Annotated in this window: 43 protein-coding genes (1 of these 43 running past the window's edge); 13 read left to right on the top strand and 30 right to left on the bottom strand. The window is 51.1% G+C overall.

Annotation, left to right across the window (positions count from 1 at the left end; all coding sequences use genetic code 11):
- Positions 1-325 precede the first annotated feature (325 nt).
- The 4 genes from mukB to cmoM are packed head-to-tail and all read right to left on the bottom strand — an operon-like array spanning position 326 to position 7,656.
- The gene (gene mukB, locus BZJ21_RS09240) at positions 326-4,777 is read right to left on the bottom strand and encodes a chromosome partition protein MukB (protein ID WP_077669633.1); all 4,452 of its coding nucleotides are present in this window, start codon (positions 4,775-4,777) and stop codon (positions 326-328) included.
- A complete protein-coding gene (gene mukE / locus BZJ21_RS09245; RefSeq protein ID WP_021022806.1) occupies positions 4,774-5,505 on the bottom strand; it encodes a chromosome partition protein MukE in 732 nt (243 codons plus the stop codon). Before mukE ends, mukB begins: the two co-directional genes overlap by 4 nt.
- Positions 5,486-6,850, bottom strand: a complete 1,365-nt coding sequence (gene mukF / locus BZJ21_RS09250; RefSeq protein WP_077669634.1) for a chromosome partition protein MukF — start codon at positions 6,848-6,850, stop codon at positions 5,486-5,488. The genes mukE and mukF overlap by 20 nt, the downstream gene beginning before the upstream one ends.
- Positions 6,847-7,656 (bottom strand): tRNA uridine 5-oxyacetic acid(34) methyltransferase CmoM, encoded by an 810-nt coding sequence (gene cmoM / locus BZJ21_RS09255; RefSeq protein ID WP_077669653.1) that lies wholly within the window; start codon positions 7,654-7,656, stop codon positions 6,847-6,849. Before cmoM ends, mukF begins: the two co-directional genes overlap by 4 nt.
- 115 nt (positions 7,657-7,771) lie before the next feature.
- Here cmoM and elyC point away from each other — a divergent pair, with 115 nt between their 5' ends.
- A complete protein-coding gene (gene elyC, locus BZJ21_RS09260) occupies positions 7,772-8,548 on the top strand; it encodes an envelope biogenesis factor ElyC (RefSeq protein WP_077669635.1) in 777 nt (258 codons plus the stop codon).
- 129 nt (positions 8,549-8,677) lie between these two features.
- Here the strand turns inward: elyC and kdsB are convergent, their stop codons facing one another.
- Genes kdsB through BZJ21_RS09285 form a run of 5 tightly spaced genes read right to left on the bottom strand, consistent with a single transcriptional unit; the run spans position 8,678 to position 14,730 of the window.
- Positions 8,678-9,448 carry a 3-deoxy-manno-octulosonate cytidylyltransferase gene (kdsB, locus tag BZJ21_RS09265; protein WP_077669636.1) on the bottom strand — a complete coding sequence of 257 codons (771 nt, stop codon included), beginning with the start codon at positions 9,446-9,448 and terminating at the stop codon, positions 8,678-8,680.
- Complete coding sequence (locus BZJ21_RS09270) at positions 9,445-9,627, bottom strand: Trm112 family protein (protein ID WP_077460625.1); 183 nt, start codon at positions 9,625-9,627, stop codon at positions 9,445-9,447. The genes kdsB and BZJ21_RS09270 overlap by 4 nt, the downstream gene beginning before the upstream one ends.
- Before the next feature lie 12 nt (positions 9,628-9,639).
- The gene (gene lpxK / locus BZJ21_RS09275) at positions 9,640-10,632 is read right to left on the bottom strand and encodes a tetraacyldisaccharide 4'-kinase (protein WP_077669637.1); all 993 of its coding nucleotides are present in this window, start codon (positions 10,630-10,632) and stop codon (positions 9,640-9,642) included.
- Positions 10,633-10,634: 2 nt separating this feature from the next.
- Positions 10,635-12,389: a lipid A ABC transporter ATP-binding protein/permease MsbA gene (gene msbA / locus BZJ21_RS09280; RefSeq protein WP_077669638.1), complete on the bottom strand. Its 1,755-nt coding sequence runs from the start codon at positions 12,387-12,389 to the stop codon at positions 10,635-10,637.
- A 43-nt stretch (positions 12,390-12,432) separates the two neighbouring features.
- The gene (locus tag BZJ21_RS09285; protein WP_077669639.1) at positions 12,433-14,730 is read right to left on the bottom strand and encodes a DNA internalization-related competence protein ComEC/Rec2; all 2,298 of its coding nucleotides are present in this window, start codon (positions 14,728-14,730) and stop codon (positions 12,433-12,435) included.
- Positions 14,731-14,759: 29 nt separating this feature from the next.
- Here BZJ21_RS09285 and BZJ21_RS09290 point away from each other — a divergent pair, with 29 nt between their 5' ends.
- The gene (locus BZJ21_RS09290) at positions 14,760-15,320 is read left to right on the top strand and encodes a DUF2062 domain-containing protein (RefSeq protein ID WP_021022813.1); all 561 of its coding nucleotides are present in this window, start codon (positions 14,760-14,762) and stop codon (positions 15,318-15,320) included.
- 249 nt (positions 15,321-15,569) lie between these two features.
- Here the strand turns inward: BZJ21_RS09290 and lolE are convergent, their stop codons facing one another.
- Genes lolE through BZJ21_RS09305 form a run of 3 tightly spaced genes read right to left on the bottom strand, consistent with a single transcriptional unit; the run spans position 15,570 to position 18,674 of the window.
- Complete coding sequence (lolE, locus tag BZJ21_RS09295; RefSeq protein ID WP_077669640.1) at positions 15,570-16,811, bottom strand: lipoprotein-releasing ABC transporter permease subunit LolE; 1,242 nt, start codon at positions 16,809-16,811, stop codon at positions 15,570-15,572.
- A complete protein-coding gene (gene lolD / locus BZJ21_RS09300) occupies positions 16,805-17,494 on the bottom strand; it encodes a lipoprotein-releasing ABC transporter ATP-binding protein LolD (RefSeq protein ID WP_021022815.1) in 690 nt (229 codons plus the stop codon). Before lolD ends, lolE begins: the two co-directional genes overlap by 7 nt.
- On the bottom strand, positions 17,487-18,674 hold the full coding sequence (locus BZJ21_RS09305) for a lipoprotein-releasing ABC transporter permease subunit (protein ID WP_021022816.1): 1,188 nt from the start codon (positions 18,672-18,674) through the stop codon (positions 17,487-17,489). Before BZJ21_RS09305 ends, lolD begins: the two co-directional genes overlap by 8 nt.
- Positions 18,675-18,869: 195 nt before the next feature.
- Here BZJ21_RS09305 and BZJ21_RS09310 point away from each other — a divergent pair, with 195 nt between their 5' ends.
- The 3 genes from BZJ21_RS09310 (at position 18,870) to BZJ21_RS09320 (ending at position 23,869) form a co-directional block, all read left to right on the top strand.
- A complete protein-coding gene (locus BZJ21_RS09310) occupies positions 18,870-19,463 on the top strand; it encodes a hypothetical protein (RefSeq protein ID WP_021022817.1) in 594 nt (197 codons plus the stop codon).
- 4 nt (positions 19,464-19,467) lie between these two features.
- Positions 19,468-22,932: a transcription-repair coupling factor gene (gene mfd / locus BZJ21_RS09315; protein WP_077669641.1), complete on the top strand. Its 3,465-nt coding sequence runs from the start codon at positions 19,468-19,470 to the stop codon at positions 22,930-22,932.
- 64 nt (positions 22,933-22,996) lie between these two features.
- Entirely contained in the window at positions 22,997-23,869 is an 873-nt protein-coding gene (locus tag BZJ21_RS09320) for a peptidoglycan binding protein CsiV (protein ID WP_077669642.1), read from the top strand.
- 115 nt (positions 23,870-23,984) lie between these two features.
- On the opposite strand, the gene BZJ21_RS09325 is transcribed toward BZJ21_RS09320, so the two are convergent.
- From BZJ21_RS09325 to hinT, 7 genes are all read right to left on the bottom strand, one after another.
- Positions 23,985-25,289: a DEAD/DEAH box helicase gene (locus BZJ21_RS09325; protein WP_021022820.1), complete on the bottom strand. Its 1,305-nt coding sequence runs from the start codon at positions 25,287-25,289 to the stop codon at positions 23,985-23,987.
- Between the two features lie 257 nt (positions 25,290-25,546).
- Positions 25,547-26,836: an NAD(P)/FAD-dependent oxidoreductase gene (locus BZJ21_RS09330; protein ID WP_077460634.1), complete on the bottom strand. Its 1,290-nt coding sequence runs from the start codon at positions 26,834-26,836 to the stop codon at positions 25,547-25,549.
- Positions 26,837-27,125: 289 nt separating this feature from the next.
- Positions 27,126-27,668 (bottom strand): alpha/beta hydrolase YcfP, encoded by a 543-nt coding sequence (gene ycfP, locus BZJ21_RS09335; protein WP_077577006.1) that lies wholly within the window; start codon positions 27,666-27,668, stop codon positions 27,126-27,128.
- A 106-nt stretch (positions 27,669-27,774) separates the two neighbouring features.
- Positions 27,775-28,629, bottom strand: a complete 855-nt coding sequence (locus BZJ21_RS09340) for a DUF6279 family lipoprotein (protein WP_077460636.1) — start codon at positions 28,627-28,629, stop codon at positions 27,775-27,777.
- Between the two features lie 67 nt (positions 28,630-28,696).
- Positions 28,697-29,554, bottom strand: a complete 858-nt coding sequence (locus tag BZJ21_RS09345; RefSeq protein ID WP_077669643.1) for a phosphotransferase — start codon at positions 29,552-29,554, stop codon at positions 28,697-28,699.
- On the bottom strand, positions 29,541-30,131 hold the full coding sequence (locus BZJ21_RS09350) for a hypothetical protein (RefSeq protein ID WP_158011539.1): 591 nt from the start codon (positions 30,129-30,131) through the stop codon (positions 29,541-29,543). The genes BZJ21_RS09345 and BZJ21_RS09350 overlap by 14 nt, the downstream gene beginning before the upstream one ends.
- A 22-nt stretch (positions 30,132-30,153) precedes the next feature.
- A complete protein-coding gene (gene hinT / locus BZJ21_RS09355; RefSeq protein ID WP_077460639.1) occupies positions 30,154-30,504 on the bottom strand; it encodes a purine nucleoside phosphoramidase in 351 nt (116 codons plus the stop codon).
- 201 nt (positions 30,505-30,705) lie between these two features.
- Here hinT and BZJ21_RS09360 point away from each other — a divergent pair, with 201 nt between their 5' ends.
- Together BZJ21_RS09360 and BZJ21_RS09365 are read left to right on the top strand one after the other, a co-directional pair.
- Entirely contained in the window at positions 30,706-32,061 is a 1,356-nt protein-coding gene (locus BZJ21_RS09360; protein WP_077646992.1) for a dihydroorotase, read from the top strand.
- Positions 32,062-32,563: 502 nt separating this feature from the next.
- The gene (locus tag BZJ21_RS09365; protein ID WP_021022828.1) at positions 32,564-34,195 is read left to right on the top strand and encodes an ABC transporter ATP-binding protein; all 1,632 of its coding nucleotides are present in this window, start codon (positions 32,564-32,566) and stop codon (positions 34,193-34,195) included.
- Positions 34,196-35,018: 823 nt separating this feature from the next.
- Here the strand turns inward: BZJ21_RS09365 and BZJ21_RS09380 are convergent.
- From BZJ21_RS09380 to BZJ21_RS09395, 4 genes are all read right to left on the bottom strand, one after another.
- A complete protein-coding gene (locus tag BZJ21_RS09380) occupies positions 35,019-37,235 on the bottom strand; it encodes a TonB-dependent receptor (RefSeq protein ID WP_077669644.1) in 2,217 nt (738 codons plus the stop codon).
- 166 nt (positions 37,236-37,401) lie between these two features.
- Positions 37,402-39,375 (bottom strand): Fe(3+)-hydroxamate ABC transporter permease FhuB, encoded by a 1,974-nt coding sequence (gene fhuB / locus BZJ21_RS09385; protein ID WP_077669645.1) that lies wholly within the window; start codon positions 39,373-39,375, stop codon positions 37,402-37,404.
- Positions 39,372-40,301 (bottom strand): iron-siderophore ABC transporter substrate-binding protein, encoded by a 930-nt coding sequence (locus BZJ21_RS09390; protein ID WP_077669646.1) that lies wholly within the window; start codon positions 40,299-40,301, stop codon positions 39,372-39,374. Before BZJ21_RS09390 ends, fhuB begins: the two co-directional genes overlap by 4 nt.
- The gene (locus tag BZJ21_RS09395; protein WP_077669654.1) at positions 40,292-41,077 is read right to left on the bottom strand and encodes an ABC transporter ATP-binding protein; all 786 of its coding nucleotides are present in this window, start codon (positions 41,075-41,077) and stop codon (positions 40,292-40,294) included. The genes BZJ21_RS09390 and BZJ21_RS09395 overlap by 10 nt, the downstream gene beginning before the upstream one ends.
- Before the next feature lie 159 nt (positions 41,078-41,236).
- On the opposite strand from BZJ21_RS09395, the gene BZJ21_RS09400 reads away from it, so the two are divergent.
- Positions 41,237-43,066 carry an ABC transporter ATP-binding protein gene (locus BZJ21_RS09400; protein WP_077669647.1) on the top strand — a complete coding sequence of 610 codons (1,830 nt, stop codon included), beginning with the start codon at positions 41,237-41,239 and terminating at the stop codon, positions 43,064-43,066.
- A gap of 123 nt (positions 43,067-43,189) precedes the next feature.
- Here BZJ21_RS09400 and BZJ21_RS09405 read toward each other — a convergent pair whose 3' ends face one another.
- Positions 43,190-44,707: a fumarate hydratase gene (locus tag BZJ21_RS09405; protein WP_025744813.1), complete on the bottom strand. Its 1,518-nt coding sequence runs from the start codon at positions 44,705-44,707 to the stop codon at positions 43,190-43,192.
- Between the two features lie 307 nt (positions 44,708-45,014).
- Between BZJ21_RS09405 and pabB the strand changes: the two genes are divergently transcribed.
- The 4 genes from pabB (at position 45,015) to BZJ21_RS09425 (ending at position 50,272) form a co-directional block, all read left to right on the top strand.
- On the top strand, positions 45,015-46,400 hold the full coding sequence (gene pabB, locus BZJ21_RS09410) for an aminodeoxychorismate synthase component 1 (protein WP_077669655.1): 1,386 nt from the start codon (positions 45,015-45,017) through the stop codon (positions 46,398-46,400).
- A 9-nt stretch (positions 46,401-46,409) separates the two neighbouring features.
- Positions 46,410-47,213, top strand: coding sequence for an NUDIX hydrolase (locus tag BZJ21_RS09415; protein WP_077669648.1), 804 nt, complete (start codon positions 46,410-46,412; stop codon positions 47,211-47,213).
- A 203-nt stretch (positions 47,214-47,416) separates the two neighbouring features.
- Complete coding sequence (locus tag BZJ21_RS09420) at positions 47,417-48,685, top strand: serine/threonine transporter (RefSeq protein WP_021022832.1); 1,269 nt, start codon at positions 47,417-47,419, stop codon at positions 48,683-48,685.
- A gap of 225 nt (positions 48,686-48,910) precedes the next feature.
- Positions 48,911-50,272 (top strand): L-serine ammonia-lyase, encoded by a 1,362-nt coding sequence (locus BZJ21_RS09425; RefSeq protein WP_021022833.1) that lies wholly within the window; start codon positions 48,911-48,913, stop codon positions 50,270-50,272.
- 164 nt (positions 50,273-50,436) lie between these two features.
- On the opposite strand, the gene BZJ21_RS09430 is transcribed toward BZJ21_RS09425, so the two are convergent.
- Both BZJ21_RS09430 and nfsA read right to left on the bottom strand, forming a co-directional pair.
- Positions 50,437-51,039, bottom strand: coding sequence for an acetate uptake transporter (locus BZJ21_RS09430; protein WP_077460644.1), 603 nt, complete (start codon positions 51,037-51,039; stop codon positions 50,437-50,439).
- Positions 51,040-51,294: 255 nt separating this feature from the next.
- On the bottom strand, positions 51,295-52,017 hold the full coding sequence (gene nfsA / locus BZJ21_RS09435; protein WP_077669649.1) for an oxygen-insensitive NADPH nitroreductase: 723 nt from the start codon (positions 52,015-52,017) through the stop codon (positions 51,295-51,297).
- Between the two features lie 249 nt (positions 52,018-52,266).
- Between nfsA and BZJ21_RS09440 the strand changes: the two genes are divergently transcribed.
- Positions 52,267-52,533: a GrxA family glutaredoxin gene (locus BZJ21_RS09440; protein WP_021022836.1), complete on the top strand. Its 267-nt coding sequence runs from the start codon at positions 52,267-52,269 to the stop codon at positions 52,531-52,533.
- Positions 52,534-52,618: 85 nt separating this feature from the next.
- Here BZJ21_RS09440 and BZJ21_RS09445 read toward each other — a convergent pair whose 3' ends face one another.
- The 4 genes from BZJ21_RS09445 to BZJ21_RS09460 all read right to left on the bottom strand — a co-directional run.
- On the bottom strand, positions 52,619-55,477 hold the full coding sequence (locus tag BZJ21_RS09445) for a PAS domain-containing protein (protein ID WP_077669650.1): 2,859 nt from the start codon (positions 55,475-55,477) through the stop codon (positions 52,619-52,621).
- A 24-nt stretch (positions 55,478-55,501) separates the two neighbouring features.
- A complete protein-coding gene (locus BZJ21_RS09450; RefSeq protein ID WP_077669651.1) occupies positions 55,502-57,151 on the bottom strand; it encodes a diguanylate cyclase in 1,650 nt (549 codons plus the stop codon).
- A complete protein-coding gene (locus BZJ21_RS09455) occupies positions 57,144-57,533 on the bottom strand; it encodes a response regulator (protein WP_077669652.1) in 390 nt (129 codons plus the stop codon). The genes BZJ21_RS09450 and BZJ21_RS09455 overlap by 8 nt, the downstream gene beginning before the upstream one ends.
- A 107-nt stretch (positions 57,534-57,640) precedes the next feature.
- Positions 57,641-57,671: part of a transposase family protein coding region (locus BZJ21_RS09460; protein WP_131826339.1), annotated on the bottom strand (this coding region is incomplete at its 5' end). Its footprint extends 210 nt past the window's final position; the window shows 31 of its 241 annotated nt.

A 57,671-nucleotide genomic window follows, 5' to 3' on the forward strand; every position in this document is an offset into this window, starting at 1 on the left:
TCCACCAATCAAGAACCATGGCGGTGTATTCTACTGAAGAGACCAGATTTTTGGATAGGTTTGTTGTCATCGTTAGGTTAGCACTGGCTAAACTGTGAATTGCGTGCAAGAAATAGTTATCGCTATCCTGAGTATTGAGAAAACGAATCTTAGGGGTTGATCATGTCATTTATCGGTTTAAATCCGATACCACACTGGACTTATATCACCAAAATCAATAGCGCCAATTGAGGCTTCGAACAGACTTCAATATGCTCTATCACTGATAAGGCCAGCGTTTGATGCTGGCCTTCCTTTTCCAGATCAGAGAGACGAGTTCTCGGTGCTACTCAAGAACGAGCTCTTGCGCAAGCGCTTGACGCTTCTCTTCACCAAAACCGCGTAAGCCAACCACATGCACATGCTCACGATCGTTAAAGATCTTGCGCACTAATTTATAGGTGGTGCCTTGCTCTGGGCTGATGTTTTCCGGTGCGGCAATCAACAGCTGCATATCCAAACGATGACACAACTCAAACAAGGTCGAGATCGATTTAGCATCCAAACGCGCGGCTTCATCAAGGAACAGCAAACGACATGGGATCACGTCTTTACCGCGTAACCGCCGTGATTCCTCTTCCCAGCTTTGAATTACCATCAGCAAAATGGCCTGGCCGGTACCAATGGCCTCCCCTGTCGACAACGCACCAGATTCCGCTTTAAGCCAGCCGTCGGTACCACGATTCACCTCAATGCCTAATTCGAGGAAATTGCGATAATCTAACAACTCTTCGCCTAAGGTCTGTGGTGAACGCTGCCCCATGTCGATATGCGGATTCAGGCGTTGGAACAACTTCGCCATCGCTTCTGAGAAGGTCAGGTTTGGATTGCCGAACAAGTCTTGGTGTTGATCGGCATGCTCGGCCAAGCCCATCAGTAGCTGCGCATGGGTGTGACGAATCGAGACATTGAGACGCACGCCTTTCACCTGACCAAACCCGACACTTTGCAACCCTTGGTTGAGCATGCGGATCCGGTTTTGTTCACGCTGAATCGTTTTACGAATAATATTAGCGACCGACTCTGAGCTAATCGCTAACCGCTGCTCACGCTGCGTGAGTTCTTCGGTCAGGCGCGCAAGCTCCACTTCCATCTCTTCAATCGCTTCAACCGGATCGTCGGTGCGAATAATGTCGTGGCGGATCCGCTCGCGCAGATGTTGATAAACCGCAACGTAAAACAACACTTTACGCTCAGGCCGACCGATATCTTCTGACGCGCGTAAAGCATCACGCAAAATTTCATTATCGGCCACGGCAAGGCGCAAGGCACCCAACGACTTATCCGACAGTGAGCGCAATTCCTCGGCAGACATATACGCCATTTCTCGGCGGTTCAGTTGCTTTTCAACGCCGTTATCACGCGCAATCCGTAATACACTGCACCAGCCTGCTTTGGCATTGACCACAAACTGACGCAGTTCTTTATACTGCTTGAGCGATTTACGCAGTTCTTTGGTCAGCGACTTGGTTTCCATCTCTAACGAGGTGATCCCACGTGACAGCTCACTATGTCGCTGTCGTGCTTGGTGCATGTGCTCATACAAGGTATCGCGACGATGCTGCGCGCGCATCAAAGCTTCTTCGTCCGCTTGTACACCTAACTCGGCAAATTCACGTTTAAACTCGTTCAACGTCTCTTGCTTGGATTGATGGGCACTTTTAAGCGACGCGAGCAGCTGCTGATACTGGCTATTTTGCCCCTGCACCTGCTTTAGCGCATCACGCTCACGTTGGCGAACTTGCTCTGCGTCTTTTAGTTTGGCCTTCAGTTGCTCGTTTAACTCACTGCTTTGCATCAGCATCTCTGCCGCATCTTGATAGGCAAAATGAGGACGGCGCTCCGCTAAGTCGGCGACGGCAAATAGCTGTTGCTTAATCGCTTGTAAGGCTTCATCCGCTTCTTGATAGGCTTGCTCCAACTTATCAAACTGCTCAGGATCACTCTCCAATGTGGCCAAGTATCCTTCTAGTGACGCCAACGTCTCTCCATGCTGCTGGATAAACGTTTTGGCCTGTTTCGCTGCGTGCAGGTTGTCATTCGCGGTTTGCAAGCGAACATCAAGTTCGGATTCTGCCAGGGCGTCGGCACAGTAACGCAGCTTATCAAGGCATTGCAGGGCTTGCTGACAACGTGAAACCTCAGCCTCATGCTGCGTCAGCGTCTGTTTACTCTCAGTTATCGCGCGCTGGGTTTGCACGCGTTTTTCACGGCAACGCGCTATCGCTTGCTCGGGATCGGGAGTAAAGGCAACGGTTAGGTGCTCCGCAATAAATTGGCTAAACGCTTGCGATAAACGCTGCCACTTTTGCACATCAAACGAGGCCTTCGCGTAATCTTCTACCAGTGCATCACGTTGTGCTCTGAGCTGCTCAAGCCGATGCTCACGAGCCGCACGGCCAAATAGCGGGGTCTCTGGGAAGCGTGAATAGCGCATTTGCCGATCATTCAGGTGCACACATACCGCACCGCCCAGCTCTTGAGCATCAAACACGCGATCATCAAATGCGTCCGCATCGCCTTCAATGATGTAAAGATCATCTGGGCACGCGTCAAGCGAAGCCAGCTTCTCCTTTACGCCTTTCAGATCCGGCACCACAATCGCATGACGCGCTGGACCATACAGAGCGCTAAAATACGGGGCATCTTCTAAGGTAATATCGTCGTAAATCTCAGAGAGCAGGGTTCCGCCAAGCGTCTCTGCCAGTCCTTGTAATTGCGAATCTTCACTGCCACCAGGTTGCGCCAGCTGTTCAATCGCCTGCTCTATCTCGGCTTTTTGGCGGGCAAGCTCCTCTTGATGATGGGTCTGCTGACGCACTGACTCATGTGTGGCATGCATGGCGTCCATCACCGCTTGGCTATCCGCCAAGGTTTGCTCGGTCTGGGTTTCGAGTTTGGTCAACGCCTCATTGGCGGCAAACCAACGGGGCGCTTTGCCTTCAAGCTCGCGAATGTCCGCATCAATCGCTGCCTCGGTACGTGACAACTCGCGCAGCCGCTCGGCTTGAGCCTCTTTTTCTTGCTGTAAGGTCTCTCGTTTTTCTTGTTGCAAGGCAACAGCTTGCTCCACGGCATCACTATCAGCCAGGCGCTCCCCGGTTAACGCCTGATAGTCTAACACCAGGTGGCTAGCCTTTTGCTGCTGCTCAACACGTTGGGTTAATTCGCGATGTTCATATTGGCGTTGTGAGAGGCTGTCGGCGAGATAGCGACGGGTGCGGCCCTGCTCTACCCAATACTTGGCTTTTTCTCCTGCCTCGGACCGGGCCACTGACGGGTCAATGCGTTGTAATAAGCTTAATCCTTGCGCAAACTGATTGGCCGTTGCCGATGCCAAATCCCGCTTGTGTTTAAGCGACAATACGCGATCCGTTTGCTCTGATTCTTCGGTTTTGAGCCTTTGCAAGCAGGCCCCTGCCTCATCGACGGTTAGGGCGTCATCGTCGGTGAGACGTCTGGCTGTTTCAAGCGCCGTTACAGCTTGCTGATATTGCAAAGATCGCGTTTGCTGAGTATTTAGCGCTTGCTGATAGTCCGCCAGTTGCGTTTTCAGGCTATCGACTTCTTCTTCGCTTTGTGCTGCCCGCAACTCGGCCTCGGTGAGCTGTTCCGTGGCTTCTTCCACCACCATGATTTGCTCTTCCAGTCGCTCAGATAATTCAAGCAAGTCTTCTTCATAACGCTGGATTTTTTCTTGCTGACGCATCGCCGATTGCACCAGTTGTAAGTGGTCCGCCGCGGCTTGATGGTCTTGCTCAAGATGATCTTGTCCGGCTTCCAACTCACTTAATTCGGCACGCATGGCCTCAGCGTGCTGCTGTTTTTGCTGCAAGGTTTGATGCGCGGCGTTTAATTCAGCCCGCAAAGACAAAGCCTGTTCGAGCTTGGTACGACGTTCGTTGGCATGGCGCATGTAATCTGAAGCCACATAATGGGTCGCCTCGGTGATCAGGTGCTTAAACAAATCCCGATCGCGCTGGGTAACTTTAATCGCCTCCAGCGTCATGCGGTTTTCTTTTAGCGCCACTTCCATGTCTTGGAAGGCTTTTTTAACCCCGCCATTTTGTGGCAATAAGTACTCACGAAGTGACTTAGTAATGGCACTGGAAATACCGCCATACAAAGACGCTTCGATCAGGCGGTAGAATTTGCCACGATCTTGTTGCGTACGCAGCTTTTTAGGTAACACTCCAAATTCAAACATTTGCGCATGATAGTCAGTGACCGAACTAAACGCTTTAAAATGCGCGGTTTCATACGCACCGGCCGCGTCTTTCACTTCGTTCAACTGACGCACTCGTGCTTGGCCGTTATTTAAGGTTTCAACCAAGACATCAGTAGGTGAGACGGAGGACGGTAACCCTTGCAAGATAAATGGCTTGATATCGACTTTCTTATCTCGACCGGCGACTTGCTGTAGGCGTACGCCAAATAACACGCGCTGTTGACGCGAGTTCACCACATCTAATGCCGCATAACAGGCGCCTGGTTGCAATTTACCGTGCAAACCTTTGTCCCGAGATGCACTCGAGCTGCCTGCTTCCGTGGTATTGCGAAAGTGCAGTAAGGTTTGATCGGGGATCAATGAAGTAATAAAAGCCGCCATAGTGGTGGATTTACCGGCGCCATTGCCACCTGATAACGTGGTGACCAGTGAATCGATATCAAAGGTCCGCGCAAAAAAGCCGTTCCAGTTCACCATGGTGAGTGATTGATACTTACCGCGCTGGCTCATGCTGTCGGCTCCTCCGTGTGTTGTGTTGCGGACGTCTCAGCTTCCTGATCAAACGCATCATCAAGCAAGCTAGATTGAATATGTTCTTGGCTATGGACCACAGCTTCGCCATCTCGGATTAAGCGTAACTGCGCTTCTTGCGGATCATCGCCCGTGCGCACATCGGCGCCAAAGCGGAAGGTGGCTTCACTAACGCGAAACTTATTGCCCTCACCAATCGGCAAGATCATTCCCAAACGACGCAGGCGACGCAGCGAGGTTTTCACCTTATCAAACAGCTTCTCGCGGTCGAGATCTGAGCCTGTGGCACGGTGGGTGACCAGCTTCATCAGTTTTTTCTCGTCGGCCAATGCCATCAGCTCGTCGAACAATTCTTGCGTGGTGAAGATCCCTTCTTGGGCTAAACGCTCTGGGCTCAAATACAAAAAGCACAGTACTTTGCCGACCAGCATATCAAGCTCCGACAAGACACTGCGGCGGATAAGGCTGGTGGAACGCGGACGCAGATAGAAAAAGCCTTCTGGCGCACGCACTAACTCAGCGTTATAGCGCTGATAAAAAATATTTAACGCTTGCTCAAATTCAATCAGCAAGGCGTGGTTATCTAAATCGTCACTGGCAACATGGCGGCCAGCGCGCAATGCACTATCCAACGCCGGAAATAAAGGGTTAGCAATGGCTTTGGCCAGCTCCTCTGGCATTGGCTGTTCAGTATTTATCGATGACATTCGCTTGTACCTTCGCTCCGAAATCGTTAATCGCCTGCCAATCAGGCTGGATCGCGCTGAGATCAGATTGGGAATAACCCATCCGAACCGCTTGATTAATCACTAAGCGCGCGAGATCAAAATGGCGAGCTTGGGGGTGCTCGGCTAAGTAGTCTTTGAGAACACGACCGAGATCGATCGCTTGTCCGGTTTCTCGGTGACGGTTGAGCATCTGTGAAACTTTCTGTGACAAGGTGTCATCAACCACAGCCAACTGCTCAAACGTCACTTCTTCTGGCATATCGCCGGTGACTTCATCATCACGTAACACCAAGGCTTCATCACGGGTGTCGCGTAAACGCTCGGCATCCGCATAGGTCAAAAACCACGGCGCATCCAAATAGTCCGAGACCGATTGGCGCAGACGCTGACTAAACGCGCGGTTTTTATCCATATCAATCGCGGTTCGAATAAATTTATGCACATGGCGATCGTAACCTATCCATAAATCAATCGCTTGCTGACCCCAGTTCACGATCCGATCCAGTTTCATCTGCAGTCGATAAACCATGGCATCGACAAACTCGAGCTCGTCGCGTTGCCGCACCACTTCCTGGATCTCTAACAGTTGGCTTTGTAACTCATCTCCCGCCGCTTGCAATGTTTCTTGCAGCTCTTGCAACGTATTGGATGTTTCATTTAACAAGTGCTCACAGTTAGCGATAGCGGCTTGCCAGTCTTGGGTAAGCAAGGCGGCAATATCGTCTTTAACTTGCTGTTGCTGCTCATCCATCACCCGCTGGTTAAGATCGATACGGTCAAAGATATCGGCCACCGAGTATTTTAATACCCCATACACATTGTGACGCCAAAAGGCGGCATCGCCATCTTCCTCTGCCGCACCGCGTGCCTTAGCGATTTCATCCGCGACCATTGAAAGCTGTACAGACAACTTTAACGTCGAGTATTCACGGTGGCGCGCATAATAATCCGCAATGCCCAGGGCGAGCGGCGTCAGACGATAAATGCTATCGCCCTCGGTCATTTCACTGGTAAAACGGCTTAATAAGCGCGCTTGCACCATTTCATTGATAGCATTGTTGGCACGAAAAGCGATGTTGCCGACGCTGCCACCTTCGTCATTCATAAACTGTTCACTCACTAGCCGAAAAACATCGACTAATTCATGTTCGCTCAGTTCATCGTCTAAGCGCTCTTGGCTCATCACCGCCATTGCCAGCAAAAATGCCAAGCGCTCGGGCGGCAGCTGAAGTGCAAAGTTATTATGTTTAACCCAACTGACCAATTCCGGTACGGTCTGAGCGTCGCCTTCCCTATGCTGAGAAGACTGAGCCTGATCACTCATCGGTTGTCCTTGTTTTCATCTTGATGGCTGGAGGCATTATGTTGTCCCCATACATGAATATATCGCCCTAGAGACACAAACGGCTCTTGGCGGCAAAGTTGCTGCTCCAACGCCAGCACCTGCTCAAAGGTAAAATCACCAATATTGGTATCGCGCATGTAGTCATGAAACGTGCGCACCCCGGTTTTACCTTTGAGGCTAATGCCACTGTCTTGCATCCATTGATAGACACTGTCTGGCTGCAACCCTTTGGGCGGCTGCAGTTTAAACCGTTTACGGTGCGGCATTCCCTGTTCAACATGGGTCAAGTTGCCACAGACGAGGTTTTTAAACAGCAATCCGGTTTGGTTATAAAACATCACGGATGCAACGCCACCCGGCCGTAAATGGCTGAGCAAATCTTTTAGCACTTGCTCAGGAGCGGCGACCCACTCCAATACCGCGTGAAATAAAATCACATCCGGGGGTGACGCCAAATGCTCACCAATGGACTGCACCGAGGAGTGGACCAGCTGATACTGCGCAAGTAAGTCCTGTTGTTCAATCTCCTGACGCGCCAACTCGAGCATTTGTGAAGAAAGATCACACAAAGTGACCCTGTGACCTCGAGCGGCCAGCGGTTGTGAAATCGGTGCAACGCCGCCACCCGCATCCAAAATATGGAGTGGTTGATCCGGCGGAAAGCACTGCAACATCTGCTCGATGTCGTGCCAAATTACCGCTTGACGGATTTCGCCTTTGCCCGATCCATAAATGTTTTTAACAAATTTGTGGGCGATGTCGTCGAAATTTTTATCCTCAGTCACAATGGCATTCGTTATCATTGAGTGGTATGAAGGCTTATTCTGTCACAAGCCTTACGTTAATAAAGGTTTATGGCATTATTTGTGCCTCGTTTGACTATATTTCGGGCGACATTGCATGTTTGAATTAAAAAAACTTATCTCAACCTTGATAATGCCCTTGCCCGCGCTGTTGCTCTTGGGTCTTTTCGGGCTATGCCTGCTTTGGTTCTCTCAGCGTAAAAGGCTGGCATCTTTTGTTATTTTCATCGCGTTTGCTGGGATTTTTCTCACTGCGTTTCAACCGGTCGCCTCTGGGTTACTTCGCCCTCTTGAGCGTCAATACACCGCTTTTCTCCCGACAGAGAAACCGGTGGACTTTGTAATGGTACTTGGAAACAGTCATGTGGTAGATGACGCATTACCACCAACGTCTGAACTCTCGCGTGCAGCGCTCATGCGTCTGACCGAGGGGATCCGAATTCACCGGATGTATCCGACATCCAAACTAATATTATCGGGCTATGACCACGGCTATGAGGTGAGCCACGCCCGCATGTTGGCACGTGTCGCGATGGCGCTGGGGGTCAACAAAAACAGTATCTTGTTACTGGAAACAGCAAAAGATACCTGGGAGGAGGCGTATCAAGCAGCGTCTGTGGTGGGGAGCCGTAATCTGGTGTTAGTCACATCAGCCGCACATATGAAGCGTGCGGTGTATGAGTTTCAAAGCGCAGGCCTTAATCCCATCCCTGCACCGACCAACTTCATGGCGCAAAAAGAGATCAAACAGCCATGGATTAAATACAGCCCTCGCGCCCAATACTTGGAACAGTTTGAGCGCTATTGGCACGAGCGGCTCGGTCAAGCCTGGCAACGCCTTCGTGATTTGATCGCACAGCCGGCATCCAAGTAACAGCGAAGAGACAACGGATAACAAGAAAAGGTAACGGGTAAAAAGAAAAAAGCCGCGATAACATTCGCGGCTTTTTTATCGTTTATTGCCATGACAAGCGAGGAGATTACGACCTGATGGCTGTTAACGTCACTCGCTTGCACCATTGGCGGCGATATGCGCACGTACCGCCTCGAGATCGGCTTGGGTATCGACCCCATGCGGTGGCGTTTCGGCGGCAACCGCAACATGAATTTTTTCACCATGCCAAAGCACTCTGAGCTGCTCGAGCGACTCAATCTTTTCCAACGGACTTGGCGTCCAATGAATGTAGCGACTAATAAACCCCGCACGGTAGCCATAAATGCCAACATGACGGAGTAAAGCGTCTGGAATATCGGGAGATTCAGTCTCGAAATGAGTGCGATCCCAGGGAATCGTGGCGCGACTGAAATACAACGCAAACCCTTGCTGATCGGTGACGACTTTGACCACGTTGGGGTTGAATACTTGCTCACTGTCATCAATCGCAACGGCTAAGGTCGCCATCGGGGCTTGCGGGTACTGATTCAAATTCGCCGCCACTTGCCCAATCACTGCAGACGGAATTAAAGGCTCATCGCCTTGCACGTTGACAATGATGTCACCATCAGCAAAACCGTATTGTGCCACCACTTCCGCCAAGCGTTCAGTCCCTGACTCATGGTCAGCACGTGTTAGGCATACGTCGCCGCCAAAGTCACGTACCGCAGTCTCAATGCGTTTGTCGTCTGTTGCAACAATGACCTTACTGGCCCCTGCGGCTTGCGCGCGCTCATACACATGTTGGATCATCGGTTTGCCCGCGATCTCAGCCAATGGCTTTCCTGGCAGACGGCTTGAACCAAACCGTGCTGGGATCACCACATAAAACGGACTCATCCTTGCACCTCTTCCAAGGATAAATCGCGCGCTTCCGACGCGAGCAGTACCGGAATTCCATCGACAATAGGATAAGCAACCCGATCGAATTTACAAATCAGCTCGTTATTATCTCGGTTATAAAACAATTTGCCCTGGCATGATGGGCAGGCCACGATTTCAAGCAGGCGGTGATCCATAGCGTTCCTTTTTTATTTGTTCGCGTTTTTGGTCAAACGTTCGATCTTGGCGAGTAAAGCCTGGGCCGCAGCCTCCGGCAAACTCGCTTCTACCGGCAAATACCACCAGTTATCTTGTGCGATGCCTTGGTATTTTACCGCGTCTTTTTCGGTCATGAGTAAATGTTGCCCCTTCTTTGCCAACCTGTCCAGTTCCTCGGCGCTGAGGGTTTGGTGATCATTGATCCCTTGGCTGTACAGAGGCGTCACGCCCATTTGTTGCAACGTGGCAAAAAAGCGCGGCGGATGACCAATCCCTGCCACGGCAACCACATCCGGTAACATAGATGCAGGGCAAGCCTGACCGGTTCGAAGGTTCGTGGCTTGCCCGGCCACCAAATGCATAGGCCACTCTTGCCCTTGGGTGGTGCCGCCGTTATTAATCAGCATGTCGACACTGTCGAGGCGATCGACCGATTCACGTAAGGGTCCAAGGGGTAAGTAATGACCATTACCAAAGCGGCGCTGACCATCAATGATCACGATTTCAAGATCACGGTCTAAACGGTAATGCTGCATGCCATCGTCCGTCACCACGATATCGACGCCCTCTTGCAATAAGCGCTTCACTGCTTCACTGCGGTCAGGGTCAACGCACACTGGCACTTGGGTGCGGCGAGCGATTAACACCGGCTCATCACCGGCGGCTCTCGGCGATGTCGTTTGCGTCAACAGTAACGGGTATTGGTCTGATTTACCGCCATATCCACGGGAGACCACGCCTGGACGATAGCCTTGCGCTTTCAGTTGCTCCACTAGCCAGATCACGAAGGGAGTTTTACCGTTTCCCCCCACCATGATATTACCGACAACCACCACAGGAACGGGCGCACGATAACAAGGCGATCTTCCGCGCAAATATTGGCGGCGCCGATGACGAGCAATCAAACCAAATAAAGCACTAAACGGCCGTAATAGCGCCGTCCAAAGGGATCCTTGATGGCCAAACCAAAGTTGATCCAGCATACTTAGTCACCAAACTGAATACGATGGAGTTGAGCGTAGGCACCGTTGTGCGCGAGCAATGCTTGATGGCTACCTCGCTCAACAATCTCACCTTCATCTACCACCAAAATTTGATCGGCATCTTCAATGGTAGATAGACGGTGAGCAATCACCAGTACAGTGCGATCTTTTTGCAGCTCATCCAAGGCGGCTTGAATCGCGCGCTCTGACTCTGTATCCAGGGCCGAGGTTGCTTCATCCAGGATTAAAACAGGCGCATTACGTAACAGCGCGCGGGCAATGGCGATACGCTGACGCTGTCCACCCGACAAACTCACGCCATTTTCACCAATCATGGTGTCGTAGCCCTCATCCATAGCGCGAATAAAGTCGTCTGCGTAGGCCAACTTAGCGGCATGCTTAATTTGCTCAAGGCTATATTGATCGGCCGCGGCGTAGGCTATATTGTTAGCCACCGTATCGTTGAACAGGTGGACATTTTGCGACACCACCGCAACCTGTTGGCGCAAATTACTCAACGTATATTGCTCAATCGGCATCCCATCTAAGGTAATTGAACCGCTGTCTATCTCGTAAAAACGGGTTAAAAGGTTGGCAATGGTACTTTTTCCTGAACCTGACCGCCCCACCAGTGCTAGCGTTTTCCCTGCGGGCACCTCAAAACTCACATGATTCAGTGCCGGCGCTTCTCGTGATGGATAGGTAAAGACCACGTCTTCAACTTTAATGTCGCCGTTAATCTGCTCGGCCTCATGGGTGCCGGTATCTTTCTCGGTCTCAAGTTCCATTAAGTTAAACAAGCTATGACACGCTGCCATCCCGCGCTGAAATTGCGACGTCACGTTGGTTAACGATTTCAGTGGCCGCATCAAACCAAACATGGCACCGAATACCACCGCAAAGGTCCCTGCCGTTAGCTCTGACCGAATGGCTTCGGTGTTGGCGAGAATCAGCACCACCACCAGCGCCATTGACGCGATAAGCTGAATCACAGGGTTGGCAATCGCCTGGGCTGAAACCAGCTTCATGGTTTGCTGACGCATACGGTTACTGACTTTTTCAAACCGTTTTTTCTCGACGTCTTGGCCACCATAGCTTAAGACCACTTTATGGCCTTTGAGCATTTGCTCCGCGGAGCTGGTGACCGAGCCCATTGCATCTTGCATATTCGACGAAATACGGCGGAAACGTTTAGAGACCACTTGAATGGAAATCGCGACAACCGGCGCAATAACCAAAAGAATGGCGGATAACTGCCAACTTGACCAAAACATTAAGATCATCAAGCCAAGAATCGATGCGCCCTCTCTCACCAAGCTCACTAATGCGCCACTGGTTGCAGACGCCACTTGTTCGGAGTCATAGGTAATACGCGACAACAGCGCCCCTGACGACTCTTGGTCGAAAAAGCTCACGGGCATTTTCATAAAGTGATTAAACATGCGACGACGCATGGTCATTACCACATTACCCGACACCCAAGATAAGCAATAAGCAGAGACAAAGCTTGATAAGCCACGCACCAACATTAATATCACGAGGTAAAGTGGCATCCATTTAAGGAAATCGCCCTCAACGTCATCGTAAGAAAAGCCTTGATCAAGCAGTGGGCCGAGCATGGAAAGCATCAGGGTGTCACTGGCGGCGTTCATTACCAAGGCGACAATGGCAACGATTAACCCTAGTTTGTAATTAGCAATATAGGGCCAGAGTTGCTTAAACGTCTGCCAGGTCGTTTTATCTTGATATTCGCTCATTAAAATCGTTTTGATGGGTAAAACAGACCGGCATTCTACTCTTTTACCGGTCTGCGTCCAAATTTACTGGCCGACGTTTAAACATCTTACGATACCAAGCCGCACGACGATCTTGGCGCCAACGCGTTAACTGCCAACCCGTGTCGACACGCTGCCAACGAACTTGACCATTGGCTGCGGTATCTAACCACGTCACATCGGCGTGCTCATAGGCGGCCCGTACCTGTTGCGCGGGCAACCGCCAAGGATTGAGTAACCCCGTGGATGCCACCGCCCAAGAAGGATTCACCGCACCAATAAAAGAAGGCGAAGAAGAAGAACGACTGCCATGGTGCGGCACCAGCATAATATCGCTGTCTAGCTGCGTTTGATCGCCCAAGGATGCAAGCAAATTTGCTTCTCCCTTTCTCTCAATGTCTCCGGTCAGTAACACGCTGTATTCCCCGTCAGAGATGCGTATGACGCAAGAGTCATTATTGTCTGCAGGTGCCGTTGCTTCTGGCGGCCATAAGGCGGCGAAGTCTAATCCTTGCCACTGCCAGCGCTGCCCTGCCACACACGTTTGATAGCCAGAGCGTACCTCACTGGCACGGCGCCAACGCGGTGAATATTGAGCGACGATAAAATCGGCACCGCCATCGTGATCACTGTCGCCATGGCTGAGAATAAGACCGTCCAGGCGCTCAATGTGTCGACTTTCTAAAATAGGCGCGATGACCGCCTGTGCAATGCCGCCCACTTGCCAACGATTGCCAGTATCATAAAGGATGGCCTTTCCATTTTTACTCACCAACACCGCAAGACCATGGCCAACATCCAACACATCCACTTGCCAGTTCACCGCTTTCGGCGCGCGCCAGGTGATTAACGCGACGATAAACACAATGACCAAGCCGCTGCATCGATGGCACCGCCAACCATACAATCCTATCGCTAACGCTATCACAGTAAACGCCCATCCGATTGATGCCACCGGTACAGTCAACCAACTCGCTGAGGCATTTTCAGCCAGTGCCATCACCGGGATCAGACTGATATTGGCCCACTGCCAACATAACACGCCCCCTAATCCAGTCGTTGACAAAAAAAGGGCCATAAAAACTAACGGTACCGTTATCATTCCCACCCACGGGACCGCAACCAGATTAATAGGCGTTGCCGCCGCACTCACTCCAGAAAAAAAACTGAGTTGCAGCGGTAACATACCAATCAGCAGTACAAGTTGGACGACCAACAGCTGCTTCAACGGCCGCAGCCAGTGCCAGCGCCGGGGCGCTTGTCCCCAACCGGATGAGCGCGAAAAGCCATAATGCGCAAGACATAAGGCACCGACCGCCGAAAATGATAACCAAAAGCTGACCGAGAAGCCGGCTAACGGATCACGCGCAAGTACCAATAACACGGTGAGTTGCAAAAGATTAAGCGGTGAGACGCTGGCACCAAGACGCTTTGCCACCGACACCAATAACAGCGCAATCAATGCCCGTTGGGTTGGCAGTGCAAATCCCGCTAGTGCGGCATAGACTATCGCGACACCGAGTGCCACATAGAGCGGCAACCATGTAAATAAACGCTGCTCTGGCAGCCAAACACGCGCCCAACGGCCAAGTTGCCACCCCATGCCATAAGCCAAGCCAATGTGTAACCCTGAAATCGCCATCAAGTGGGCCAAACCACTTTGTGTCAATGTGTCCCAATGGGCGGCAGTCAGCCACGAACGCTCGCCCAAACTCAATGCTAAAAGGTGAGGGCCAAACCGAAGTGGTGATAAAGTCGGTGTTAAGGTATCAAGCAGCTGCTGACGCCAAGTAATGGTATCGGTTAATTGTGTAGCCTGTTTTAAACTGGCTTTGGCGTGTATTCGCCGAGCCACATAATATTTTTCCGCATCAAAGCCGGTTTCATTGAGTCGGCCATACGGTGGTTTAAGCCGTACAGTCAGCTGCCAACGCTCGCCCTGCTTAGGAAAAGGTGCCGATTGCCAGTACACACGTACACGCGCTGAACGAAAAGGCGCCAATCTCGATTGATTAATTTTATCGACATCAAAAATAATCGCTTGCGCGCCGGCTTTATCGCTAAAAAGGGTGCCCACAGTGCCCGTGATTGTAGTATCCTTTTGGTTTGAAATGATGTGGATCACGTTGGCTTGATACAGGTTTGCGGATAATACAGCCCAAGTGAGCCCCAGCGCGCTCCCTGCAAGCCACCACCAACGTGTTTTCACCCCGAAAAAAAAGACAATACAGGTAATGGAGCAGACCCAAAACGGCGGTAATACAGGCCACCATGGTAGTGATAGCAAAGTCAGTGCCGCGGTTATCGTAAAGGTTAGCTTCATCGCGTAATTTCCAGGTAATGTAAACAGGTATGCCCAAGAAGTTTTTTCAACGCTATATGCCAAAGCGGGAGGCGTTGCGCGACAATAAGGCGCTACGCGTATTTGGTAGCCTGTTGCAGGATCCCAATCTGTGGTGCCTTAACCGGCGCTCGGCATCAGGGGCCTTTGCGGTGGGGCTGTTTATGGCATTTGTCCCACTTCCTAGCCAAATGATCATGGCCGCAGGCCTGGCCATTATGTTCGGCGTGAATCTGCCACTGGCCGTGGCTTTGGTGTGGGTAAGCAATCCAATCACCATGCCGGTGATGTTTTATCTCGCTTACAAACTCGGGACCTGGATGCTGAATACGGCACCTATCCCCTTTCACTTTGAGCTTTCATGGCATTACCTTGCCGAGCAAATGAGCCATATTGGCCCACCTTTTTTATTAGGGTGTATCACTAGCGGGCTCGTCTTCGCGGTGATTGGTTATTTCAGTGTGCGCGGTATTTGGCGCTACTCGGTGGTGAGAAGCTGGCAAAAGCGCAAACTTCGCTTGCCTAAGAAAATCAAACAAGTACTCCCAAAGCCGACCAAACCGTCATCTTAGTGAGCACGTAGCGTAGCGCTCGGTGCATCTTGCGCAAGAGTGAGTCCGATAAGGTGCGAGTGAGATGGAATAGCTGTTGGTCGTTATACAATCGTTAACACCCTTGAGCGAGACAGATCAAAAAGAGCCCGTCGTAACGGGCTCTTTTTGTCGCTGTCTTTTATGCAGGCTATCTTGTATCAAGGCTATTTTGTATTAAAGCTATCTAGTTTTAGAGCTCTCTGGTATTAAAGCTATCTGGTATTCACGCTATTTGGCACTGAGCACTGCAGCGGGTTGAAGCTGGCAAGCACGACGTGCTGGGTACCAGGCCGCCAGCAAGCTCAGAAGTATCGCCGTGATACTAACAAGTACTACGTCTGTGGCATGTAACTCACTGGGGAGAAAGTTGACAAAATACACATCACCTGACAAAAAACGATGCCCGACCCAAGCCTCAATCTGAGACAAGATCGCGGTGAGATGACTGGCAATCGCCACGCCCAACACACTGCCAATTGCGCTGCCTAACGCCCCAGAGAACAATCCGTACCAGATAAATATGCGTCGAATCAGGCGATCATTCGCGCCCATTGTGCGTAAAATCGCAATGTCCGCAGCTCTATCTTTTACCGACATCATCAAGGTTGACACCACATTAAAACACGCCACGCCAATCACCAGCACCATCACCAAATACATAATGGCTCTGACCAACTGGATATCGCGATATAAATACCCGAAATCGCCCGTCCAATCTTTTAAGTACACATAAGTAGATAAGGTTTGCCCTACTTCTTGTACGATTTTTCGCGCGTCGAGTACCGGCGAAACCTTAAGCGAGACGCCGGTCACCGCCTCATCCATTCCCATCAGAGCTTGGGCATCTTGGAGACGCATTAATGCCAGCGAATGGTCGATTTGTCCGCCTAACTGCAACAGGCCAGCAACCTGCATTCGCACCCGCTTCGGCGCCCGTAGGTTAAGGCTACTGTCTGTCGCCGGCACCATGACCGTGATCCAGTCACCCTTGCTAACACCGAGCTGAGAAGCAATGCCTTGCCCCAAGACAAGACGAGATTGCCCCGCTGGCAAGCTTTCCCATCCACCATCGATATAATCACCAATCCGGCTAACCGTGCGCTCTGAGGTGGGATCCACCGCGCGAATTTGTGCGGGCTGTAAGCGGGTGCCATGTTCCATCAATGCCGTAAGCTCGACATAAGGCGCCGCCGCTTCCACCTGTGGGTGCCGTTCACTTTGCGCTTGCACCTGTTGCCAGTTTTCAATCGGACCATTGACCCCAAACACCTGCCCATGAGGTACCACCGACAGCACGCGTTGATTCAACTCTCGCTCAAACCCGTTCATGGCCGATAAACCCACAATGATCACCATGACGCCCACCGCGATACCCATGACCGAGGAAAGAGAAATAAAGGAGACCAAGCGATTTCGCTGCCGAGCACGACTAAAGCGCCGGCCTATCGCCAAGGATAACGGTTTCATGATGCCTCCTGCACAACCAAGTGACCATCTTGCATCATCACTTGGCGATCCAGTTTTGCTGCCAGCTCACTATCATGAGTGACCACTAAAAACGCCGTGCCATGTTTCGCATTCAGTTGTCGCATCAAATCGTAGATCTCTAACGCCGTGGCGTGATCCAAATTGCCTGTCGGTTCGTCGGCCAATACCAACTTCGGCTCATTGACTAAGGCACGTGCAATCGCCACACGTTGGCGCTCACCCCCCGATAACTCCGAGGGGCGATGCTTGAGTCGATGCCCAACCCCAACCGCATTCAAGATCGCAGTGGCTTGTTTTGCTGCCGCTTTGTGACTAACTTTGTTGATCAGCAAAGGCATCATCACGTTTTCGAGCGCGGTGAAGTCGGCCAACAAATGATGAAACTGATAAACAAATCCTAAGGTTTGATTGCGCAGTGTCGCCTGTTGTGACGCCGACATCGCACTCACCAATGCATCCTCAATCCAAACATCGCCCTCGCTCGGCGCATCAAGCGTACCAAGCGTGTGCAATAGCGTACTTTTCCCCGAGCCGGATGACCCCACAATCGCCACCAGCTCGCCCGGGGCTATTGTCATTGACACCTGGTTTAACACACAGGTTGATTGCCCACCTTCTTGATAGGTTTTACTGACACGGTGGCAGGACAACAAAGATTTACTCATAACGCAGTGCCTCAGCAGGGTGAACAGATGCCGCTTTAAATGCAGGGAATAAGGTTGCCAACACGCTTAGCACAACGGCTAAGCCGAGTATCATGGCAACTTGAAACGGATTAACAACCACAGGCAACGCTAAGCCGTTACCCAATAGACTCACGCCGAATATCGCCATGATTTCGTTGATGTATGATGCAATCAATACACCAAGCACGCCCCCAATGGCAGCACCAACCAGACCACTTAAACTGCCTTGAGCGATAAAGACAGCCACAATGTCTCTATCTTTCATGCCCAGTGTTTTTAAAATCGCGACCTCGGATTGTTTTTCCATCACCACCATGATCAGCGCGGAAATGATGTTAAATGCCGCCACCACAATGATCAGACTCAGCATCAAACTCATCATGTTTTTTTCCATTTTCACCGCTTGAAAGAGCTCACCACGCCAACGTCGCCAATCGGTCCAGGTGGCAGGATCGGCCTTGGGTTTAAGCTGGGTAATCGCAAATGGATCATCTAAAAATAACCGTAAGTCGTTCGCTTGGTTTGGGGAAATACCACTCAGTTTTGCGACATCTTCAATGTTGGCCAGCATCAACTGGTTATCGACATCCGTGCCAGTATGAAAAATCCCACCTACAGTAAATAAACGTTGCGCAGGGATCCGACCGATGGGCGTAAAACGACTAGCACTGGTGACCATGACTCGGACCGAATCTCCGACCCGTAATTGCAACTCAGATGCCATCGCGCGCCCTATCATCACTTGATAGCGTCCCGGACGCAGTGCCGACATCTCACCTTGCAAAAGGTGGGACGCCAGCGGCTCTGTCGCCTTCGGATCAATCCCTTCAAGTAAACCGGCACTGAGGCCATTACGGCTTTGAATCACCGCATCGGTGGTTTTTATCGGCGCGGTATCGACCACATGCGGCCACTGCTCTATGGTCGATGGTGTCGATCCTAACTGGCCATTGGCGATAATCGCATGGGGCAACACCCCTAAAATACGGCCTTTGAGTTGGGCTTCAAATCCATTCATCACCGATGACACCGTAATCAACGCCAATACACCGATCGCGATCCCCGCGGTAGACATCGACGAGACAAAACGCCCAAAGCGGTCGGCTGAACGGCCACGCAAATAGCGCAGGCCAATAAACACCGACAAAGGTTGATACATAGCACACCTAGCTTATTGTTTTGATTCGCTGCAAGCATACCTGTCCAAGTCAGGCTCGCCAAGTTATCCGCCGCATTTAACCCCCTCTGGATGATACAAATCCATGCCTTTAGGGCGAGAAAGTATCGCTAACCTTTACCTCTCAGTAAGGGTGCGTGATAATCATGAATACAACAGCAATGTAAAGGCACAGTGATGAGCCAAGACGAATACTTCTCTGTGCGAGCGGCCATGCGGATAAATGTGGAGCCTCTCGCCGACAATCAACCGCAACCGGACGCGGATGGCTTCATCGCGGAGATCCCCGCGCCATTTCGCTTGGCGAGCCAATGCGGCCAGCTTGATGCTGACGTGGAAAAGGATTTACAGTCGATTGACCCTAATGACGCGTCAGCATTGTTCCGCATTTTGCAGACTCAAAACGAAAAGCTCACACTGATGATGGGCTACATGCTCAGCCATGAAGATCAGCCTTCTCACCGCTTTATCACCCACACCTTTGGGGCGAGTCGTTTTTCGTACCTGAGTCCATCGCCGTTAGCACTTGGGGTACATGCACGCGTCAAGCTGTTCCTTGATCATCCACCCACAGCCATTTATTGCTACGGCGTGGTGACCGATTGCGAGCATCACCAAGAAGACGATGGCAATCAGCCTCACTATTTGATCCAAATCCAATACACACGGTTATTGGAAGAAGACCAAGACACTCTCATTCGTGCCGCGTTATATCATCAGCAAAAACTCTTAAAAAAACGCGCACGCGACCGAAAACAATCAAGCAGTTAAACTCATGACCCAACAACCGCTCTACGCTTTCACTCTGCCCACGGGCCCCGGCGACGTTAAACACCTTGGTAACCTAGCAGGGGCCGCGCTTCCGCTAGCGATTGCAACCTTAACCCAACAGCATGCGGGCCCGGTTTTTCTATTGGTCCCGGATAACCAAACCGCAGTGCGATTACAGCCGGCCATTCGCCAGTTCACCCAAGGTGAGTGCGATCTTTTTCCCGATTGGGAAACGCTGCCGTACGACAGTTTTTCGCCCCACCAAGACATTATCTCGGCACGCCTATCTTGCTTGTATCAACTGCCGCACCAGAAAACGGGAGTATTAATCGCACCGGCCAGTACGGCACTGCAACGCGTCACACCAAGACAGTTTTTGCACCAACATGCGTTGATGGTGAAAAAAGGCGATATTCTTTCGCTTGAAAAGCTGCGTGACCAACTCACCGATGCCGGCTACCGCCATGTTGATCAGGTGATGGAACATGGTGAATTCGCCAGCCGCGGCTCCATTCTTGATTTATTCCCAATGGGCAGTGACGAACCCTATCGCATTGACTTTTTTGATGATGAAGTCGATACCATTCGTCAATTTGATCCGGAAAACCAGCGCTCAACCGGCGAACTGACTCAGATCCAATTACTGCCGGCTCATGAGTTTCCTACCGATGATGCCGCCGTCGAATACTTTCGCGGCCGTTTTCGTGAACACTTTGAAGCGCGCCGAGAGCCTGAGTCGATTTATCAGCAAGTCAGCAAAAAAACCTGGCCAGCGGGGATCGAGTATTGGCTGCCGCTATTTTTCGAGCAAACCGAAACCTTGTTCGATTATTTGCCTGACAACACACTTATCTTATCGGTCGGCGATATCGATGCGGCGATCAGCCACTTTGAAGCAGATGTCGCCAACCGCTATGATCAACGCCGTGTTGATCCGCTGCGTCCACTGCTTCCTCCCGATGCACTATGGCTGAGCAAAGACACCCTGTTTGCGACACTCAAACAGTACCCTAGGCTTAAGCTTGAAAGTGACAGCGTCACAGAAAAAGCCGGACGCGAGAATCTGGACATCTCGCCACTGCCGTCACTGACCGTTAACCACCAAGCGAAAGAGCCGTTGGCCGCATTGCGTCAATTCAGCGAAGCGTATAGCGGTAAGGTGATTTTCTCGGTCGAATCGGAAGGTCGACGCGAAGCATTGTTGGATTTACTTAGCCAAGCGAAAATCCGTCCTATGGTCGCAGATGGCTTATCCGAAGCCCTATCACAATCCGGTCGTTTTGGTTTAATCATCGGTCCGGTAGACCAAGGCTTTATTGATAACCCGCGCCAATTTGCCCTAATCTGCGAAAGTGACATGTTCGGCGAGCGCGCCGTGCAACAACGCCGACGCGAAAAACGCAAACAAACCGTCAGTAATGATGCGGTGATCCGCAGCTTGGCAGAGCTCAAACCGGGACAAGCAGTGGTTCACCTTGAGCACGGTATTGGCCGCTATCAAGGTTTGCAGACCTTAGAGGCCGGCGGCTTAAAAACCGAATACATGACGCTCGAATACCAGCAAGGAGCCAAACTGTATGTGCCTGTCGGCGCATTGCATTTAATTAGCCGTTACTCTGGCGGAGCGGAAGACACCGCACCTATCCATAAATTAGGCGGCGAAGCGTGGGAAAAAGCCCGTCGCCGTGCGGCCGAAAAAGTCCGTGATGTCGCCGCAGAGCTTTTGGATGTTTATGCCAAACGCGAAACCAAGCCAGGCTTTACCTTTACTCACGACAAAGAGGCCTATCAAACATTTCGGGCCACCTTCCCGTTTGAAGAAACCGCAGATCAGTCCCAAGCGATTAATGCGGTGTTATCCGACATGTGCCGCCCGATCGCCATGGATCGCCTGGTCTGCGGCGATGTTGGCTTCGGCAAAACGGAAGTGGCAATGCGGGCGACGTTCCTCGCCGTAAACAACAGTAAGCAAGTTGCTGTATTAGTGCCAACCACCTTGCTCGCGCAACAGCACTTTGAAAACTTCCGCGATCGATTCGCTAACCTGCCAGTGCGGGTTGAAGTGCTCTCACGTTTTAAATCCGCCAAAGAGCAAAAAGCAATCATGGCCGATTGCGAAGCCGGCAAAGTCGACATACTGATCGGCACCCATAAGTTACTGCAATCCGATGTCAAAGTACGGGATTTAGGCTTACTGATTGTCGACGAAGAACACCGCTTTGGGGTACGTCAAAAAGAGAAAATCAAAGCCATGCGTGCCAATGTTGATATTCTCACGCTCACCGCCACACCGATTCCCCGGACACTCAATATGGCCATGAGTGGCATGCGTGATCTGTCGATTATTGCGACCCCGCCCTCACGACGCTTAGCGGTGAAGACTTTTGTCCGCGAGCGCGAAGACAACTTGATCAAAGAATCGCTCTTACGCGAAATCATGCGCGGGGGGCAAGTGTACTTTTTGCACAACGATATCGAGACAATAGAAAAAACCGCGAATGAAATCAGTGACATGATCCCTGAAGCTCGCGTGACCGTGGCGCATGGGCAAATGCGCGAGCGTGAGCTAGAAAAAATCATGAGTGATTTCTATCACCAAAAGTACAATGTATTAGTGTGTACCACCATCATCGAAACCGGCATCGATATTCCCTCAGCCAACACCATTATTATTGATCGCGCCGATCACTTTGGCTTGGCGCAGCTTCATCAGTTGCGTGGCCGGGTTGGACGCTCACACCACCAAGCCTATGCGTATCTGCTCACGCCACATCCAAAACGCATGACCAAAGATGCGGTCAAACGACTCGACGCCATTGCCGCGCTGGAAGATTTGGGGGCCGGTTTTACTCTCGCGACGCAAGATTTGGAAATTCGTGGGGCGGGCGAGTTATTGGGCGATGAGCAGAGCGGCCAAATTCAATCGATTGGCTTTACCCTCTACATGGATATGTTAGAGCAAGCGGTTGAAGCCTTAAAAGAGGGCAAAGAGCCAAGCCTAGATGCACTGCTCAATGAACAGACCGACATTGAATTGCGGCTACCTGCCCTATTACCGGATGACTATATTCCGGACATTAATATGCGCCTATCGATGTATAAACGCATTGCCAGCGCCAAGTCCAACGACGACATGAACGAGCTGCAAGTCGAGCTGATTGACCGCTTTGGATTACTGCCTGATGCGGCGAAGAACCTCCTCCACATTCAGCAACTGAAAATACGTGCCGCGAGCCTAGGCGTGAAGAAGATCGAGGCCAGTGAACGGGGTGGCTTAGTGGAGTTTCATGAAAACGCGCAAATTGATCCCGGATTTTTAGTGGGACTGTTACAATCTCGCCCAGATAAGTTTAAGTTTGACGGGCCAACTAAGATCAAGTTTGTCGAAACGCTCACCGACCGACGCGAGCGGATGAACTTTATTGATGAGCTGTTGACTCAATTTGCGAGCCATCAGTTAGTCGCCTAGTGCGTCAACAAACCCAATGAAAGGCGGCTGACAACGTCGCCTTTCATTACCAATGGAGTAACCAGTGAGAAATCATCAACGTCCCGCGAAAGATTGGCGCTCAGCCGCAGGCCTAAAAGGACTTGTGGTGTTATTACTGTTGTCATTAAGCCAGCCCGTCTGGGCTAAACGGCTTTATGATGTCGAATTAATTGTTTTTAAGCGCAACCAAGATCCTGCAAGCGTAGAAGAAAACTGGCCATCGCAAGACAGCGAGAGCAGTGTGAGCCGCGGCGTGCCAGTCACCAATCAACGCGCGTTACAAGACGCCGGGTTAACGCCATTGTCACCTAACCAATGGCAACTTAACGATGCCTACAACAAATTAAAAAACCATGCAGGCTTTACGCCCATGGTTCATGTGGCATGGCGCCAAGATGACAGTGGTCGAGCGGCACTGCCTTTACTGCGAGTGATGGCAGGAAAAGACTATCGCGCAAGTTTTAATCCCGACGGCACGCCGATCAAAGCAACACCTGAGCCGAAGACCGCTGACGACCCTGCCGATGGCTTAAGCCGCAAAGACTGGGACGAGCAAAGCGTCTCCGAGCCCGCGACACCGCAGGGATTGTATGAACTTGACGGCACACTACGTGTCTATGTTCAGCATTACTTATATGTCGAGGCCGATATGGTGTTACGCGAGCCGACTGAACGTCGCGCTTTAGTTGAAGACATCATTGATATGCCACTGCAACGCGCCGATACTGCCGCGAATCAAAATAACGATGTGCAAGTGGCAGGGCTACAGAAAGTAGAAAAACAATACCATGTTGAACGCTACTTGCAGCCTTATGCATTTACCCACAAACGCCGTATGCGCAGTGGTGAAACACATTATCTCGATAATCCAATGATGGGATTGATTATTCAGGTCCGCAAAGTCAATAACGGTTAATCGACAGTCGCTCATTGAAAGCCGTTTATTGAAAGTCGCTCATCGAAAAAATCGCATTAAAAAGCCGGCACATCAAGCCGGCTTTTTTAGTTTCACGCTCACAGCCCCAGTCAGACTATGAGGATGACGGTTTCGCACCCGGCTTGCCCGTATGGCGACGATTTTTACTCATCGGTTTATGCCCTCGTGCTTTTTCGCCCGAACGTTGGCCATCTTGATACTGCTTTGGCTTCTTCGGTTTTTTCGGCTTCAGTGGTCGCGTATCTAACCGCGACTCTGGCAGCGGATTCGCCACTGGGAAACCCTCAAGGCTAAGGCGCGGTAACACTTGCTTGGTTAGACGCTCAATCGCAAAGAGATCTTTAGCTTCGTCGGCACAGACGAGCGAAATCGCATGACCCACAGCGCCGGCCCGTCCGGTCCGTCCAATACGGTGAACATAATCTTCAGCGACATGGGGCAAATCAAAGTTAACCACTTGTGGTAATTGCGCAATATCGATGCCACGCGCGGCAATATCGGTCGCGACAAGCACACGTACATCACCGGTTTTGAATTGCTCCAGTGCTTTGGTACGTGCGCCTTGGCTTTTATTACCGTGAATCGCGGCAGCACTGACGCCATACTCATCTAAATAACGCGACAGACGATTGGCACCGTGCTTGGTTTTACTAAAGACCAACACTTGTTGCCAGTTGTTATCGGCAATTAACGATAAGAGCATCGGCGCTTTTTGCTTTTTATCAACAGGATAAATGCACTGTTCGACACTGGTCGCCGCTTGGTTAGCAGGGCTGACCGAAATCTCTACCGGATTGTTGACCATGCCTTTGGCAAGTTGACGGATCTCATCCGAGAAGGTAGCTGAGAACAATAGATTCTGACGTTTCGCAGGCAAAGCGGCCAAAATCTTACGGATATCACGAATAAAGCCCATATCCAGCATGCGATCGGCTTCATCCAGCACCAACACTTCAAGTTGCGAAAAGTTGACGGCATTTTGGTTATACAGATCCAATAAACGACCCGGCGTTGCCACGAGGACGTCGGCCCCTTTACGCAATTTCATCATTTGCGGGTTTATCTTCACCCCACCATACACCACCAGCGAGGTCAGCGGCGTGTACTGACTGTATTGTTCAACGTTTTTATGAACTTGTGCGGCGAGTTCACGCGTTGGCGTTAAAATCAAAGTGCGAACGTGATTCGGGCGCGCACGTTTACCGGCTTGCAAACGTTCTAAAATCGGTAACGTAAACCCAGCGGTTTTACCGGTGCCGGTTTGCGCGGCAGCCATCACATCTTGGCCTTCAATTACTGCCGGAATCGCTTTAGCCTGAATCGGTGATGGGATGGTATAGCCTTGCTCTTGCACGGCTTTAAGGAGTGGTGCAGATAGTCCTAAAGAGGAGAAACTCATCAATTGATCTCAATAAATAAAAAAATGTCGCCACGTGTAGACACCCTACCCGTCGCTTAAGGGCATGAATATCAATATCGTTGTATGAGGAAAACTCGGCGTTCAGGAGGGTTGCTCTAGAAGTGATATCAATAATCTTGATTGCGGCGCTATTGTGACGACTTTCGCGCCATTGAGCAACAATTATCGCAAAAGCGCCATCTTCAAAAAGAAAACCGGGGATAGGCCCCGGTTTAGATTAGGCGCGTTATCCCACTTTAGTGCAGCTTCAAGCTTGGACGTAACACACGGTTAATGCGGCCGACTAACATCATCAAGCCGGTTTTTACATAGCCGTGCAACGCAATTTGATGCATGCGATACAAAGAAATATAAACCACACGCGCGATGCGCCCTTCGATCATCATTGAGCCTTTGGTCAGGTTCCCCATTAAGCTGCCAACCGTCGAGAAGCGGCTTAAGGAAACCAGCGAACCATGATCTTTAAACACATAAGGTTTAAGTTCACGCCCGTTCATTTTCGCAACAATATTGCTAAAGCACAGGCTCGCCATTTGATGGGCAGACTGCGCGCGCGGTGGCACTTTACTGCCATCTTCCTGCGTGCACGCCGCACAATCACCAATCACAAAAATATCGTCGTCACGGGTCGTTTGTAAGGTGTTCTTCACCTCAAGCTGATTAATGCGGTTGGTTTCTAAACCCGCAATATCTTTCAAGAAATCAGGCGCTTTAATCCCCGCAGCCCAAACCATAATGTCGGCATGGATACGTTCACCCGATTTGGTTTCTAGGCCATCTTCATCAGCTTTTACCACAAAGGTGTTGGTTTTTACTGTTACGCCGAGTTTTAATAACTCTTGATGCGCGGCACTAGAAATACGTGGCGGTAACGCCGGTAGGATTCGCTCGCCTGCTTCAACCAAGGTCACATTCAACTTAGAGTTCTCGAGGTCACGGAAACCATAGTTGCGCAGCTCTTTAATCGCATTATGCAGCTCAGCCGACAATTCAACGCCTGTCGCCCCCGCACCGACAATGGCAATATCAACACTGCCGTCACCGTGTTTCGCGTGCAGGCGCATAAACTCATTGTTCATTTCTCGGCGGAAACGGTGTGCCTGTTTCGGGTTATCCAGGAAAATACAATTGTCACGCACGCCAGGGGTATTAAAGTCATTAGAGGTCGAGCCAATCGCCATCACTAAGGTGTCATATTCGAGCTCACGCTCGGGCATTAATAGCTCGTTATTCTCGTCATACATGGGCGCGAGGGTGATCACCTTACGTTCGCGATCAATATCCCACAATGTGCCCATTTGGAAATCAAACCCATGATTTTTAGCATGCGCGCGATAGCTTAATGCATCGACGCCTTCATCCATCGATCCCGTGGCCACCTCGTGCAGCAGGGGTTTCCATAAATGACTACTGTTTTTATCGACGAGGGTGATTTCAGCACGGCGTTTGCGGCCTAACGTGCGGCCTAGCTTGGTCGCGAGCTCAAGCCCGCCTGCACCACCGCCGACAACGATAATTTTGGTCACTTCTACATCCTTACCTTAATTAAAAAACACTCGCTAGCCGCACGTATGCCACTAGCTAAAATCGGTCTTAAGTACGCCACTTTCTATTTGTTAGTGACTAACGACATAATCTGTATCAGTGCGTGTGGTTTATTGCTGTGTAGTTGGTCAGCACGCCCATTCATTTTGCCGTAAAATGGCGAACACTTCGACCCTTGTCTGTGCTTTATTTACGGATAAAATGTAGGAAAATAACACCAAGCGCGTATAACAATGGCCTAGCTATACGCTCGATACGGGAAAGTGACCATCAGGTAGACTTTTTAAAGTGCGCAATCGCTTGTAGATGCGTAGAAAGGTTTTTAAATTTATGGGTTTGCGCCTCGTCCCAACGCACAGGATAGAAAGGTGAAAGCAGATGATAGCTACGTTGACTGTCTAGCACGTCGTCTTCACGTGATAGGATAACCAACGCCCGCTGCTGGTTGCGCTGACGAAAATCAGTGACACATTTAGTTGCAATATCTTCGTACTCTTCAGGACGGTCGATTTTGCCCGGCATATTTTCCTGAGGGTGTAAGTTTGGGTTGATCAGAACCTGTTTTATCCCGCACAAAAATCCAATTCGCTCTGACCAATACCCGCCTAGCCCAACACCACATATCAATGGGTTAGGATCCTGGCTGGCTTCGATCTGCGTTTGCACCTGTTTAAGTAAGTGCTGCATATCATGTTTGGGGTGCAAAGTGCTGTAATTAATGGTGCGAACATCGTCGTCAACAAATTGAAGTTGAAGCACTTTTTCGTGGTTGCCTGGACTGGTGGCATCAAAGCCATGCAGATAGATGATCATAAGCGGTCCTTGCTGATTGCGCTAAGAATGTAATGGCCTTTATCAATAGCATAGCTGCTTACACGCAAAAATGAGCAAGATCACCCTAGCGAGGATCAGGGTATTTTTATCCAGCCATGCCTTGCAAACGCGACGCCCATTGCTCAAGTTCTTCTATCAAGTGCGTGCGTTGATCATCATCCAAGCTTTTATCGAACCGGAGTAACCAGTCAAGGCGTCGAGAGCGATAGATCGCCATGTCTGTCTGCGTATCACTACCACCGCGCCAGGCGACGAGGTCATCCACCCATTGACGCAGTTGACTATCCAAGTCATCGCGTTGGCGTGTCTCAATCAGGTTAAATAGCCGCGCTTGCAACTGCTCACGTACCGTGATGAAGGTCGGCATCGCGCGTTGCTGGTAGTCCGCCATCTCAGCGTAGAATGGCGCTTGGCTGTCTGTGGTGTGTCCGACCCAACCCTCAGTGCGCTCCTCAAGCTCTTCTTGTTGCTCGGCTAGCCGTTCTTGCGGTGATTGCTGGTCACGGCGCGCTTGTGCCTCAGCAATTTCGTCTTTTAAAAATTGGGTCAATCGCTCAGCCTGACGATCATCCAGGCTTTGCAATAAACGCGTCGTCGCCGGGATCAGTGCATTGAGTGTGGCTTGTATCCGAGTTTTAAACCCAGCTTGATGATCGCGCAATTGGTCCCATGTTTGCCGTTCCGTACTTTGCGCGGCGATCAAGGTGAGCCGATCCGCTAACCGAGGCAACTCCTCCACGCGATGCCATTGCTGAACTGCATCGAGGTCCGCTTTTACTTGGTGCGATTGGGTGGCGGTTAGGTCGACAATATCGTCCAGGTAATAGTGAATCCAAAACGGCAACGTATTGTACGCAAGCTCCGTGGTACATCCCGCAAGCACCAACAGACAGCCCACAAGCCAGCCTGTTCGACACCGCCGTTTGCAATCCTTGACCATATTGTCTCCTTATCCTTATTCGCCTATGCGTCAGCTACGAGGGATTTATCCGAATGTAGCGGGCGGTCTACTCTGAAAGCTGTTGATACAGCACGTCCGCTGCTTGATTGTACGCAGGTAATCCATACAGATTCGCCCCCACCTCATACCAACATAGTGCTAAATAGTCGGTAAACGGCAACCAAGCGTTGACGCGTGCGAGGATAACATTCACCGATTTTAGTTGCCGCAGAGCACAATAACGCGGCACCACAGTGTGTGGTAACCAGCCATTAGCACGACAAAAGAGCGCGATGTCAAGATAAGGATCACCGGCGCGGGCATACTCCCAATCAAGCACACACGGGTTACCATCTGGCTCGATCACCACATTGTAAGCGCCCAAGTCCATGTGACACACCGCCGATGGCTCATACGTTGGGAGCGGGCTGTGTGCGAGCACCTTATGTTTGAGCCGGTGTAAACGCGCTACCACACCATCAGGCAGTTGCTTTTCATAATGAGCGCATTGTGCCTCGACGGACGCGGTTTCCAGATCCGCCGGCAGCTGGTGAATACGGGATAAAAGTGGAATAAGGATCGATGCCTGATCGGTTTTTAGATTACAAAGCGGTTCACCATCCACCCAAGGCACCAATAATCCTTCGCCGTTGTGGACAATCGGCTGACGCGCCAGCCCATGCTCAGCGGCCAAAGATTGCGCCTGAGCTTCACGCGCACGGTCAATGGCAAAAGCATTCGCCGCTCGACCATGGGGACGCCAAACACTGCGCCCCCCCTGTGAGTCGGTGAGTCGTAAACAGCGATTTGTCAGGCCCGCTGCCAACGGCTCGACACCGGTAACCTCGGTAGGGACACCATAATAGCGCGTCAGTGCGGTAGATAAGGTCTGCGCCAGAGCAGGAGACCATTCAACGGCTGACAAAGCGTTCTACATCCTGCCAAGCGATCACTCCTGACTGTAAGTCCATTAACTGCAAACTTAGCTGATAAGGGGCCTGACCGGTGATTTTACCGCTCAGTTGATACTGCGCACCCAGCATGCGGCCATATTGCATAATGGTCGCGGGATCCACCAGCACCTGATTCGCTGCCAACCCTAACGAGGCGCGGACCGCCTGTACTCTCGCTTCAGGAACAGGCGTTATCCGACCGGATTCGATTAAGCCCGCTTGCAACTGCGTTGAATACCTTGGGGTAGGAAAATAATCGCCACTGCTATTTTGGATCGGTTGGACCAAGGTCACCGGCGATACCTTTAAAGGCTCACTCGCCAATAAGGCTTCCACCGCAGCACGCATGGCGCGATCAATGCCGTTATGCACCTGCGAATCTGATAAACGTGCTGCGCGGTTGGTGTCTGGCGACGGGTTAACCGGCTGGTAGCGAGGCGCACACCCTGCGAGTAACAGCACGAGCGCGCCCACCATTAGTTGAGGCAAGCGCAACTTGCCCCATTTTTTCGTCCATCGGCGTGACCACTCAAGGTTCGCGGTTTTCATGGTTTCATTCATATTTAATGTGTTAACCCACCACCATGGGCCCAAGCGCTCGCCCACCCACTAAATGCATGTGGATATGATAGACCTCTTGGCCACCATGTTGATTACAGTTCATGATCAAACGATAGCCGTTTTCGGCAACCCCTTCGTCCGCTGCAATTTTCTTGGCCACGGTAATCATACGCCCGAGCGCGAGCTCATCATCTGGCTCCACATCATTGGTCGTTGGGATCAATTTGTTGGGTACAATAAGCACATGAACCGGCGCGCGCGGATTAATATCACGGAAGGCAGTAACAAGTTCATCCTGATAGACAACATCCGCGGGGATTTCTTTGCGAATGATTTTGCTGAAAATAGTTTCTTCCGCCATGGTCGATTCCCTTTTATGATTGTGTGTCGGCCAAGTATGCGGCAGCCCCCAATGAAGGGCAATATGCTAACGGTACGAATGTGCAACAATTCGGTCAATGCGCGGTGAAATATCCGTCAATCCCCGGTAAAAACAGGGGCTGAATCAAGTAATCGATTGCGGTACCATAGCACCGATGCATTGACATGTAAGGATCACACCATGACCACCCTGCTTTTCAAAAACGCTTCTGTCGTCAACGAAGGACACGTTGTTGAGACCGATGTACTGATCGAAAATGGCCGCATTAGCCAGATTGCTCGCGACATCAGTGCCCCTGCGGCCGCCGATTGTCGCGTGATTGATGCAACCGGTAAACACCTATTACCTGGAATGATTGATGACCAAGTTCACTTTCGTGAACCTGGCTTCCCGAAAAAAGGCACCATTGCCACTGAATCGAAAGCCGCGGTTGCCGGCGGCATCACCACCTACATGGAAATGCCCAACGTTAACCCGCCGACCACTACGCTAGAGGCACTGGAAGAAAAGTATCAACGCGCATCACAATCCAGTCATGCCAATTACGCCTTTTATCTTGGCGCTACTAACGACAATATCGATGAGATCCGTCGTCTTGATCCCAACGCTGCGTGTGGCGTGAAGGTATTTATGGGCGCGTCAACCGGGAACATGTTGGTCAACGATCCTGAAACACTGAACGCGATTTTTGCCGACTGCCCAACGCTGATCGCAACCCATTGCGAAGACACGCCAATGATCAATGAACTGGAAGGCATATATCGGGAAAAATATGGCGACGACGTCCCCATTGATGCGCACGCCCATATTCGTTCCAAAGAAGCGTGCTTAAAATCGTCGCAACTGGCGGTTAACTTAGCCAAAAAACACGGGACACGCTTGCATGTATTGCATCTGACGACCGAAGACGAGCTGTACCAGTTTGAGCCTGCTAAAACCCTAGAAGCCTTGCAGCAAAAGCAAATCACTGCCGAAGCCTGTGTTCATCACCTGTTTTTTAATCGCGACGACTACGACAGCAAAGGGACACTGATCAAATGTAATCCTGCGATCAAAGAGGCACACCACCAGCAAGCGCTCATTCAAGCGGTGAAAGACGGGGTTATCGATGTAATTGCCACCGATCATGCGCCGCACACCTTTGAAGAGAAGCAAAATACCTACTTTAACGCCCCAGCCGGTCTGCCCTTAGTGCAACATGCCTTGCAAGTGGCGTTAGAATTTTATCATCGCGGGATTTTTGATTTGCCGTTGGTGGTACAAAAAGTGGCTCATGCGCCGGCTGTTCGCTATCAGGTGAAAGAGCGCGGTTTCGTTCGTGAAGGCTACTGGGCCGACTTAGTACTGGTGGATCTGAACCAAACTCAGACAGTCAGCCAAGAAAATCTCTTTTATCAGTGCCAGTGGTCACCGTTTGACGGCCACACCTTTGGGTCAAGCATTGAGATGACTCTCGTTAATGGCGAAGTCGCGTTTGAGCACGGTCAGCACAGTGAGAAGCGCTACTCCACGCGTCTAGCGTTCGACCGCAGCTAAACGACGTAACCCTTAATTGATACGCGCGCGACACCAAAACGAATCCGTCGCGCGCTTTTCTTTTTGCCTGCGCGGTCAAACTCTCACATCACAAACCTTGCTTATAATAACGATTTGCTTTTATATCCGAATCGTTTATTGTGTTGTTGATATATGGATATTCACGCTGCTTGGTTTCAACACCGGATGATGTTGAAAAGCTGTGTTCGCAAGGAGAGGTAACCTTAAGCGTCTTTCGGTTATCGCGACACTCGTATCCTACCTCTTCCACTGGCGTAAGCCGTTCAAAGGCACCAGCTGGCTGATATCCGCATCAGGGCGTACATTGCAAAGCCATCGCAAGCAATGATGACCCCACATGAATGACTCACGTTTGCTCGGTAATCCAGCAGGCGTAACCCAAATCATCGAGCCATCGCCGCAGTCCATATCATGCACGTTATTGTCGTGCAGAAGGCACCGGCAAGCTCGGGACGTCGAATAATCAACCAGTGAGGTGATGATGTCTTCATCTGCTTCTAAGCCACTGCTCAGTGTCAAAAACTTGAGCGTGTCATTTACTACCAACGACGGTATGGTCGATGCTGTTAAAAACGTAAGCTTTGACATCATGCCCGGTGAAACCGTGGCTGTCGTTGGCGAATCAGGATCGGGTAAATCGGTCTCTAGCAGTGCCGTGATGGGCCTGCTGCCCAATAACGCTGTGGTAAAACCTGAATCGCAAGTAAGCTTTAACGATACCAATGTTCTGACCTTGTCGACCAAGCAAATTCAGAAAATGCGCGGTGATCGTGTCGCGATGATTTTCCAAGAGCCAATGACTTCACTGAACCCGTATATGCGCGTTGGCGAGCAGTTAACCGAAGCCATTCAGTGTCACCACCGCACCACGTCAGACAAGGCCAAGCAGCGGATTATCGATCTCCTTAATTTAGTCCACCTTCCTAACCCCACTAGCGCATTGCAAAAATACCCGCATGAGTTTTCAGGCGGCCAATTGCAACGCATCATGATTGCTATGGCCCTAGTGAATGAGCCTGACTTGCTGATCGCCGATGAGCCAACAACGGCCCTGGATGTAACGGTACAAGCCGAAGTATTGAACTTGATTGGCGAACTACAGCAAAAGATGGGCATGGCGATCATGTTTATCTCCCATGACTTGGCCGTGGTGAAACACTTAGCCGACCGCGTTGTGGTGATGTGTAAAGGTGAAGTGGTTGAAACCAACGACACCAAAGCCTTGTTCGATAATCCGCAAGAAGATTACACCAAAATGCTGATTGACGCGGTACCGCGTGGTCGCAAAGCGGCTGTCAACGAGGATTCAGAAAACTTGCTAACCGTGGATAATGTCACCATCAAGTATTTCCTTGGTGCTGACTTCTTTGGCGGCAACAAACGCTATTTTGAAGCGGTTAGCGACATTAGCTTATCGCTACGCCGTGGGGAGACCTTAGGTATCGTGGGCGAGTCTGGATCGGGTAAATCGACCCTGGGCCGCGCAATTATGCGCTTGTTGCCCGTTGCCGAAGGCCGAGTCTGTTTTCGAGGTCACGATATCCACGAAATAAAAAACAGTGAGAATAAAGCGCTATGCCGCGATATGCAGATGGTGTTCCAAGACCCATTTGGCTCACTGTCGCCCCGCATGACGGTCGGTGAAATTGTGGCTGAGGGCTTGCGCACTCACTTTCCAGAGCTCGACAAAAAAGAGCGTCTCGATCGGGTAAAAGATGCCCTTTATGAAGTACGTCTCGATAGTTCCGCGATTAACCGTTATCCGCACGAGTTCTCTGGCGGTCAGCGTCAGCGAATTGCGATTGCACGCGCCTTGATCTTGAATCCTGCGTTTATCTTACTCGACGAACCAACCTCTGCATTGGACCGTTCAGTGCAGTTGACCGTGATTGATTTGTTGAAAGACATTCAACAGCGTCACAATATTGGCTATCTGTTTATCAGCCATGACTTGAGTGTAGTTCGTGCGCTATCAGACCGCGTCATGGTCATGCAAAACGGCAAAGTCATGGAGGCGGGCACACCAGAAGAAATCTTCCATCACCCGCAACACGAATACACGCGTAACCTGATTGCCGCGTCGTTCGATCTGGAAGAAGAGGAAGTGGCTTAGCCCACGCAGTGATGTCCAAACGGGCAACATCGTTAAACATCGAGTAGGGTGAGGCGTTGCTGCCTCCCCGCTCACAGAACCTTATATACGGACACCGTATACGACTCATACACACCTCCATTCAGCATAAATGCTAAACAAACACATACCCTAGTGAGTTATGCGCTGTGTGCGGACCGGCTCGGAATACCTCGATAGACAATCGATTTGGGTACTATCAAAAGAAATAATTTTTCATCAAAGACTTAAAGAGCACTTCCTAATTTCGCAGCACTTATTTGCTTTTGGCTAAACAGTGCTCCATCAGATGCTATGCTGATGGTCACCTCGGCTTTCTCCTCCACACCATTACTAGCTTTCTTAGGCCGAGCTTTCATCACGACTACGGATTTATCTGCCACCTCACATCAACATCCTCCTTGACTTGCCTCTTGGTGCCCGCCTCCAGTATTCCTCTGGATCAGTGCTAGGCTTACCCAGTTACTGCACTGATTCCTTGTCAGAGGCGCCACTCTCAATCACTTGATAGGTCTGACTGAGTACTGGGCTTCGCGTTATTTCGCACACTTACTCAACTATCAAGCCGAAAGGTTCACTTGCGTTGTGTGCCTCTAATTTCCTATCGCTTCCTTCAGACCCGGCCGTTGGCCAGCAACGCCCTTGCGAGTCGGATTATCTTCCCCTCTCAGTCGGGGCGATTCAGGTTTCTTTCAACCTGACGGGTTTGCCAGCTTAGCTGGGCAAACAAAAAAGAACCCCACCTAAAAAGGCGGGGTTCGTCAGCAATCTAACACCAGCCGAAGTTGTTTTTTGTTTTGCTAAATCAGAAATCGTAGCTGGCTGAGAGTACGACCGTACGCGGTGAGCCCTGTACCAGGTAATTGCTGCCCGGGTAACCACCAGCAGATGCCCAATAATTTTTATCGGTAACGTTGTCAACTCGGGCGCGCAGAATCAGCGTATTATCGCCCACTTTCATACCGTAACGGGCTCCCAGATCAAAGCGAGTCCAGGAAGGCAATTCGAGTGAGTTATCCGAGCTGGCGTATTGATAACCGGTATAGACAGTGCGACCTTCCAGGGTCAGACCTTCCACAAATGGAGTCTCCCACTCCAGGTTCAAGTTAGCCTGAACTTTCGGCACACCGATCGCATTCTTGCCTTCTGCATCAGTATTGGAACTTTTCACAATGTCAGCATCAATTAGAGTAACACCACCCAGTACTTTCAAGCGTTCAATCGGTTCACCAAACGCCGACAGTTCGATACCACGATGACGCTGCTCACCGTTGTCGGTATAGTTATTGTTGCTGTCGTACATGTACGTCGGCTTACTGATTTCGAATAGGCTGACCACGGCGCCGTAGCTGCCTGTATCGTACTTGGCACCTACTTCATACTGCTCTGAGCGATTTGGTTTAAGCACATCACCTTTGTTCGCCACTGTAACACCATTATTGGACTCAGGTGCAACTTCACCTGGCAGCAAGGCTTCAGCATAGTTCGCGTACAGAGAGACATCCAGCGTTGGCTGATACACCACACCCAGCGACGGCGTCAGAGTGGTTTTACTGTAGCCGCCAGTTCGATCACCGGTATTATAATCAAAGCTCTTGGTTTCCAATCTTTGCAGACGCGCGCCCAGCATCAGTTTAACCTGGTCATCTAACAGCGACAGCGTATCTGCCAACGCCGCACTGCTGTAAGTCACTCGCTCTGTTTCAGTCGGATCGCTCATATTACCGGCGCTTGATGTGACGGCAGGAATGCTGATCTGCTCGTAGTCGGTCAGAGTTCCAACACTACCTCCGGACCAGTCAGACATCTCGTACGCGTTTTTCGAACGTGACTGATAAAGCGAGCCGGACACAACAACAGTATGTCCAATGCTGCCGGTTGAGAATTCGTGCCTTACCCCGCTGTCTGCTGACATCACGGTATCTTCACGCACGTTATCAAACAGATAAGCGGTCAGATTACCATTACCGTCAGCGGTCGGGTTGGCCAGCAGGTTATGCTCTTTACCGCGGCGCATACCCGCTGCCATCCAGGCAGTCGTCTGAATGCTGAAGTCGTATTCTGCCCGTACCACACCAAACAACTGCTTCTCATCGGTATAGGTCCAGTCCTGAGCATAATTGGTATCACTGCTTGGCAGGGATGGAATTGCGCTACCCGGCGTCACGCTCGGGCGCGGTGAGCCAATATGATGATCCTGATAGCCGACATCCGCCGACATGCGGAAGTTGTCACCCAGGTGATCAAAGCCCAGGCTCAGCACACCAAGCTGGGTATCCTGATCATCGACCGCATCATCGCCGTCACGGGCAACCAGGTTAACACGTAGACCACTTTCTTGGTTATCACCAAAACGGCGACCCAGATCCAGCGCGCCATAGCTCTGGCCATCGGACTGAGTGCCGACCGTGACGCGGGTTAGCGGTTCACTACCAGCACGCTTCGGTATCAGGTTAATAGAGCCGCCAATTGCACTGCCACCCGGCGCCGCACCATTCACAAAAGTGTTGGCACCACGGAACACTTCAACCCGTTCAAGCATTGATGCTGCTACATATTGACGAGGCAGAATGCCGTACAGACCGTTCAGAGTCATGTCGTCGGAATAAACCGGGAAACCGCGAATCATGTAAAGTTCTTGGAAGTTGCCAAAGCCGACCGACTGACGTAACGCCGGGTCATTTTTCAGCACATCACCGACGCTCTTCGCCTGCTGATCGGCGATCAGTTGGGACGTGTAGCTAATGGAGGAAAACGGAGTATCCATGAAATCCTGGTTACCGAGGATACCAAATCGGCCCGAACGAGAAACTTGTCCGCCTTGGTACTCACCACCCAGGTCTACTTGCGAACCGACAATGGTGACCACTTCGTCGGGGTGTATGCCCTCGTAAGAAGTAGCGGTCTGGTTAAGGCGTGTGTCCTCGACGACTGTGTCATCTGCTAGTGCAAAGCTGGCTTGTCCTATGGTTAACGCGACAATCACGCCAAGTCCGACCGGAGACAGACGGAACGACTTCATAAATACCCCTGCTGTAACTTATAAAATAATCAATAACTGGTAACGAATAATATTACGACTGAGAATTATTTGCAACATCAACACGGAAGATAAATGTCGAGAAAATAACAATAAAGTAAGTCACTTACATAATATCCCAATTTAATGCACGGTCATGCATAACGGATTAGCGGCGGAACAGGCGGTTGAACACCAGCAAGACAAGGAAATAGAGTGCACCGAGAATGGCGACCAAAGTACCCGCGGCAATTTGGTTCGGATACAGCACAACCTGACCCAGCCAATCGGACCATAACATAGTGGTACCACCAATAAGGCTGGCGAGAAGCAACTGTGATTTGGCCTGCTGGGCACCCAGCATGCGTGCCAAATGCGGTGCAATCAGACCGACAAATGATACCGGTCCCATGGTGGCGGTCACTACCGCACACAAAATCGCTACCAGCACCAGCAGGCTGAACGAGGTCAGTGAACTGCTCAATCCGCGCGCCTGGGCGAAAGAACGGCTGATGGAGATCAGTGTCAGCGCGCGACTGCTCATCAAACTCAGCCCCATCATAGCCACCACCAGCGCGACCAGTAACAATGCCTGCTCTGCGGTCACCCGGTACGTTGATCCGGCCAGCCACTGCAGAATTTTGTAGCTGTCCTGGTTGCCTTTAGCGAGACAAAACTGCACGAATGCCTGTAGCAGTGCAGTCATAGCAATACCGGTCAGAATCACGCTCGATGGCGCAAACTGTTGCTTGCGCCCGAGCGTAATCAGCACCAGCAACACGGCCAGACTGCCCAGCAACGCGGTGCCCCACTGGGTGGATTGCAGCGACTGTCCCAGAAACAGGCTGGAGAAGACCAACGCAAACGTGGCGCCGGACGACACGCCAAGAATATCCGGGCTGGCGAGCGGGTTGTAAATCAGACGCTGCAGAATGGTACCGGACAGAGCCAGGCCGATTCCGGTAAACAGGGCGGTCAGCAAACGCGGCCAGCGCAGTGCCCACTGGAACTCACTCGGCCAGGCCAAAGCCAGGCCAGCCTGTTGTGATTGATAGCCGATATACAGCGCAACGCCAAGCAATAGTAGCACACCAATTGCAACCGTCAGCGGCACGGAAATACGCGGCCGCGAACCGGGTAAGGCCACAGCCATGCCGTCCTGAGCTTTGAGCTGACGACGGCTGAACCAGATCAGCGCGGGCGCGCCAATCGCCGCCGCGGTCACGCCGCTCGGTACCACCTGGCCAGCCCACACACTGAGCCATTGTGCCAGCACATCGGTCGCTAACAGCAGCAGCGCACCGCACACCAGACTGGCAACCAGTTCAATACGCGGCGTGCGGGCGCCCAAAGTACGAACAATATTGGGGGTCAACAGGCCGATAAAGCCAATCAGGCCGACCACGGTTATCGATGCCGATACCAACCAGATACCGAACACCATCAACAGGAAGAAAGCAGGAATGACCGGCAGACCCCGCGCCTGAGCCCCCTGGTGGCCAAGGCGCAGCAGAGTCAGAATACGCGGTGCAATCAGCAGCAGTATCAGCAGAGGAGTGAGTCGCGGCAGCAGCCATGCAATCTGGTCCCAGCCGTTCTGCGCTAAATCACCGGCGCCCCACATGAACACATTCTGAGCATAATCCTGATGCAGCAGAATGATCGCCGCAGCAATCGCTCCGAGCAGAATATTGATCACCATGCCGGATATCACCATCGGCAGACCGGTCATGTTATCCAGCCCGGCGATCAGCACAATCAGGCCAAACGCCAGCAGCGCGCCACTCATCGCCACCAGTGCACTGTAATCGGCTATCGCCTGCGGCCACCAAATATTGAGCACGATCAGAGCCAGCCATGCACCGGAGGAGGTTCCCATGGTCAGCGGTGAAGTCAGTGAATTCTGGGTCAGTTGCTGCATCAGACTGCCGACCACCCCCAGTACCGCTCCCACCAGCAGTGTGATCACCAGGCGGGGCAACTGAGCATAAGCAAAATTGAAATCATCAAACGACTGCGCCAGTTGCGGGTCGCCAATCAGGCGCCATTGTGTCCCTAAATCCAGAGTCTGATTAAACTGAAGACTGGACAGCGCCGCCAAAACCAGCAGCACGCTCACCGGGGTCAGATGTCTCCAGGTCATGATTTAGGTTCCATCTCCAGCAAGCTAGCAGTGATCGCCTCAGCCGCATACTGCAGCGACATTGCACCACCATAACTCCACACCGAGTCCACCGAGTTCACTCGGTGAGTGCGTACAAACGGCAGCGCTTTCCACAGGACCGATTTTTTTAGTTTTTTCTCTTCATTAAATGGCTCGATATACAACACATACCCCTGATGTATCACCCGCAAGTCGGTAATCGGTTTATGTACTATGCCCCACTGCGCCGCCGGTTCAACCATCGCCTGCTTCATGCCCAATTGGCGCAGCACATAGTCAATCATCGAATCTTCGGTATAGATAAAAGTCGATTTGGTGTCGGCAAAACGCATCACCAGCGTCTGAGGCAGAGAGCCACCAAAGTGCGCTTTGAGCTTAGCGCTCAACTGACTAAAGCGTTGCTGCATCCGGGTCAGCTTTTGTTCCGCCAGCGCCTGCTTGTCAAATAGCTGCGCCAGCTGACGAAATTGCTCAATCGCGACTACGGCCTGATCGTCATCTTTAGTGAAGTTTGTATACAAAAGCACCGGTGCAATCTGCTCCAGACGCGACTTAAGATCACGCTGAGTGGCGCTAATTAAGATGATATCCGGCTTAAGTGCCGCAATCTTCTCCAGGTTCGGCTCACCACGGGTACCGACATTCTGCGCGGTGGCCGGAATTGCCGGCTTGACCACCCAGTCGCGATACGCATCCGCATCGGTAATCGCCACCGGAGTCACGCCGAGCTCCATCACCTGCTCAAGCAGGTTCCAGTCGAGCACAGCCGCTCGTTTCGGCACAGCAGGCAAGGTATGCTGCCCGACTGAATCGGACACCTGAACCTCAGCCCAGGCAGAAGAAAGACAGCTGATCACCAGCCCAAACAGGACAAAAGATGATTTTACGCTTGATATCAGGCACATACAATGGCAACCTTATTAGTAGCCGCCTGCTCGGCAGCGTTCGGGTGATCAATCAGGCGAATCGGTGTTTGGTACAGATCAGATAAACGCTGCTCATCAGCCAGGCTGACTGCCGAGCCGTCAAAGGCGATACGCCCTTGTCTAAGGGCAACAATATGACTGGCATAGCGCAGCGCGAGGTTAAGATCATGTAGAATGACGATGATGCCGCACCCCTGCTGTTGATTCAGTTCCGCCAGCAGGGCCATCAGTTGATACTGATGCTGCACGTCGAGCGCAGAAGTCGGTTCATCAAGGATCAGCACCGGCGACTCCTGAGCCAGCAGCATCGCCACCCATGCACGCTGGCGTTCACCGCCGGACAATTCATCCACATAGCTGTCGGCAAAGGCACTGACGCCGGTTTTTTCCATCGCCGCCGCCATGATATCGCTGTCCTGCTGACGCCAGAACCCCAATGCACCGCGCCATGGAAAGCGTCCCATGCGCACCAGTTCACGCACCGTCAGACCGGCACTGGCCGGCAATTTCTGCGGCAGAAAAGCGACCTTTTTAGCCAGAGCTTTACTGCCCAGCGAAGCCAGAGACACATCATCAAGCTGCACCGTTCCGGTGTCAGGCACCTGCTGTCCGGACAGTAAGCTGACCAGAGTGGATTTACCTGAACCGTTATGACCCAGCACGACAGTCAGCTCATTCGTGGGGATGTCCAGCTGCTCAATCGCAAGAATCGTGCGACCGCCGCGAACCATCTCCACACCAGATAGGGTGAGCATTTGGTTACCTCCCGGCTCTCGCATACACATCAAAGATTATTGAGAACCATTTTAATTATCATTACTATACCACCTCTGCCATTTTACTGATTATTCACTCGATGAAAAGTCAGTAACCCCATTCCTATTGCAACTATTGCGACAAGCAAGGTCATCGTCATGTTTCACTGGTTTGAAAATCTCACCAATGCGTTTCCGGATCACGATCCGCAGAAACCACCTAAAACTCTGTTTGGCTTTTGCCGCTACTACACCCGGGGCTTTGAAAAGCCGTTACTGGTGATGTCACTGCTCAGTGCCTGTGTAGCGATTGCCGAAGTCTCCCTGGTGCGCTATATGGGTGATTTGGTCGACATGCTGAGCAACAGCTCACGCGCCAATTTCTGGGCCGAGAACGGCGATACCCTGCTGTCGATGGCACTGCTGGTCGTTGTCGTCATGCCTATCCTGGCCTTTATCCATTCCAACCTGCTCCATCAGGCTATTCTCGGCAATTACCCGATGTCGATCCGCTGGCTGGTGCACCGCTACCTGCTTAAACAGAGTGTCGGCTTTTTCCAGCGTGACTTTGCCGGCCGGGTGGCGACCAAAGTGATGCAAAGCGCTCAGTCGGTGCGTGAAGTGGTGATGAAGCTGGTCGACTTATCGGTGTATATTTCGGTCTACTTTGTCTCCATGCTGGTGATGATTGCCAGTGCTGATGACGTGTTGGTGCTGCCGATCCTGGCCTGGCTATGCCTGTATGTACTGATTCAGATCGTGTTTATTCCGCGTCTGAAACGCATCTCCACCGAACAGGCCAACGCCCAGTCCTCGATGACCGGCGGCATTGTCGATACCTACACCAACATCACTATGGTCAAGCTGTTCTCTCACTCAGAGCGGGAAACCGAATACGCACAAACCGGGATGAAAGCTTATCTCGCGACCGTATATCAACAGATGCGTACCCTGACCAGCCTGCTGTACAGCGTGGATCTGATTAACTATCTGCTGCTATTTTCGATGGCGGCTCTGGCGATTCATCTGTGGCTGGCCGAAAGCGTCAGCGTCGGTGTGATTGCGATTGGCATCAGCATTGTGCTGCGCTTGCAAGGTATGTCGAAGTGGATCATGTGGGAAATCCGGGGCATGTTTGAAAGCATCGGCATGGTAATCGACAGCATAAACACCATTGCCAACGACATCGAAATAGAGGACAGCCATCAGGCCAAACCACTGGCCGTTTCTCAGGGCGAGATTCGGTTCCGACAGGTCGATTTCCGCTACAACGAGCAGGAAGCGATATTTGAAGCGCTCGAACTGTCCATTAAACCGGGCGAAAAACTCGGGCTCGTCGGGCGCTCCGGTGCGGGAAAATCCACGCTGGTCAACCTGCTGCTGCGTTTTTATGAACTCAATGCAGGCAAGATTGAAATTGACGGTCAGGATATCAGTCAGGTCACTCAGGAGTCACTGCGCCAGCAGATTGGCATGATCACGCAGGATACCTCTCTGTTGCATCGTTCGATTCGGGAAAACATCCTGTACGGCAACCCGCACGCCAGTGAAGAAGCCCTGATGCACGCCAGCCGTCAGGCCGAAGCGCATGACTTTATCGAACTGCTGAAAGATGAAAGCGGCCACAGCGGCTATGACGTGGAAGTCGGCGAGCGCGGTGTGAAACTATCCGGCGGTCAGCGCCAGCGCATCGCGATTGCACGCGTTTTGCTCAAGGACGCTCCAATCCTTATTATGGATGAAGCCACTTCGGCACTCGATTCAGAAGTAGAAGCAGCGATTCAGGATAACCTGAACCAACTGATGGACAACAAGACGGTTATTGCGATTGCACACCGCCTGTCGACCATTGCTGCCATGGATCGCCTAATCGTGATGGATAAAGGCCGGATTATCGAACAGGGCTCACATCAGGAACTGCTGGAGAAGAACGGCGTCTACGCCCAGCTATGGGCGCATCAGACCGGTGGTTTTATCGGCGAAATGTAAGCCCATATCAGCACATTAAAACGCAAAAAGCCTCTATGACTGTGACCCCGTTATACTCTGCCCGACTCAACGCCTTCTTGTTAACGCAAGCAGGCGTTAAGCCGAACAGGTGCAATTGACGGATTAATCATCCATTTCAGCTATCTTCACCTTCCAGGTATCCGGGCCAATCTGGTGCGCGTTTTGCCCTTGCGCATCAACCGCTACGGTCACGGGCATGTCTTCCACTTCAAATTCGTAAATGGCCTCCATACCGAGATCTTCAAACGCGACCACGCGCGCTTTTTTGATCGCTTTTGATACCAAGTACGCGGCACCGCCGACCGCCATGAGGTACACCGCTTTGTGGTTTTTAATCGATTCCACCGCCGCAGGACCGCGCTCAGCCTTACCGATCATGCCGGTGAGTCCGGTTTCTGCCAGCATCATATCGGTAAATTTGTCCATGCGCGTTGAGGTGGTTGGGCCTGCTGGACCGACTACCTCATCCCCCACCGCATCGACAGGGCCAACGTAATAAATAAAGCGGCCGTTAAAGTCGACGCCCTCGGGAAGGCCTTCGCCATTGCGCAGCATTTCTTGTAAGCGTTTATGTGCGGCGTCGCGTCCGGTCAAGATCTTACCTGATAACAACACAGTTTCGCCGGTTTTCCAGCTCTGCACGTCTTCTTTGGTCACGGTATCTAAGTTAACACGGCGGACGTTATCCCCCACTTCCCAGGTGACCTGTGGCCAGTCGTCCAGTTTTGGTGGTGCCAATTCGGCTGGGCCTGAGCCATCAAGCGTAAAGTGAACATGGCGTGTGGCGGCACAGTTCGGGATCAAGCATACCGGCTTAGAAGCGGCATGGGTGGGCGCGGTTTTTACTTTCACATCCACTACCGTGGTCAGGCCGCCCAAGCCTTGGGCACCGATACCCAGCTTGTTCACCCGATCAAAAATATCTAACCGCAGTGCTTCATCCGCATTGCTTGGACCACGGTCGATAAGCGCTTGAATATCAATGTGCTCCATGAGCGATTCTTTGGCCAATACGGCGGCTTTCTCGGCCGTGCCACCAATTCCAATACCTAACATACCCGGTGGGCACCAACCCGCGCCCATGGTCGGCAATGTTTTCTCAACCCACTCAGCCACATCGTCAGATGGATTCAACATCACCATCTTAGTTTTGTTTTCCGAACCACCGCCTTTGGCTGCAATTTGAATGTCCACCGCGTCGCCCGGCACCATATCGATGTGCACCACCGCAGGGCTATTATCGCGGGTGTTTTGGCGTTTACCGGCCGGATCGGCAACCACGGAGGCACGTAGCGGATTGTCAGGGTTAGTGTAGGCACGTCGTACCCCTTCATCGACCATTTCTTGCACCGTCATATCATGACGATCCCACTGCACCGCCATGCCCACTTTGACAAAACAGGTGACAATACCTGTATCTTGGCAAATAGGACGCTTACCTTCCGCCGACATGCGGGAGTTAATCAGAATTTGCGCAATGGCGTCTTTTGCCGCCTGGCTTTGTTCCTTGTTGTACGCTTTTTCAAGGGCTTGTACAAAATCAAGGGGATGGTAGTAAGAGATATATTGCAGGGCATCTGCAACACTTTCGATCACGTCTTGCTGTTTAATTGTGGTCATCATTGCCTCTGGTGTCATTTGCAGGACCCAAAGCGGGTATCCAGTGTGGGGGAGCTCTCCCCTCGTTATTATCGGTTGGCGATCAATTTTCGAATAGCGCTCGATTGCCAGTTGACGCTAGATGTAAATCGCATACAGTCAAGTTGCCTCATCGAATTATAGAAGTTGATAATGGCAACAGCGTTGCTTGGTTATTTTTGTTGGCCCATGCCGGAAAAGGCCTAGCTATGATACGCTTAGCGCTATTCGCGCGCCACACAGCGCTTCAACCGTGATCACAAAAAGAACAATGCAGCGACAAAATGCCATGACACTGACAACGACGCCCATCGATTATACGCCGGATCTTGCGGTGACCCTCTTTGATCGGATTGCCCACCAGCCCTGGGCGATGCTGCTCCACTCGGCCACGCGAACCCACCCAGACAGTCGTTTCGATATCTTGGTCGCCGATCCGGTTGCCACCATTACTGCGCGATATAACCAGGTGACAACCTGTTACGCAGATGGCACAACCACCACCCACACGCAAGACCCTTTTCACTGGGTGGCCGATCTTCAGGCCAAGCTTTTACCCACCGCGGATCCGATAGCGCCTTGGCCATTTATTGGTGGCGCCTTGGGGTACTTTGGCTATGATCTCGGTCGATGGGTGGAAGTGCTACCGGCATTGGCGAAAGACGAGCTCGAGGTGCCGGATATGGCGGTCGGGCTCTATGACTGGGCAGTGGTGATCGATCATCATCAGCGCCAAGCGGTGGTGATTGCACCCAATAGCCAACAACGATGGCAGTGGCTAACCGAGCAACACGCGCCAACCTCGCCGGTACCCTTTTCTCTCACCGGGCCTTGGCAGGCCAACATGACCGCGCAACAATACGGCGAAAAGTTCGACACCGTCCAAGCGTATTTACACGCGGGCGATTGCTATCAAATCAATCTTGCTCAACGCTTTTCCGCACCCTATCAGGGTAACGAGTGGCACGCGTATCGCAAATTGGCCGCGAACAACGGCGCGCCGTTTTCGGGCTTTATTCGCCTGCAAGACAGCGCCCTGTTGTCGGTCTCGCCTGAGCGCTTTTTATCGGTGCACGACAAACAGATAGAAACCAAACCCATTAAAGGCACACGCCCGCGCGATCCCGATCCACAAAAAGACGCACAACGCGCCCAAGCATTGAAGTCGGCTGAAAAAGATCGCGCCGAAAATTTGATGATTGTAGACTTATTACGCAATGATATTGGTCGCATTGCCTCGCCAGGTTCCGTATCTGTGCCTAAACTCTTTGATATAGAAAGTTTTCCTGCTGTCCACCACATGGTCAGTACAGTGACTGGACGCTTACCCGACGACAAGACAGCACTCGATTTGCTGCGCGCCGCGTTTCCTGGCGGGTCAATTACCGGGGCACCAAAGGTGCGGGCAATGGAAATCATTGAAGAACTCGAGCCCCATCGTCGTCATGTTTATTGTGGCAGCTTTGCCTATATCAGCCGCTGTGGACGAATGGATACCAGCATTACCATTCGTACATTGGTTGGTCATCAAGGACAACTTCATGTTTGGGCAGGTGGCGGGTTGGTTGCTGACAGCCAAGCCGACGCCGAATATCAGGAGACGCTCGATAAAGTGAGCCGAATTTTACCCGTACTGGCAGAAGATGAGGCATTGAGCGCACCTATTCAGGATTAAGGAGAGTGGATGCAGTTACTCACCGCTGACAAGGCGTATTTCGCACCCCTAAATGTCTCCCCCCTGGGCAATACAATACAGACAGTGCCTGGGTTTTGGCCGCGCTACGAAGGAGAGTGTTTCCTCGCTGATCACGGTGCGGCCACGCGACTATCACCGACCGACGTGGTCCGTGCATTTTCACTCACCCCTTTAGCGCGCCACGACAGCCGTATTCTCAATCGCGTGCGGCTATCTCCGCGCATTCTCGGTGGGGCGGATTTTCAACCCGCCGCAGTATTGATCGGGCTGGTGCCTAGGCCGTCAGGCATTCATTTGGTGTTAACCCAACGCGCCAGTCACCTAAAACATCACCCGGGACAAGTGAGCTTTCCGGGCGGAAAACGCGAGTCTATCGATCACGATAATATTGCCACCGCCACCCGTGAAATGTGGGAAGAAACCGGTATTCGCGTCACGCGCGACGCTGTCATTGGCCACTTGTGTCCCTTGCCCACAGTGACGGGCTATTATATTCATCCGGTGCTTGCCTGGGTGGATCCCGATTATCAGCCTTGTCTGGATCCCAATGAAGTGGCCGCCTGCTTTGAAGTGCCCTTAGATACCTTGTGTTATCCCGGCCACATCCGAGAACAATCGTTTTTAATCTACGGACAATGGCACCCTGTGAGTGCGTTTTATCATCACGATCATCTTGTTTGGGGAGCCACTGCCCAGCTGTTACGCGCGTTGATCAGTCAACTCACGCTGTTTCACTTTCCGGTCAATCGCACCATAAACCCTACCAATACTATGGAATTTGGCGCAATTTGATGCATATTTATCCAACACAAAACCGTACACACCTGCCTACTTAATCGCACTAAAGCGCTTTTATTATTGATAGTTGTCACATTTTGGTGCAATAGTCCGGGCGCGCCTTTTCATATCGCGATCTAGCGCTTGGTTTTCTGCGTGGAAATCGCCAGAATTCGCCTTCCCTGATTCCTGTTCCCTACAATGTGAGTAGTATTGTTATGCAAACAACCTCGACGACTGGTACCCGCGCAACCACGCGCCCGCGCTGGACCAAACAAGACACAACCTGGGCGCTTTCCCTTTTTGGCACCGCTGTTGGAGCCGGCATCCTCTTTCTTCCCATCAATGCGGGGATGAGCGGTTTTTGGCCATTGGTTGTGATGACCTTATTAGTTGGCCCGATGACCTTTTTTGCTCACCGTGGTTTGTCTCGTTTTGTGCTCTCGTCCAAAAACGCAGGCAGCGATATCACCGAAGTGGTTGAAGAGCACTTTGGCGTCGGCGCGGGTAAAATCATCACCCTGTTGTACTTTTTCGCGATTTACCCGATTGTTCTGATCTACGGTGTCGGCATCACCAACACCGTTGATTCCTTCTTGGTTAACCAGCTTGGTATGGCATCACCACCGCGGGCAATTTTGTCACTGGCCCTGATTTTGGGAATGATGGCTATCATGCTTCTGGGCGAGAAAATGATGTTGCGTGTCACCCAGTTCTTGGTTTATCCGCTGGTTGCCATCTTAGTATTTATGTCGCTCTATCTTATCCCAGAGTGGAACACCGCCGCCCTGTCGCAAGTGCCTTCAGCCGGCGATTTTGCTATCACTCTTTGGATCTCGATTCCGGTGCTGGTATTTGCGTTTAACCACAGCCCAGCGATTTCATCTTTCTCATTGGCACAACGTCGCGATCATGGTGATGATGCAGAACAAAAGTCTGGCCAAATTCTAATGCGCGCAGCAGCGATGCTGGTTGGCTTTGTGATGTTGTTTGTATTCTCTTGCGTCCTGTCGCTGACACCAGCGGACCTGGAAGCGGCCAAAGCAGAGAACATTGCGATTTTGTCTTACCTTGCCAACAAGCATGAGAGCCCATTTATTTCCTTCTTGGGCCCATTGGTTGCCTTTGTCGCGATTGTGTCTTCATTCTTCGGCCATTATTTGGGCGCACGTGAAGGTCTAAATGGCTTAGTCGTGAAAACGCTGCGTGGTGCAGGTAAACCGATCAACCGCAAGAAAATTGACGTGTTTACCGTGGTCTTCATGATCCTCACCATTTGGTTGGTGGCGACCCTAAACCCAAGTATTTTGGGGATGATTGAATCACTTGGCGGCCCTATCATTGCCACCATCCTGTTTATTATGCCAATGTATGCCGTGAAAAACGTGCCAGCAATGCAGAAGTATTCAGGTACAATCAGTAACGCCTTTGTTCTTATCATGGGCTTGGTCGCGATTTCAGCGATTATGTACGGCATGCTTTTTTAATTAATCATGACCGTTAATCAGCGCGCGCAGCAGGTGCTATAGGACTGCTGTTACTGGGGCATTAATCCCCGCCGCATTCATCGATGTTTGCGGGATAACCAGGAGCAGTGAACGCTGCTCCTTTCATTATGGCAAGCCACCGGCATTGCCAGCACAGTCAATACCATGGACGGATGGCGTAAACACTAAATCCATTGCCCTTAGGGCATTGACTGAGGTAAACACATGATCAGTGTTTTTGACATTTTCAAGATTGGCGTTGGCCCGTCCAGCTCGCATACTGTTGGCCCAATGAAAGCCGGCCAGTGTTTTGTTGATGCGCTTATTGCTAACCAACGCTTGACCGACGTCGACCGCGTGACGGTTGACGTTTATGGCTCTTTGTCTTTAACTGGCAAAGGCCACCACACCGACATCGCGATCATTATGGGCCTCGCAGGCAACAGCCCTGAAACCGTTGATATCGACGCGATCCCTAGCTTTGTTAAACGTGTCGAAGACACAGAGCAATTGCCGTTGGGCGAACAGCAGCATGTCGTCACCTTTTTGCGTGATGGCGGCATGAACTTTCACCAAACCAACCTCTCCTTGCATGAAAACGGCATGCGTATTCATGCTTGGCAAGGCGATGAGTGCGTGCTGAGCAAAACCTACTACTCCATTGGTGGCGGCTTTATTGTTGAAGAAGCCGAGTTTGGTCAGCCTGCCATGCAAGCGGTGCAAGTCCCTTACGACTTTAATAGCGCAGACGGCTTGCTCGCACTGACGCAAGAAACCGGTTTTTCTATCAGCGGCTTAGTGATGGCCAACATGCGTAGCATGCATAGCCAAGCAGAAATTGACACCTATTTCGCCAATATCTGGAAAACCATGCAAGCGTGTATGTACCGTGGTATGGAAAACGAAGGCGTGTTGCCCGGTCCATTGCGTGTACCTCGTCGAGCCGCTGCGTTGCATCACCAGCTCAAAACTACCGAAAAATACAACATCGATCCGATGTCGGTGGTGGACTGGGTCAATATGTTTGCCTTTGCGGTAAACGAAGAAAACGCCGCCGGTGGCCGTGTTGTAACCGCGCCAACGAATGGGGCATGCGGAATTATTCCTGCCGTCCTCGCCTACTACGATAAATTTATTGAGCCGGTCGATAAGCAAACCTATACCCGCTACTTTGCTGCATCCGGTGCTATTGGCGGCTTATATAAACAAAACGCGTCTATTTCTGGGGCAGAAGTGGGTTGCCAAGGTGAAGTCGGGGTCGCGTGTTCAATGGCCGCCGCCGGTTTGGCTGAACTTATGGGCGGTAATCCGCACCAGGTATGTATGGCAGCTGAAATCGCAATGGAGCACAACTTAGGCCTTACCTGCGATCCGGTCGCTGGACAGGTGCAAGTGCCGTGTATTGAGCGTAACGGCATTGCGGCGGTGAAGGCGATCAATGCATCACGCATGGCACTACAACGTTCTTCCGAGCCACGGGTGTCGTTAGATAAAGTGATCGAAACCATGATGGAAACCGGTAAAGACATGAACGCCAAATACCGTGAAACATCACAAGGTGGCCTAGCTGTCACCGTGATGTGCTAATCCCAGAGAATCACGCCAGGTAGCCACACGCTATCGAAAAGTAACGCGTTATATTGCTGACTAAAACCATCAAAAAGGCCCGGGACATCACGTCACCGGGCCTTTTTATCTGCGTTTACACCGCAAACAGACAGTGTGTTTTCCACTGCCCTCACAGGTATGATTTAAGCCGCGTGGGTGGCCATCGCAGGCTTTTTCGCATCACGTGTTAGCTCACCAACCGGAAGTACGGTACGGCCATATTCCTCGTTAAGCACCTGCGCCATCGCAAAATACATCGCGCTTAAGCCACACACAATCCCTTCAAATCCGGCAATGGTGCCAATGAGTGTACTGCCGGTAAAATCACGCGCCGCGAGCAAGAAAAACAGGATAGTCAGGCTACCAAATACAAACTGTTTAGCACGGCAATAGCGCAATGAGCCAATAAACATAAATCCAGTGAACACACCCCACAACACCAAATACCAACCCATAAAGGCAGCAGGGCTTGCGTCAGCCAGACCCATTTTTGGCATCACAATCAGGCCAACAAGCGTCAACCAGAACAACCCATAAGAAGTAAACGCGGTTGTTCCGAACGTATTGCCTTTTTTGAATTCCATGATCCCCACAATCACCTGCGCTAAGCCGCCATAAAACAGCCCCATCGCCAAAATCATGCTATCAATCGGAAAAAACCCTGCATTATGAATGTTCAATAATACCGTGGTCATTCCAAAACCCATCAGCCCTAAAGGGGCAGGATTTGCCAGTTTGTTTTCCATCAGTGCCCTACTTATTAAAAAAACCTATCAATACTCAAAATAAGCGCCCAAAACCACGGATAAAAGTGATTATCACGCGCAAAAACGCGGCAATATTACGGGTTACAGACTAGATGTAAATAACTTTTAGCGCTTAGCGTTGCTTTCATAAACAAGAGGGTCAAAATAGCCAATAAAACTGGGCAACTCCGGTTTTTTGATAATAAAAAAGCAGCAAAACGCTGCTTTTTCACTCAATTGTTCAAGCATGGATCTTTAGCGGGTACTAAAGCCTTTACTATGCAGAAATTCTTTCATAAACGGACGCGCTTCTTTTTCCAATGTGGCAGACACTTGTTCGCTCCAGCTCATGTCTTTATTGCCGCCTGTACGTGTTTGATAATACTCGCGCACTTGGTTGTCGTAGTCACTTAGCGCCGCTTCATCAATCGCCTGATAACGATTTTCGTGAACGATAAGACTGGCCGGTAGTTTCGGTTTGGTTTCAGGATCTTGTGCAGGTACACCTAAGCACATACCAAATAATGGCAACACATGGTTAGGCATATCCAGCAACTCGGCGACTTTATTCGGTTGGTTACGCAACCCACCGATATACACACCGCCAAGACCCATGGACTCCGCTGCGACCATCGCATTTTGCGCCATGATTGCGCCGTCAATCGCGCCAATTAACGTTTGCTCAGTAAAGCCCAACTTGGCATTGGGATTGATTTGCTCATGACGATGAAAGTCCGCACACCACACCAAAAACTCGGCGCAGTCGGCTACATACGCTTGGTTGCCCGCGTATTCCGCCAGTAAACGTCGTTTGTCGCCATCGGTCACACGAATAATACTGGTGCATTGTAAAAAGCTTGAGCTCGACGCCGAGCGCGCCGCATCAATAATCTGGCTCAGTTGCTCTGACGAAATGGGGGCTTGGCTAAATTTGCGAATAGAGCGGTGAGAAAGTAATGTCTCAATCGTTGGGTTCATTATGTTTCCTTATTAGACGTTGAGCTGTAAAAGAGGGATGAGCTGGTTTTACACCTTTATGAGCCGACGCGCAATCAACACAATAGCGACGCTCTGCGGCCATACTACCCGCGATCTCCCGCCGGTCGTGCAATTCGGTATAGACGTTCACAGCAATCGGTTTTGCCTATCGGTGCAAAAGGGAAATTCGTCTTTTCTCTCCATCGCCTATCAGGCATAGTAACAACATTAATGCCAAAGGAGATGAATATGTTCGTCGTAATTTTCGGTCGCCCAGGGTGCCCTTTTTGTGTTCGCGCCAAAGACCTAGCGGAAGATCTTAAAACCAACCGTGATGACTTTAACTACCGTTATGTCGATATTCACGCGGAAGGCATCAGCAAAGCGGATTTGGAAAAAACCGTCGGCAAACCGGTTGAAACCGTGCCACAGATTTTCGTTGATCAAGCGCACGTTGGCGGCTTTACCGAATTTGAAGCCTACGCCAAAGAAAATCTCGGTTTGTTCCAAGACTAATCGGTCGAGCAATCGATAAAAAACCAGCCCATTGGCTGGTTTTTTTGTTTTTGGCGGTCATTGATATATCGAGGTGCAACTACACTCATTGTGCAACCTGCAACTGAATAAAAAACAACGCCCCACCGCCCTCAGCATCGCGGTACCCCACATCACCGTCCATTTGCTGACATATCTCCCGCGTAATCGCTAGCCCCAGTCCTGTACCAGCAACCTTGCGATTATCACTGCTGTCAGCTTGGCTAAAACGCTGAAACAGTCGATCCTGAAACGCTAGGTCAACCCCAGGTCCACGATCTCTGATAGCAATTTCAACCAGCGTTTTATCAACAATTACCGAAACGTCTACCCACTCACCTTCTGGTGAGAATTTGATCGCATTAGATAAAAGATTGGTCAGTGCTTGAATCAATCTTGGTCCATCAACATTGACCGTCACAGCCGGCCAGTTATTTGGAGGGCGTATTTGTGTCTGAGTTTGATGCTGGTAGGATTTAACAGACTCTATCGCGTCATCCAATAGCGAGCCAAGATCTTGCTTTTGTTTCTGAATTGGCATTTTTCCTGCCACGAGCTTTTCCATATCTAACAAGTCGTTTATCAGCAAGGTTAAACGTGTTGCGTTACGCTCGGCAGTATGCAGCAACTTGTTAGCCTTTGGTGGTAATTCCCCAGTTGCGCCGCCATTCAATAATCCTAACGCGCCTTTGATCGACGTTAAGGGTGTGCGCAGTTCATGGCTGACGGTGGCAATAAATTCATCTTTCATTTTGTCGAGTTTTTTACGCTCAGTAATGTCTTCGACAAGGGACCAGATCACCTTTCTTCCGTCCAACTCTGTGCTCAGCATGCCTTGCAGACGGACCGGATAACGACTGCCATCTTTGCGGATGTACTCTTTTTCAAACGGCCCATAACGACCCGTGCTTTGCATACTTGCCAGCGCTTTTTGCTCCTCTGGCTCATATTCTTTAGGCGTGACATCCCAATAACTGAGGGAAACGAATTCTTCGCGGGTGTAACCCGTGGGTGCAACCAAAGCATCATTGAGATCAAGAAACTGTCCGGTGACAAAATCGTTCAAAGCGATGCCGATAGGAGAAAAGTCAAACAAGCTACGCAACCTTGCCTCGCTCTGCTCCAAAGCTAAACGCGCCTGATGCTGTTCGTGAACATCTTGCAAATAACCGTGCCACAATATACTACCGTCGATCATTTTCTCCGGCCTCGCCTCGCCAGAAATCCAACGATAGCCCTTGCCCGGACAGTTGACCTGATAGGTAGATTGCCAATGTTCTAACGTGTGTGCCGAATGTTCGATGGATCGACTCACGGTCTCAATATCGCCAGGATGGATGCGCTCAAACGCAGGAATGGCATCTTCTGCAGCCTGTTCTGGTGTGATGCCGTACAACGTCTCTATTTGAGGAGAACTATAAGGAAAAACCATACGCCCATCGGGAAAACGACGGAATTGATAAAGCGTTCCCGGCAATAATGCTGCTAATTTGGTCAGCCGCTGCTGGCTCAAATTCTGGGTCAATACATCGGATAACCAGTTGCCGAGGAGGCGTAAAAACAGTTTTTCGCCATCGTTGTAGTCTTCAGAACGCGCCTTAGCGGACGATACGTTCAATGTGCCCCAGGGGCGGTCATAGACATTGATGACAACGCCAGCATAGCTGCCTAACGGTGCAGTTTTATAACACGGATGTTGCTGAAACTCTGGGCGATCGGTATCGGCAATAAACTGTTCCTGCGTGGTGCTGCTGGGGTTCTCTGCCATCAAAAACTGACACCAGGTGTCTTCTAATGCAAACTGCTGCCCTGCAACAATCGTTGTGTCTGACGGCCCAGCTATCCAGTTAACCGTATACACCTCGCCTTTTATTTCACTGACAATGGCCAATTCAGCCCTCAAGTAGAGCTTGGCCTCTTGCAAGGCATGATTGATTCGCTCATCCAGGCTCCCATGACAGGAAAAGGCAATGTCAGTCAGCACCGTTAACGCCTGATGATGCCGCTCCAGCTGCGTCAGGGCATTGCGCTCTCGAGTAATATCGATAATAAACCCTTCAAGCACCTGTGGATGCCTAGGATCTGTTTCAATACATTTACCTCGTTCCTCCACCCAGCGAAAGCCCAGCGTACGATGCCGAACACGATACTCAATATGCCATTCCTCATTGTTGGCCATGGCGTTGGTAACGGCGTCATCAACAACGGACACATCATCAGGGTGAATGAGATCCGCATAACAAACGCGTTTATTGTTTATCAGATCGTCGGCGGCATAACCACTGATGGTGTCGACTTGGTTACTGATATAGAGCATGGTCCAGCTTTTATCTGGCAAACAACGAAACGTAATACCTGGTATGTTATTAACCAGCGATGTCATTTCATCGTGGCTAGTTTGCAGTTGTTGCTGCAACGCTGTTGACTCACGTCGCTGATAGATATCGGTCCAAATCAGATCCTCCACCATGCCAGCAAGGTTCTTTAGTTGCGCCACGTTTTCTTCACTAAACTGCCTTGGCTGTTTATCAATCAGGCATAGCGTGCCCAGCCGATAACCCTCGCTGCTGTGAATCGGCATACCCGCATAAAACCGAATATCCGGCGCCCCACAGACAAGTGGATTGTCACAAAAACGCATATCGTCTAGCACGTTTTCAATAATCAATGGTTCACTACCCAGAATGGCGTGCCCACAAAAAGAGATATCCCTTGGGGTTTCAGAGGCATCTAACCCCTGACGAGACTTAAAGTATTGTCGCTCCCGGTCGATCAGTGACACCAGCGCGATAGGCACAGAAAACAGGTCAAGGCATAAACGAGTAATGCGATCAAAGCGAGAGTCGGCACCACTGTTAAGCAGCTCGGTTTCGTCTAGTGCCTGTTGACGCTCGGCTTCGTTATCAGGGATAGGTGGCGTTCGCATACCAAGGCTCCGGAGAATTAGCGATTAAGGGGTATTCATTGCTTGTACGACACAATTTCGTCCGTCATGCTTGGCGCGATACAAGGCTTTGTCCGCGAGCGCCAATAAAGACTCACTCGGTTCTGTCGGAAAGCGCTGATTGTCGGCAATGCCGGCGGAAAGCGTGCAAGAAAACGTGGCGTCATTCGCCTTGAACGTGATCGCTCCGAAATCTTCTCGTAACTGATTAACCAAATGCTCGGCTTGGTCAGCATCACAATCTGGCAATACCAGCGCAAACTCTTCTCCACCGTATCGGCCAAGCTTATCTGTATTCCTAAAATGCTGACGTAAAAGCGTACCGATTGCCGCGATCACCTGATCCCCAATAGCGTGACCATAAGTGTCATTCACGCCTTTAAAGTGATCAATATCCAACATGACCACGCTGAATACTTGCGACCGACGCTGCGCCAATTGCCATTGCTTTTGCAACGCGTCTTTGATGCTGGCGTGTTTCAATAAGCCGGTAAGCCCGTCTTGATGTTGCGTGCGGTTAAACGCTCGAAATCGCTGTATTCTGCTTTGACACAGGCGCACCAAAAGATCCGTGTCCACCGGCACCTCAAGAATGGCATCGCCGTCTAACAACAATGATTGGCGACGTAAATCTGCGTTAGGGTCGCGAGAGAGGAAAATAATCGGCAAATGTGACCAATGCTCTGTCTGCGCGAGCAAGGCCACTAATTCAGCGCCCGTCACCTGCGGTAACCAGACACTGACAAGGATAATTTCAGGATTAAACTCGCTGATACACTCAAACAGTCGTTCTGGCTTATCCAGTGTCGCGACGTTCATGTCTGCATCTTCTAAGACAGATTGGCATTGAGAAACGAGGGCTGGGTCTTGATCAATTATCATAACCCGACCAGGTTCCGCGTCTATGTGGCCAAGCATATACGCAAACTTTGAGGCAAGTTTGGCCATGTCCAACGGCTTGGGATAATAACCTGCGCCTCCCGCGCGCAATGCTTGCAGCCTAGCTTTATAACTTTCCTCAGCACCAATGAAAAAGACGGGACATTGAAAGTGCTGTAACTTGGTCTTCCATAAAGTTGCTAAATCGGTATCAGACACGTCGTCCTGAATAGCATGATGGTCAATAAGCAGTAAGTCAGGTGCGTGTTTAGTCAATTGTTTTAGTTCGTTCGCATCCTTTATCCAGTACACCTGAAAACCAAAACGAGCAAACTGGGATTGGGCGTATTTAGCCAAAATATTATCGCGCTCGACCAAGCCGATAATAGGCGCCCCTTCCATAACCGGTTGCTGGATTGTTGTGGTGCTTTGCGTCGCTGACACGCTATCTTTATGGTGCGCAGACTCAAGCGCTTCCATCCAATCAGTTGGCAGGCTGGTGGGCGGTTCTGTTTGGGATAAGCGCTTGGCAACCTGTTGCTCAAATTGACGGGCCGCTTCGCCGAGACTAGCAAAACCAAATGTTCCCGCCGCGCCCGCAATGGTGTGCAACCCAGAGTGCAACGCCTTTAACGTTTCCTGGTCATCATGGCCTGATAACAACTTATCATTGATGGCATGAAGCCGTTTAAACTCCGAGGTCAGCCGCTTAGCGTACGCTTCCTTTAGCCTTTCAAGACGCTTTTCGGTGTCATTAGTCTTTTTGTTATCATCCATTGAATTCGTCCCAAAACGCACGCACATCATCAGCTAATGTCATAGGATCGAAAGGTTTCGAGATAACATGACTCGCCCCTAACGCTTTATAGCGCGCCACTTCTTCTGGATGAACTTTCGCTGTCATAAAAAGAATGAGCACCGAGTCATCAACGAGTCCTCGTTCCCGCATCGCGGTGAGTGTTTCTGGGCCATCCATATTTGGCATCATGACATCGAGCAGTATAATTTGCGGCTTAAATCCGTCCACTTCCTGCAAGGCCCGCTCTCCCGATTCACAGGTTTTAAGAGTGAGGCCACCTACATCCTCGAGTGCTAGGGTAGCAATTTCTCGTATACCAGGATCGTCCTCTACATATAAAACTTTATTTAAAACAGCCATATACATTCCTTGTTCATTCGCCTAACGGTGTACAACAAATACGGCGACCCGTTCACTGCTACCAACTGACTAGCGTTTTGTCCACGGAAAACGCATGAACATCCGCGTCATGAAAGGCTTCCCAGCACGGTCGCCAGG

It is taken from the genome of Salinivibrio costicola subsp. alcaliphilus (assembly GCF_001996185.1).
GTDB classification, from domain to species: Bacteria; Pseudomonadota; Gammaproteobacteria; order Enterobacterales; family Vibrionaceae; genus Salinivibrio; species Salinivibrio costicola.

Bases quoted from the DNA above. Each gene is read 5' to 3' on its own strand.
- BZJ21_RS09360 (WP_077646992.1), top strand. From the start codon at position 30,706: ATGACCACCCTGCTTTTCAAAAACGCTTCTGTCGTCAACGAAGGACAC.
- elyC (WP_077669635.1), top strand. From the start codon at position 7,772: ATGTTTGAATTAAAAAAACTTATCTCAACCTTGATAATGCCCTTGCCC.
- BZJ21_RS09270 (WP_077460625.1), bottom strand. From the start codon at position 9,627: ATGGATCACCGCCTGCTTGAAATCGTGGCCTGCCCATCATGCCAGGGC.
- BZJ21_RS09430 (WP_077460644.1), bottom strand. From the start codon at position 51,039: ATGGAAAACAAACTGGCAAATCCTGCCCCTTTAGGGCTGATGGGTTTT.
- BZJ21_RS09305 (WP_021022816.1), bottom strand. From the start codon at position 18,674: ATGTATCAACCTTTGTCGGTGTTTATTGGCCTGCGCTATTTGCGTGGC.
- BZJ21_RS09440 (WP_021022836.1), top strand. From the start codon at position 52,267: ATGTTCGTCGTAATTTTCGGTCGCCCAGGGTGCCCTTTTTGTGTTCGC.
- mukF (WP_077669634.1), bottom strand. From the start codon at position 6,850: ATGAGTGATCAGGCTCAGTCTTCTCAGCATAGGGAAGGCGACGCTCAG.
- mukB (WP_077669633.1), bottom strand. From the start codon at position 4,777: ATGAGCCAGCGCGGTAAGTATCAATCACTCACCATGGTGAACTGGAAC.
- BZJ21_RS09445 (WP_077669650.1), bottom strand. From the start codon at position 55,477: ATGCGAACGCCACCTATCCCTGATAACGAAGCCGAGCGTCAACAGGCA.
- BZJ21_RS09310 (WP_021022817.1), top strand. From the start codon at position 18,870: ATGAGCCAAGACGAATACTTCTCTGTGCGAGCGGCCATGCGGATAAAT.
- nfsA (WP_077669649.1), bottom strand. From the start codon at position 52,017: ATGAACCCAACGATTGAGACATTACTTTCTCACCGCTCTATTCGCAAA.
- mukE (WP_021022806.1), bottom strand. From the start codon at position 5,505: ATGTCATCGATAAATACTGAACAGCCAATGCCAGAGGAGCTGGCCAAA.
- mfd (WP_077669641.1), top strand. From the start codon at position 19,468: ATGACCCAACAACCGCTCTACGCTTTCACTCTGCCCACGGGCCCCGGC.
- BZJ21_RS09285 (WP_077669639.1), bottom strand. From the start codon at position 14,730: ATGAAGCTAACCTTTACGATAACCGCGGCACTGACTTTGCTATCACTA.
- kdsB (WP_077669636.1), bottom strand. From the start codon at position 9,448: ATGAGTCCGTTTTATGTGGTGATCCCAGCACGGTTTGGTTCAAGCCGT.
- BZJ21_RS09340 (WP_077460636.1), bottom strand. From the start codon at position 28,629: ATGGTCAAGGATTGCAAACGGCGGTGTCGAACAGGCTGGCTTGTGGGC.
- BZJ21_RS09350 (WP_158011539.1), bottom strand. From the start codon at position 30,131: ATGAAAACCGCGAACCTTGAGTGGTCACGCCGATGGACGAAAAAATGG.
- ycfP (WP_077577006.1), bottom strand. From the start codon at position 27,668: ATGATCATCTATCTGCATGGCTTTGATGCCACCAGTCCAGGCAACCAC.
- BZJ21_RS09405 (WP_025744813.1), bottom strand. From the start codon at position 44,707: ATGACCACAATTAAACAGCAAGACGTGATCGAAAGTGTTGCAGATGCC.
- BZJ21_RS09400 (WP_077669647.1), top strand. From the start codon at position 41,237: ATGTTTCACTGGTTTGAAAATCTCACCAATGCGTTTCCGGATCACGAT.
- lolD (WP_021022815.1), bottom strand. From the start codon at position 17,494: ATGAGTAAATCTTTGTTGTCCTGCCACCGTGTCAGTAAAACCTATCAA.
- BZJ21_RS09455 (WP_077669652.1), bottom strand. From the start codon at position 57,533: ATGGCTGTTTTAAATAAAGTTTTATATGTAGAGGACGATCCTGGTATA.
- msbA (WP_077669638.1), bottom strand. From the start codon at position 12,389: ATGAGCGAATATCAAGATAAAACGACCTGGCAGACGTTTAAGCAACTC.
- BZJ21_RS09365 (WP_021022828.1), top strand. From the start codon at position 32,564: ATGTCTTCATCTGCTTCTAAGCCACTGCTCAGTGTCAAAAACTTGAGC.
- BZJ21_RS09425 (WP_021022833.1), top strand. From the start codon at position 48,911: ATGATCAGTGTTTTTGACATTTTCAAGATTGGCGTTGGCCCGTCCAGC.
- BZJ21_RS09390 (WP_077669646.1), bottom strand. From the start codon at position 40,301: ATGTGCCTGATATCAAGCGTAAAATCATCTTTTGTCCTGTTTGGGCTG.
- BZJ21_RS09420 (WP_021022832.1), top strand. From the start codon at position 47,417: ATGCAAACAACCTCGACGACTGGTACCCGCGCAACCACGCGCCCGCGC.
- hinT (WP_077460639.1), bottom strand. From the start codon at position 30,504: ATGGCGGAAGAAACTATTTTCAGCAAAATCATTCGCAAAGAAATCCCC.
- BZJ21_RS09380 (WP_077669644.1), bottom strand. From the start codon at position 37,235: ATGAAGTCGTTCCGTCTGTCTCCGGTCGGACTTGGCGTGATTGTCGCG.
- BZJ21_RS09290 (WP_021022813.1), top strand. From the start codon at position 14,760: ATGCCCAAGAAGTTTTTTCAACGCTATATGCCAAAGCGGGAGGCGTTG.
- BZJ21_RS09415 (WP_077669648.1), top strand. From the start codon at position 46,410: ATGCAGTTACTCACCGCTGACAAGGCGTATTTCGCACCCCTAAATGTC.
- BZJ21_RS09395 (WP_077669654.1), bottom strand. From the start codon at position 41,077: ATGCTCACCCTATCTGGTGTGGAGATGGTTCGCGGCGGTCGCACGATT.
- BZJ21_RS09325 (WP_021022820.1), bottom strand. From the start codon at position 25,289: ATGAGTTTCTCCTCTTTAGGACTATCTGCACCACTCCTTAAAGCCGTG.
- lpxK (WP_077669637.1), bottom strand. From the start codon at position 10,632: ATGCTGGATCAACTTTGGTTTGGCCATCAAGGATCCCTTTGGACGGCG.
- pabB (WP_077669655.1), top strand. From the start codon at position 45,015: ATGACACTGACAACGACGCCCATCGATTATACGCCGGATCTTGCGGTG.
- BZJ21_RS09450 (WP_077669651.1), bottom strand. From the start codon at position 57,151: ATGGATGATAACAAAAAGACTAATGACACCGAAAAGCGTCTTGAAAGG.
- fhuB (WP_077669645.1), bottom strand. From the start codon at position 39,375: ATGACCTGGAGACATCTGACCCCGGTGAGCGTGCTGCTGGTTTTGGCG.